This window comes from Paenibacillus sp. DCT19 (assembly GCF_003268635.1).
Classification (GTDB): Bacteria; Bacillota; Bacilli; order Paenibacillales; family Paenibacillaceae; genus Paenibacillus.
On record NZ_CP029639.1, the window covers coordinates 5,655,344 to 5,713,014 of the forward strand.

Below are 57,671 nucleotides of genomic sequence, written 5' to 3' on the forward strand. Positions count from 1 at the left end.
ACCGGATAGTACATTTTTTAACTTTATTTCATTGTACCTTGATTGGTTACATTTGAAAATAGGACTTCTCGTCTCAGCGGTGCTGCTTATACAGGTTAGCCGGATTCGACTCCTTAATTTGTTGGATCTCTGCCGTTGTGAGTGGTGCTGATGCTGAAGCAGCGATATTATGCAGCAATTGTTCTCTAGAACTTGCTCCGGGTACAACTGCAGCTACGGCTGGATGAGACAGGGCATAACGAATTGCCGTTTGGGTCAAGCTGCGTCCATCTGTCACGTAACGTCCCAGCGTTTCCCGAATGCTGTGAAGCTCAGCCGGCGTATAGTCCAGATAGCCTTTATCAACTTTAGCTGTGCCAGAATCAACAAGCACGCCACTTGCCACTGGTCCACGGGCGATTACACTGATCCCCTTATGCTCCAATAACGGCAATACCTCTTCTTCCGCTCGGCGATCCACTAGGCTGTATTGATTCATGACACTTACGATCTGAGCTCTTCTCACATATTCCCGTATGACATTAGGTCGAATTGACGAAATGCCATAATAGCGAATGAGCCCCTCCTGCTTAAGTTCTTCAAAAGCCTCAATCGTCTCTTCCATTGGATCTTCAATGGTACCGCCATGCAATTGATACAGATCAATGTAGTCGGTCTGGAGACGTTTCAGACTGTCATGTACCGCTTGTTTGATATATGCCTTGGATGGATCCCATGCCCAACCTTCTTGACCCGGAATTCTGCGATTTCCCACCTTGGTAGCTACAATCACCTGATCCCGGCGTCCCTTGATGGCTTGTCCTACGATCTCTTCATTGCGGCCTGCATCATACAGATCCGCTGTATCCAGCAAATTCACACCAAGATCCAGCGCTTCATGAATCAGGGCTACAGCAGGCTCCACATCAGTTCCAAGTGACATACATCCTAGACCAATCTCTCCCACCATCAGTTCGGATGAACCTAGACGATTTTTTTTCATATGTGCACCACCTCTCAACATTTCTGCAAGTATCCATTGTATCATTCTTCATTGCAAAAATCGCATCCTGCCCTTTGAAAAGTAACCATCTATATGTCGAGCTAAAGAATATTCACACTTGCCACTCCGATGACAGAATAACCTTTGATCCCTGTTATCGTGTAAATGTTTAGTTCAACATCTAGCTCAGCAACTAACGTCGAACAGAAAGTAAAGTGAACAGACAAAAACCCGGACTAAGAAGCTCCGGGCTTGACATTGCATGTTAATTTGCTGGATCTATTTAATATCGATACGTTGTGGTCTTTTGCCAGTAGACGAGCTTGAGCCTTTCATCATGCCTGAGACTGTCGAAAATAACTTATCCCTTGCCTGCTTGTTCCTCATCAGATACGTTACGCCTGCACCAATAGCTGTCATGATAATTCCTTTACGTTTAGACATGTGTTCTTCCTCCTTTTAGGATAAATGTACATCGTGTCTTGTTTGAAATTTACCCGTTGTGCCGAATTCGAAACGTCCAGAATAAGCCATTGATTAAATAAAAAAAATACGTTGAATCTCTCTCCTGTGTCACTTAAGACATAAATTATGCAAGTAGTTATATAGGCTAATCGAATGGGTATGATCCATAGCTTGTCCTGATCTAAAACCCAGCTAAAGTGTTATTTTATGAAATGAAGTTAATTCGATAAATGCACAAAAAAGACCCCCACATATGAATGCAGGGGTCGTTTTGGACGTCAATCTGATGGTGTAGCCACATGAGTCATTTCTTCATGCTTATACGTTGAACCATCGGCTGTCAGGTAAAAGTGTCCGATCGGATGAAGATCCTCATCCAATTCGTAGACAAGCGGAATACCCGTTGGAATATTAAGTGCCATGACATCCGCCTCAGACATCTGATCTAAGTGCATAACCAATGAACGGAGCGTATTGCCATGAGCCGAGATAAGCACTCGTTTACCAGCCGATACAACCGGTTTGATCTCGTTGTCCCAATAATCCAGAACCCGCTTCGAGGTATCCAGCAAATTCTCCGTGCGAGGAATCGTACAGCCCAATCGGGCATACTTGTCCTGATCTTGTACGTACCGTTCATCCGTCTCATCTAGAGCCGGGGGCGACACGCTAATGGAGCGTCTCCACTCCATCACTTGATCTTCCCCGTACTTGACTGCGGTCTGTTGTTTATTCAACCCTTGCAGAGCGCCATAGTGGCGTTCGTTCAGTTTCCATGTCTTCGTAATAGGAATCCACATGCGATCCATCTCATCTAATGCGATATCCAATGTTCGTATGGAACGTTTCAGTACAGAGGCATAAGCATAGTCAAAATCAAACCCCTGCTCCTTCAAGATCTTACCCGCCTTACGAGCTTCTCCGTACCCGTCTGTTGTCAGATCAACGTCCGTCCAGCCCGTAAAGCGATTCTCTACATTCCACATACTCTGTCCATGGCGAATCAATACAACTCTATACATGACCGTGAACCTCCTTCCATGGAACCTTTACCCGCAAGTGCTATAGGATATTCTTTATCCTTCAATGAACATTGTTTATGACATTAATAGTATGGTGCCATCATCAGGTAGACTACAACACCCGTAGAGCTGACATACAGCCAGATCGGCATGGTCCAACGAGCAATTTTACGGTGCTTCTTCAATTGATTCGTCCAGCCCCATACCAGGGTGAATAGAGCCAATGGCACGATCAACGCTGCCAGAATACTGTGCGTAATCAGGATGAAGAAATAAATGGAACGAATGATGCCTTCTCCGCCATATTTTGAAGTTTCCGGGGAAAGGTAGTGGAATGACAAATACGTTACAAGGAATAACATGGTCGTCGAAAATGCAGCAATAATAAACCGTTTGTGTAATTTCACATTTCGCTTGATAATGGCAATTAGTGCCGCTAACAAGAAGATGAAGGTGAAGCTGTTGAATACAGCATTAAAACGCGGCAGTATGGTAATATCAAAGTCGACACTTCCCTTATAGCCGATCGATGGCGCGAAGAACAACAATAAAATAATGACATTGGCGAGAATGGAAATGGTGATGATAATACCTGCAAAATTTTTATTACTGGTCGGGGTAATTTGGTTCGATTGATTGCTCGGGTCCCCTTTGGCCTGTTTGCCCAATGTAAAATCCTCCTCATATCCTAACTTCTATGTTCTATGTCATTATATCTCGGCATTTGTCGGCTGTTAAGTGACAACACTCTGAACAAAAATGTCCACCACATGATGTTATGGTGCCCCATGCCGTAGATTCTAATGAATGCAGGGTGCTGCTTGTTTACCGTAGACTGTAATCCTGTTATAATTAATGTTATTAATCACATACGCGTTTAACAAGGAGGAGCCTGTCACCAAGGCCCCTTCTTGTCTTCTAATGGCATGTCAGGGTGCGGTTATCACTGCCCTAACATGCCATTTTTTTGTTTATACGCTGGTATGAAGCCGCCTTGGTGAGGCAACCTATAAATGCTATTGTCGGAGAGGAGTACATGTATGGAATTTATTTTATCTCTTGCTTTGATTCTAATTTTCACCAAACTCGCGGGTCACATATCCGTAAGGCTAGGTCAACCATCGGTGCTCGGGAAATTAATCGTCGGTGTTATCCTTGGACCTGCTCTGCTGAACTGGGTACCCAAATCCGATTTCATCCACTATATGGCCGAGATCGGAGTACTATTATTGATGTTCATCGCAGGCTTGGAGACGGATCTAGATCAATTGAAGAAAAATTGGAAGTCGGCATTTGCAGTTGCTGTAGGTGGAGTAATCCTTCCTTTTATCGGTGGTTATGGAGCGGCTGTTGGTTTTGGCATGTCCCAGACCCATGCTCTGTTCTTCGGACTTCTGTTCTGTGCTACCTCGGTGAGTATTTCGGTGCAAACGTTGAAGGACATGAATCAGCTCAGTTCACGTGAAGGAACGACGATTCTGGGAGCAGCTGTTGTAGATGATGTACTGGTTGTTGTGTTATTGGCTGTCATGATGAGCTTGCTTGGAACAGGTGCGGGGGACATTTCAATTGGTCTACTTATTGGTAAGAAGTTATTGTTCTTCGTAATGATCATCGCTGCCGGATGGTTCCTGGTTCCACGAATTATGAAGTGGATGGAACCGCTCAAGGTAACCGAAACCGTCATTACAGCAGGGCTAATCATCTGTTTCGGATTCTCCTACTTTGCAGAATGGATGGGCGTTGCTGGTATCATCGGTGCATTCGCTGCTGGAATCGCTATTTCCCAAACAAGCTTCAAGCATGAAGTGGAGACCAAGCTAGAACCGATTGCTTACGGTATTTTTGTTCCTGTATTCTTCGTGAGTATTGGGCTGAATGTACAATTTGACGGAGTTGGCTCCCAAATTGGGTTTATTGTCGTAATCAGTTTGATCGCCATTGTAACGAAGCTGCTCGGCGGTGGAGCTGGTGCTCTGCTCACTGGGTTTGATCGCAAGTCGTCCCTAGCTATAGGTTCAGGTATGATATCTCGGGGAGAAGTTGCACTTATTATTGCTTCAACAGGGCTTGCTTCTGGGCTGCTGGATTCCAAGTATTTCACCAGTGTTGTAATTATGGTTATTATTACGACCTTGGTGACGCCACCACTGCTCAAAATCACGTTTAGTCGCAAAAAGGGCGAACGCCGGATTGAACAGGAGATTCAAGATCCCAATATTTCTGGATAAACGATTGAGTCTTGATCGGGGCACCACATACGCTGGGAACAGCAAGGTTGCTTAAGTTTACATTTTAATTAATTTAAGCTGTCATTTATTAATAACAATTAAAAAACACGCTCTCCTTAATTACAAGTTAAGGTTTGAGCGTGTTTTTTATTTTCAATTTTATAAAAAACTTTATCAAAGAAATACATCATTATTTAGAATAATTTATCAAGGTTTCGCCTATAACGTTTAACTGTTCTTTGAAATTTCTCTAGCGTCTGAAGAACTTCTTGTTCATGAGCAAACTTATGAATATATGACCAGTCAATGCTATCGTATAAAGCTCCCATCAACCTAAGTGCCCATTCTTTGGAACCCGTATCATTAGTAGAAACATGAGAATTGATTCGATCTAATATAAGATCTTCAACACCTAGAATATAGACAGGATAGTTTTCCCATACTTCATGAACTGTTATTTTTTCTGGACTACCAGCTAAATTTCCTGAAGGAAATTCTACGAGAACATCAAGATCATTATTGTAATAATCTTTACCAAATTTATTAAATTTCAATTCTAACATGTATGGTTGTACATCAACATACGACAACAAAATTAAATCAGTGTCATTTGTGGCATACAGCCCTTGAGAATAGATAGCTACAGCTGATCCACCTACTATTACGGGAACGGTACCATGCTCTTCTTCAATCATTTTTGTTAGAATAGCTACTATCTTTAATCTACGTTCAAACAGATCATGAGTTGCTTTTGTAGCCTCATACAGATATTCTAAATTTCTCAACTTGATCACCTACTCTTATGAGCTTGCCGTCTCTCATAAGCTTTGACTTTCCCAGTCTATTCGAGATTATTTTAATATCGGTCATTATAAGCATTTCACGTTGTTGTCTATCTCTTGGTTTGGTATCAGGTTGCTTCTCCATAAACGTACCGGACATAAAGAACCTAGAAGAACTTTCTGTACCCTTTAGTACATCCGATAATTTCCTCATATGAAGCCCCCTTAAATTCCCCACTTTTATATGGTAGTTTATACTGATAATCTTTTGCTTTTTTGAAAGTACCCAAAAGTCCTTCTACATATACTTATGTTTATATGTTTATTATAAACCAAATACATATTCATTATAATGGGTTTGCTTTAGTTTTCAGTTTATTGATCAATTGTATTTAAAAAAACAAAAAAAGACCCCTTCGCACACAAAAGGTCTTTAGCTTAGCTTGCCCATCGTGCCGACAGGCTGTCCGATTTTAAGTCAACACACCAACATAGAATCCAATCGATATGAACACGACGCACCACAGAAATGCACCGATGCCGGAGAAGAGGATATATCTCCCCATAGCCATACGACTGATTCCTGAGAAGCAGCACATCAGGTGACGAATCCCGGGAATGAAGTAGCCTAGAATGATCGACCAGTACCCATACTTCATAAACCAGGATTCTACCCTTCCCAGCCGTTTGGCGTTTACCCCCACCCATTTACCGTATTTCACGACTAGCGGCCTTCCGGCCTTCTTACCAATCATATAACTGAGTAGTCCACCGGTGAACGCACCACCAAAACTGACAACAATACTTACTGAATAATTCAAAACCGAGATCGAGGCAAGATAACCGACAAATGTCATCATCACCTCGTCCGGAATAGGCATACCGATTACACCCAGAGCCAGTAGTCCATAGATTGCGAAATAGCCGTACTGACCAATAAATTCTTTTGCAAATTCCATCACTGACTCGCTCCTTATTTCGGCTCCACGATATCCTTCTCTTGAGGGTCAACACCTGTTTGAGAGAAGGGAATCGAATTTGGCTAACCATTAGACCAGATAACACTACGATGACGAGATAGGCTACACCAAGAGTAAAATAAGGACTCCATAGAGCGAAAAAGGACATCAGACCGCCCGCAAATGTGATCGGCATACCGACAAAACCATGACTCGCTGTCTTCTGGCAGTTGTAGCGTGCCAGTCGGAGAGCACCACAGATCGGAAACAGAGCTGTAAGTGCCATCCCCAAAATACTTCCTCCGTTCATAACATTCAGATACAGAATCAATATTGGAGCTGTACCGAATGAGATCACATCAGCAAGGGAGTCCAGTGCTTTACCAAATTCCCCTTCACAGTGCAATTTACGAGCAGCATAACCATCAAACAAATCAAAGAACATCGCAACCCAAATCAGCGTTACAGCAAGTGCAAACTCCCCATGAATTGCCATAATGACTGCCAGCATACCCGAAGTTAAATTACCCAAGGTTAAAATAGATGGCAAAGATTTCATAAGACTTAACTCCCTTTCTAACTAAGCATTAGGAAAAATAATGTAAAAGCGGACTCCGTCTGGTGTGTTTTCAACACCATAACGACATCCATGTAGATCTAGAATCTGCTTCGCAATGGCCAGGCCCAGCCCGGTTCCCCCCATTTTGCGATTACGCGAACGTTCTACCCGGTAGAATCGTTCCCATATATTCTGACGTTCAGGTTCCGATATCCCTTCACCTTTGTTCTCAATGGAGATCCGAACCTGCCCTTCCAATCGGCTGATCTCAATCAAGATATCTGATTGCGGTACAGCATGGCGGATCGCGTTCATCAGCATATTGTAGATCACTTGCTCCAGCTTACTTCGATCTCCCTCAACCGTCTGCTCTGTTGTAGAGACCAACACGACATGTAATTCTTTTCCCTTCAATTGTGGACTTAGACGTCCAGCAATATCTTCTATCATATCTCCGAGAGCTACTGCATCGGTATTCAACTTAATAGCTTGCGATTCTAGCCGAACAAGATCCAACATCTCTTCAACCATCGTTTCCATTTTTACAGCTTCGTCTGCAATAATCTCGATGTATCGTTCACGTTTGTTCTCACTTACACCATCTCTCAGCCCTTCAGAATATCCTTTAATAATACTGATTGGCGTTTTGAGTTCATGGGAAGCATCTGCGAAAAATTCACGCTGTCGCTTCTCAATTCGCTGCTTCATCTCCATATCTGTGCGCATCTGACTGTTCGCCTGCCTTAGTTCCTCCAGCGTCTGTCCAAGTGTCGTTGATAGAGCATTCAGACTTTCAGACAAACTACCGATCTCATCATTACGCCGAATGGGTGATTTTACAGTGAAGTCTAACGTTGACATCTTCTTCGCAACATGATTCAGTGCCAATAAAGGCTTCGTAACAATACGCGACAGTAGCAGCGCCAGGAACAGGATGAGTACAAATGCAGCAATTCCGAAATACCCATAGAATAACCTTGTCGCTTCATTGGCTTCACGCATCTCCTGCAGAGATGTCAGCGAGAAAATGAGCTGCTGTTCCCCTGATTCAGCATTACGAACCGGAGCTATGGCGATTACATTTCGTACTCCACTCCAGCTATCCGTCCATTCCTGATTTAACATCTTCCCATTCTTCAGACTAAGCTGATTCTCTGATGATAGGGGGAAGAAACTATCCAATGCTTGCACAAGCAAACCTTGTCGCTGACTCCATGTCCCCAGGTTGGGAAGAACGACCTTCGTCAATATGCCAGACCACTCCTGCACAGGTTCATTCAATTCTTCGAAGCTCCCTGTACCCCATACCGAAGTGTTGTTGTCTTTGATCTTGAAAGGATAGATCATCGGTTCATGCAATCCATTAGCTGATCCCGTTACGGTTAATTGCTGTCCATACTTCAGGTGGGAAGCAATCCAGCCCGCATTTTCACTGTTGATAAAAAGGGACAGCGACACCTCGACCTCAGAACCATCCTCTTGCAGCAACGTAATGTGAAATGGGTCATTTACTAACTTGCCAGTGTTGGTCAGGATGACCAGATGAGACTGGTTCTGACGCATGAATTTGCCGGTTTCCTTCGCCAGTTGTATATCATTCCAATGCCCTGTGGAATACTGTTGTTCAAATCTCGACAATTTTTTCTTAATGCTGGTAATCTTCTGGTGTTGGTAGAAATCCGGGAACCATACGAGCTGAGCAATCACCGTGGTTCCGTACAGTAGGAGCAAGAACCCCGCCATCACCAGAAACAGCTTCATCGTTACACCCGTACGTCTCATGCCTCAGCCTCAAATCGATAGCCGGTACCAATTACCGTTCGGATACATTTGGCTTCTTCACCAAGCTTGCTACGAAGTTTCTTAATATGTGTATCAACCACCCGTGAATCCCCATCAAAATCATAGCCCCATACACGGTTTAGTATTGCATCACGGGATAACACAAGCCCCTGATTTCGAGTTAGGTAGAGTAATAGTTCATATTCTTTCGGTGCCAATTCAATCTCTACCCCGTTTCGCTCAAGCCTTCTCCCCCAAGGATCCAATGTTACGTGTCCAAAGCGAATGACGCTCTGATCTTTACTAACGGCACCTTCGACCCTTTTCATTAATGTCTCTGCACGAGCCACAAGTACACGAGGACTGAACGGTTTGGTTACATAATCATCCACGCCCAGCTGGAAACCGTGAATCTTGTCATCATCCTCCGATCGCGCAGTCAGCATGATAATAGGTACGGTCGATTGAGATCGAATATGACCACAAAGTGTCCATCCATCCATCTCCGGCATCAGCACATCTAGAATAACCAAATCCACTTCATGCTGTTCTAACTGTTCAAGTGCCTCGAATCCGTGCTCGGCTTCTAGGACATTCCATTGTTCTTTTATAAAATAATCGGCCACAATCTCACGAATGCGGCTTTCGTCTTCCACCAGAAGCACTGTTCTGACCATGGCCGACTCTCCTTTTTAATTTCTGATAATAACATAACGATTCGGTGTGTCGTTCATGTGTCCAACTTCCTCTTAAAGGCTGTTTGTGCCATGATATATACGCCTAACCCATACCAAATGTTACTATTTTTAAAAAATAACACAAAAAGGTGGCCATCAATGAGCCTTTCACCGCTCATTGACAACCACCATGAAATTTAAAGACTTATCGTCTCTGGCATGAATCGCACCTGTCGCGAATTAACGTTGATGCTCCAGGCGGTGTGCCGCATGCAGTGTCGGGCCAACAAAACGATTCAGTGGGAATCCACCCGCAATCGCTTTGGTAATAAAGGCTTTCCCTTCACGAACAGCCTCTTTCACGGTCAGACCGCGCGCCAAACCTGCGGTAATCGCTGCAGAGGTTGTGCATCCTGCCCCATGCGTGTAACCAGAGCCAACAACATCAGCTTCATACCATTCATAGTTTTTACCGTCATAGAGAAGATCCATCGCTTTACCCGGATTGATTACACCACGATCTTTGATCAGGACATGTTTCGCCCCTTGGTCATGAATAATGGATGCAGCAGCTTCCATCTGTTCCTTCGAACGAATTGGGCCACTTTTCGCGAGTTGTGAAGCTTCAAACAGATTCGGAGTAACGAGATCTGCGCCTGGCAGCAAAAACTCAATCATCGCTTCTGTATTTTCAGGCTGCAGCACTTCATCCGTTCCTTTGCAGACCATTACCGGGTCGATAACAATCTGTGGAAGCCCGCTACGACGAATATGTTTCGCCACAAGCTCAATAATGTCTACAGAACCCAGCATGCCCGTCTTCATGGCATCAAATCCGATACCGTCTAGAACCGTACGAAGTTGTGCTTCCACTACATTTAATTCAACAGGAAATACCTGGTGATCCCACGTTTCAGGCTCCATTGCCACTACAGTGGTCAATACGGTCATCCCGTACACACCTAGCTCCTGAAAAGTTTTCAAATCGGCTTGAATTCCTGCACCGCCGCTTGTGTCTGAACCAGCTATCGTCAAAGTTTTTGGAATCGTCATGGTAGTTGCATTCTCCTTCATGTCTCAGTTGACATTATCCTATCCCTTGTACGAGCGGATGTCAATGGCATCTGAAGCCATACCGGGTATGCTTTTGAGCAGGATTTCAGCTCACGTCTTTTGTCTCTAGACGAAGCAATGACAACGATGCAATCCATATACCAATTGCCCCAAGGTTATAGGGATAATAATAATGGAGTTCACTGTCATGGAAGGCCCACCACCTCCTGAACAGACAATAAACACTAGGATAATTGAAGCGACCAGCGTGGCTGTAACCGACTTCTTACGCATCCCGAAGTATAATGGAATAAGCGCCATAGCCGCTGCGGACAGCGAACTAATACTGTACTTCAATAACAATCTCCATGCTTCATTCACAGTTAATACATCTGCGATAAAAGGATAGTAGTGATTCACTGTCAGTAGGATTGCACCCATCAATAGATTGGTGAACATGATCATACAGAAGGTAAATCCGAATATGATAATCAATTTGGCAGCGATAATTTTATGGCGTTTGATCGGATAGGTGAACATCACATTCATTGTTTTATTTCGATACTCTTGGATAATGAACTTCGCTAACAGCGCCCCGGCAAATACGATAAAGGTCGCTCGCGCGCATACATCAATGAGCATAAAGGATACGGAATAATTCGAGTAAGCATAATCCTCCGCCCCCCGGTCGAGTACACCAATCATGACTAGGAATCCCAGAATAACAATGTTGGCAACGCCCGCTGCAATCAGATTTCTAGAAAAATGGTGTTTCCGCATCTCCAGTTCTATGAGCTTAAGCAACGTCCCCATCTCCCTTCACGAGATTCAGGAAGTGTTCTTCTAATGAATGTGATCGTTTGAAGATGGATTCAATCTGTACGCCATGCTCGATTAGCTGGCTGGTTAACTGCGAAGGAACAAGACCTGTATCATAGATCCGTACTGTCTGCTCATCTACCAGCTTGAAGTTTTGGAGCCCAAGCTGATGTTCAATGACATACGTTGCTTTGCGAATATCCACAGCCTGTAACTCCACATACTCGCTGTGTCGGCCTCGGATACTCTCCATCGATACTTCCTCCACTAGCCTTCCTCCGCGAATGACGCCTACCGTATCGGCAATCTGCTCAATCTCCCCAAGAATATGGCTTGAGATCAATAAGGTAATTCGATATTCCGTACTGAGACGTTTGAATAGATCTCGCATCTCCTTAATCCCTACAGGATCAAGCCCATTGATCGGTTCATCCAGAATGAGCAGTTCAGGGGTTGTAATGAGTGCCCTGGCAATACCGAGTCTTTGCTTCATCCCAAGTGAGAAGTCACGGACTGGTTTTTTTCCGGTATCCTTAAGTCCCACCTTTTCTATCATCTCGTTGATCACTTTCTTGTTGTGGAAGCCCATATATTCACAATGCAGCTCCAAGTTATCCCTAGCCGACAATTTATCGTAGAAAAAGGGGTATTCGATAATACTTCCCATCCGTTTCAACACTTCGTAGGAGGTGGGCGTTAACTTTTCTCCAAACAATTCGATCTCGCCAAAGGTTGGCTTCACCAGGTTCGTCAGCATTTTCATGATCGTCGTTTTGCCCGCACCGTTCGGCCCTAAGAAACCGTATATTTCCCCTTGCTTAATATTCATGTTAACGTCGGACACCACTTCTATTCCCTCATATGTCTTGGACACACCTATCGTACGTGCAATATAAGTCATATCTCTTGTTCTCCTTTACGATCCCTTTTGTGGTGTTCAAGAACTGAACAATCACTACCGGGTTCTGATATCTGTATTGTAAAGAGAAATGTCTTCTTTTCTATTAATCATTTCTTACAAAAACCTTAATCCTGGTTTATTTTAGAAATTTTTCTTCTAACAAGGATTTAAAGAGATTGAAAATACCGTTCGGTGGTTAGGAATACTCCGTAATTCAATGTTGCCTCCCATGCGTTCAACCAGCCTTTTGGTAATGGTGAGACCTAGACCGCTCCCCTGATACTGTCGATTGCGAGAGTCCTCCAGCGTATACATTCGCTCAAACACGCGGCTGTGCTCACTTTCGGGAATGCCTTTGCCTTGATCCCATACTTCCAGCAGTACACCATCTTTCTCATTATGCCGAAGGGAAAGTCCTAACATTTTGCCGTCTGCGCCGTACTTCATGGCATTGGTTATGAGATTGTTCAGCACACGGTCGAGTGCCTCCTCATTCGCTTGCACGAAGATATTCCCTTCAGGGATGTCCAGTTTTACTTCCAAACCAAGTCCAGTTAACATCTCATAAAAAGAAATCATCTTCAGTCGACATAGCTCACTTAGATTGACCCGCGTCATGGGCAGCTCCATATCACCAGACTCCAGCTTCGCCAGATCGAAGAAGGAGTGGATCAAACGCAGCACCTCTTGGGCTTTATCATGGATTTTGCCGATCATGGCCTCTCGCTCTTGCTGCGTCAATGTTGGGCTATGTAGTAGTGTCTCACTATATCCAAGTACAACGGTTAGCGGTGTTTTCAGATCATGTGAGATGTTGGACAGCATATTACGCATCTCTTTCTCCTGATTAGCATAACGCGCCCCAGTTAGGTGGGCGTAATCTAGAACTTGATTTATATCACGGAGAAGCTGCTGAATTGGAGCATCGTTGCTGAACACCAACAGGCGCTCGTATGTCCCCTGATCCAATATATGCTCCAGTTTAAGATGAATATAGTTCAATTGCTGACTACGCCCGGCCAATTTGATAGCTAAGATCGCGACAACAATTGCTAATCCTCCCGTAGAAATGCCCAAAAGGACGAGCATCATGTCTGATCCACCTCCAGCTTATATCCAATTCCCCACAACGTCTTAATGTATTGAGGCGCTGAAGGATCCAGTTCAATCTTCTCGCGTAGACGGCGCATATGTACGTTAATAATGTTCTCGTCCCCATAGTACTGATCATTCCATACCGCAGCATAGATCTGAGCCTTCGTGAACACTTTGCCAGGATGGGTCACTAACAATTTCAAAATACCAAATTCTTTAGAGGTCAATCGAATTGCAGCGCCCTCTCGTTCCACCTCATAGGTGTCCATGTTCATTACCAACCCTCCGAACTCCAGACGTTCATGCTGCACGGGTGCGTTGGTGGTTTCTGCAGGTTGTACTGTATAGTTGGCACGCCTGATTGCTGCTTTGATGCGAGCAGTCAGTTCAATTAGTGAGAAGGGTTTACTTAAATAATCATCTGCGCCAAATCCTAGCCCTAGCGCCTTGTCTACCTCTCCATCCTTGGCCGATAAAATGAGTACGGGCACCAAGCTGACCGAGCGGATCGTCTGTAACACTTCCATGCCATTTTTGCGAGGCAACATCAGGTCTAGAATAACGAGATCGTATGCTTGCGTAGCCTGTTTGAACTGCTCTTCAGCTTCATAACCATCATAGGCATATGAAACGTCATAGCCCTCCTTTTCCAAATATGGCCCTACCATCTCACTAATTGAGCGATCATCTTCAACAAGCAACAATCGGTGACTTGACACAGCATTCCCCTCCAACATGTTCATTTATCTTTATTACCTCACATTTTGTTTCAATTGGCAATGAAAGGATACCTAGGGCTGACACCTCCCCATCACTGCTCAAACATCAAAAAAACCGGCAGAATACCTCTTGATCCAGCATTACATCGCAACTACTGCTGTACCTCAAGGGCTTCCTACCGGTATATGGGATGAATTAATGATTATTTCTGACCTGATCTTAGGAATACATGTTATCTAGAATCTAATCTAAACGTGCTCGTTTCTGAACCAGCATAGACCAATCGTGCCCGCGCCTGCATGAATACCGACTACAGGGATAAAAGGCATAATCTCAGTCTTAAGCCGTGGTAACAATTCGGAAATCTGCTGTTTGATCGTCACCGCTTCATCTGGATTGTTGGCATGCATGATGCATACATGCTTCACTTTCTCCATATCCACCTTCAGCACATCCAGCATACGCTGCTTCGCACGTCTGAATGTACGAATCTTCTCGTTCACCACGACTTTGCCTTCCTCAAATCGCAGCAGCAGATGAATCTTCAACAGTTGACTCAACACAAGCTGCGTTCCGGATACTCGCCCACTACGATGAAGATTCTGAAGGCTGGCCGGAATGAGGTAAAAGGACATATTCTCAATCATTTGTTCAATGTTAGCTTTGATCTCAGCTGCACTAGCGCCTTGTTTCTGCCATTCCAGACCTTGCAGGATCATCTCCCGATGAGGATATGCACCTGCCATTGAATCAATTGCAGTCACCTTCACACCTGCTATTTCCGCGGCCTGCATCGATGTGTGTAATGTACCACTAAGCGCAGTGGAACAATGAATGGTTATGATCTCATCGTATTGATCCTTCAATGACTCATACAATTCAATGAACTCGCCGATTGGCGGCTGTGAGCTGCTCGCTTTGGATGCTGTCTCCAGCTTTTCATAGAATAGTTCCGGTGATATATCTTCTGATTCCCGATAACATTCCTCTCCAAATACAACACGCAGCGGTACAATATAAACATGATTTTGCTCAGCGAAAACAGGATCCAGTGTACTCGTACTATCGGTGACCCATGCAATTTTCTTCATGACATCCTTCTCTCTTGCCGGATTGGTCGTTCTGTATCTCCATTGGTCAGGCACATGCCCGGCTTAATATTTTAATTTTAAATAGTTTAAGTTGTAAACGTTTATGACATTACTTTCTTAATTATAAAGGAACAGACAGCCTGTTGTCTTGTGACGCACTCTTGAACAGGGGCATAAATGCCGAATTGTGGCAAAAAAATGTCTTCCCTGTGAAGGGATTAATTGGTATTTGAAAGGATGGAGTCTTTGGTGATCTACCCATTTTGCAATAGATAGCCAAGGAGGCTGTTCAAATGCCGTTACAGACAAGGAGGACATGACGTATGGTAGTAACGGAGGTGAGCCTCATGCTTGTCAATAAACATATTCTTGCTTCATCCAGCGTTCATGCTACCCCTATTATGTTGTGCGTGGAGTGAACCCTGGCCCGGTAATGCTGATTACCTCAGGAGTTCACGGCAATGAAACAGCCAGTATGGCTGCTGCACAGCAGTTCGTGGATGATTGTATTGCAGGTCGCCGCATCATTCAGCGCGGGCTTCTCATCATCATTCCACGGGTGCACCAACAGGCATATCGGAAGAAGATCCGAGGCAAACCAGATCTGAATCGCACCTTTCCACGCCGAATTTCAGGTAAAGCCAGGCACCCTCTAGCTTCAGCAGTCTTTCATCTCGCCCGTCAATATCAACCCGATTGGTGGTTAGATCTGCACGAAGCCAATGGGTTATCCCAGCTCAGTTCCCGTGTTCTTGGACAAACGCTGATCACTAATCCAGGCAGTCGTGCCGTTCCGGTATGCAAACGCATTATTAAACAAATGAATCGCTCTATCGCGATCCAGAACAGACACTTTAATCTGAAGCAGCATGAATTGCCAGGATCGGCACGCACAGCTGGTGCAAGGCTTCTGCAGGCGCGCACCGTCACTGTGGAGACATGTTGGAGCTTGAAACGCTCCGTGCGGATCAAGTATCAGCGCGAGATTGTACATCATTTTCTGCGGGAAGCGGGTCTGATGTGAATGAACTCTGCATCGTATTGTAATGCAAACCAATAGAACCTCTTCTCCAGAACGTTGGCAAAGGGGTTCTTTTCGATATTTCTATCTAAATGAAGTGGTATCCATGTCATTCTTCCGGCTTGGGAGAATCGTTCTCTTCCTCCGAGTTATTGCGGAAAGATTCTATATAAGTATGGATTTCGGATTCTGGCGTTAAAAGCAATGAAGCTAGAAGCGTCTGCATGTCCTTTAAGTTATTGATATGCTTTTGAATATCTGCAATTTGATCGCGAACCAGCACTCTCAGTGTCTCACTGTCCATATCCTCTTGGCTGAGTAAGTGTAACGTTTCTTTTATATCTTTCAAGGAGTAACCCAACGCTTGAGCATCCTTAATAAATTTAATTTTGACCACGTAATCCTCTGAATATTTACGGTATCCATTCGATGCACGGATCGGTGCAGGTAGCACCCCGCTATCTTCATAATACCGGAGAGTCGCCATACTGAGTCCAGTACGCTTGGCTAGCTCTCCTCTCGTCATCATGCTCATCTCAACTTCACCGTCCTTTTACACGAGTATACTCTTGCACTGATGCGGTCTCTTGCTTAGTTCTGATACTTTTGAGATGAACCTCTCCTCCATCATCCCTGGGATTACATATAAAATAAACCTTGAAGTATACTTCAAGGTCAAGGTTATTATTTCATTTTTCTTCAATATTAAACACGCAAATCCCACTTACGAAGCTCTGTCAGTGTGCAGATTCCAGAAGAGAATGCCTTAATGCCGGTTGAATTCGGATCAGGATAAATACGCCCCGTCATCACCTGCTCCCCCTGCTGAATGAATACTTCGACCGAGCTGGCATCTACAAAAATCTGAAGTTCCAGTTTCCCGTCACGCAGTTCAACCTCAACAGCCCGTTCACCTCCAGGACCTTTCCCCGCACGTTCTCGGTCAAAACAAAGTCGGCTCTGAGCCACATCATAAGAGATGATGGTTTCCTCATTCTCGCCAGCACGCAATTTCAACCCGAATTGCTGTGCCTGCTCTGCTTCAAATACAGCATGTAATTCATAACGATCCCCGCTAATTGCTAGATCATGCTCTCCATCAAACAAACGAATATCTTTGTACTCCATACCATCTAAACGATATTGTTTAAGCTCAGGCAGCGGTTGGAAGGTCAATCGGTCTCCCTTGCGGATGAGCTCACGTGGTAACGTCATCGCCCCAGCCCACTGATGTGCGTTCTGTGTTGGAATGTCCGTCTCCCATGTCTCCATCCAAGCGATCAATATTCGCCGTCCCTGCGCGTCAACCGTAGTCTGCGGAGCATAAAAATCAAATCCGCAATCAAGCGGATAATAATGTTCGTAGTCCAGTACACCCTGCTCCTCATTCAACGTTCCCATCATGTAAACTGTAGAGTGCAAATTACGATAATTGTCTCCTTGAGCCGGCATCCGTTGCGGGGACATGATTAATACATCTTTGTCTCCCATGGCAAACAGATCAGGACATTCCCAATTATCGCCAAGGGTTCCGTCACTTTGCGCCATCACGTTGACGAAGCTCCATTGCTGTAAGTCTGTTGAACGGTACAGTAGTATAAGTCCATTTCCTGCTGCATCATTTGATCCGAGTACACAGTAATACGTCCCGTTTCGTTCGAATACTTTGGGATCACGGAAATCCTTCTTACTCGTATGTGCCGGAATCAGATCCAGTGGAATGACGGGGTTATGTGTGCTTTTCACAAAATCAATGCCATTGTCAGATTCCGCGATATTTTGCGTTTGATAATAATCATGATCCTTGTTAGGTCCGGTAACTACATGACCGGTGTACATCAGCGCAAGCTTGCCGTCCTTAATGACCGCACTCCCCGAGAAACAGCCATCAATGTCATACGTCTGATCAGGTGCAAGTGCTACAGGTTGATGTTCCCATGTGACCAAGTCGGAGCTCACGGCATGTCCCCAGTGCATCGGTCCCCACACCGGCGCGTAAGGATAGAATTGATAGAACAAATGATACGCTCCATTGAAATAAATGAATCCGTTGGGATCATTCATCCAACCCACCTGAGGCATGAGATGATATGCCAGTCTGTAGGTTGGGTCAACCTCATGTTGATGCTGCTTGATGTAGGTATTCGCCCGTTCCCGTGTATATTTCACTTCTGTTGTTGAATGGTTAAGCTCCTGTATCGTTTCTCGTCCCTGCTCTTTATCCATCTTAAATGTCACTCCTGTCTCTATCTATATAAGTTGAACTAAAGAATATTTACACTTGCCACTCCAATGACAGAACAATCTTCCGATCGCTGTTATCCCCAGATTTTTTGATTCTTCTTTCCTAAAGGGAAATCCGGGGATAAAGGCGAACGCTCCGCTTCTTCAGATTATTTCTGTCCTCTCCGTTCTCGTGTAAATGTTAAGTTCAATTTATATATACGTTGATGTCTATTTATGCCTGTTCCGAAAGGGCAGTGCTGCAGTGGTTTTTATTTAATGGAGCCTTGCATTACACCTTGAATAATATACTTCTGTGCAAACAGATATACGACCAACACAGGCAATAATGTCAGTACAAGTCCAGCCATCAGCGGGCCGTAATCCACGGTGTAGGTACCGTAGAAATAGAACGTGGATAATGGCAATGTCCGCTGTTCGGAAGAAGTTAGCACCAAGGAAGGCAGCAGGAAGTCATTCCAGATCCACAGAACATTTAGCACCGCAATCGTAACACTTGTTGGCAGTAACACCGGTAACACGATGCGAAAGAAGGTCTGTACTCGTCCACACCCGTCCATGAGTGCCGCTTCTTCCAATTCCAGCGGAATGCTCTTGATAAACCCATGATAGATAAATACGGCAAGTGGGCTACCAAAACCGATATACATGTAAATAAGCGACCATTTGTTATCAAGCAAGCTCAAGGAACCATAGATTTTTACGAGCGGAATCATAATTGCCTGAAAAGGAATAATCATCGCTGCAACCATCAGGAAGAACAGGTATTGATTCAGCTTGCTATTGTGCCGTACAAAATAATGAGCCGTCATCGCTGCGAACAACGCAATCAGTACTACACCCAACACCGTAATCAGCAATGAATTGCCGAATGCAGATATATACCCCATTTTGTCGAAAGCGCTCACGTAATTATCCCATTGGAAGGATGCGGGTAGACCCAGCGGATCTGACGTAATGGCCTGATTAGCCTTAAATGAATTCGAGATCAGTAGTAGAAATGGGAAAATGAAGACTATCATCGCTACGATTAAGGAACATAATTTAGCCATGCCCAGCATACGAGATTGTCCAGCCATCATGCCTCCACCTCCAACTTCTTACTGAAATACACCTGGAGCAATGTAATGGTGGCAACAAGAATAAACAGTACAAACGCTTCTGCTTGACCCAATCCGTAATCCCGTGCCAGGAATGCTTGCTCGTACACATGCATGGATACCATTTCCGTGCTTTTGAATGGTCCACCGCTCGTTAACGAGACGTTGAGATCGTAGACCATAAAGCCACGCTGGAGCGATAGGAAAATACATACGATGAACGATGGTACCATGAGTGGCAATACGATACGTCCCAACATCCTGCGGTTACTTGCCCCGTCTATGCTGGCCGCCTCCATCACGTCTTTGGGTACATTCATCAAGCCTGCAATGTAGATGACCATCATATAACCTGCATATTGCCATACCGTCACGATCACTAGTGCCCAGAAAGCTTTGTCCGGGTCTGCCAACCAGGAGGCTTGGAACAGGGGAAGGTTCATCTTTTGTCCAGCAAATACGAATACCTGGTTGAAAATAAACTGCCAAATAAAGCCCAGTACAATTCCGCCGACCAGATTAGGTAGGAAGAAGCCCGCCCGGAATAAGCCCTGTGCCTTAATTCCACGAGTTACCGCATAAGCGAGCAGAAATGCAACAGCATTGGTCAGCACCACGGTAATAAATACGTATTCCAGCGTCATCACAAATGATTTCCAGAACACCGTGTCCTTGAACACGCCGATATAGTTATCCCAGCCCACGAGACTTTGCTCAACAGCAATCCCGTCCCAGTTCGTAAACGTCAGATATATCCCATACAAGAACGGAATAATCATGACTGTACCAAACGCAAACAGCGTCGGGCCGGTAAAAATGAGCCGGGTGCGCAAGCGAGCCCATAATCCTTTTTCGGTCAGCATCGTCATCCTCCACTCTATCCCAAGATGTTTACCGTTGGTTGGCCTAAGACGAATCCAAGTGAGCATAGATCACCCCTCACCTGAATCGTCCAAGGCATACCAACCACTCTCTATGTGTCAATCAGGTGCTCTGCGACAAAGAGGTAGAGAAATCACACCGTTCTCTGCTCTGCCCAAAAGCTCCTATTTATTTCACGTTAGTCCAGTAGCTCTGAATTTCTTTGGCAAGTGCATCACGATCAATCACGTCAGCCAAATATTTCTGCATGGAAGCACCCAGTTTCGACCAATGATCGGCTGGTAGTGTGCTCATGGATTCCTCAATGTTGCCAGCTTTGATGTAGTCACTGATAGACTTACCAAGCGGGTCAGCCGGTTCCAGTGTAATATTGCTGAATGCCGGAATGATGCTCGCTTGATTCACAAGGAAATCCTGTCCTTTCGACTCATACACGATCCAGTCCAGGAATTTCTTCGCTGCTTCCTGCTGTGCTGGTGTGTTCTTTTCCTTGTCGATCAAAATGCGTTTGGATACCGCTGCAGAGATTTGCTTATTGCCAAAATCGTCTGGATTGTTACTCACAGGCACTGGCAAGAAGCCATACTGTCCGTCTGCTGTGTCAAAGCTGTCGATCTGTGGCCATGCCCAGTTCCCTTGGAACCAGATACCGACCTCGCCTTTTCCTAACACTTCAGGTCCACGCTCATATGTACCGGAGAGTGGAGAAGCTTTGTCGATATTGTTGGCTTTCATAAGATCAAACGTATCCATCAGGCCGTTAAAGACCGCATTGGAAGCCAAGTCCACTGTACCCGCTTTCAAATCAAGAATGAATTGATCGACTTTGGCACGATCCGGCGACTGTCCACCATAAGCAAGTGCAAGGTAGTGCGCTCCAAGCGACCAATCCATTGGTGAAACAATGAGAGGTGATTTGCCGGTCGCTGCAATTTTCTGGAACAGCTCATTAAGCTGTGCAGTTGTTTGTACCGTTTGTGGGTCAAATGTGCCGCCTACAGCCTCATCCAACACTTTCTGGTTGTAGATGAAACCATATCCCTCAATGGAGAGTGGAAAGGCATAGTTTTTGCCATCAAATGTCGTTGCTGCTGTGCTGTTCTCAACGGCATCCTTCATCCATTTTTCAGAGGTAAGATCCAGAACACGGTCCTTAAATTTCTCTACATCCCCTGTATCCAGCATCATCATCGTTGTTGGATTGCCGGAAGCGTATAAAGCGGATGCTTTCTCGAATGGCGACTGTCCGTTACCTACAGGTACAATCTCCACCGTAATGTTAGGGTTATCTGTCTGAAAGTCTTTTGCCGCCTGCTCTAGCTGGCTATTTATCTCTGTCTTAGAATTCAAAAACGTAATCTTCACGTTGTCACCAGATCCACTGGATGCATCTGTTCCCGATCCTGATTGTGTACCGCCACATGCCGAAAGAATGACCACCATAACTAGTGATAATATGGATAACTTCGCCCATTTCCGCTCTCTTCTCATCTGTTATTCCCCCCGTTTATGAGTATGCATGAAAGAAACCGCTTACAGGACTGATTATAATGTCAAAGGTTTGACATGTCAATCGTTTGACATAAATAAAAAAACGACCCGATCAGGTCGTCTCTCTCTCCACCAGGGTCACTGGCAAAATGTTCTCGATCGTCATTTCTTCTTCTGCAATTTGACGACGAATCAGCTCCACCGCAAGTTCAGCCATGCGTTCCACAGGTTGCCTAATCGTCGTAATGCCTGGCAGCACATAACTCGCCGCACGAATGTCATCATATCCAATGATAGAAATATCCTCTGGAACTTTGCGCCCACGAGCAATAATTTGTTTTAGCGCATGAATTGCAATCAGGTCACTAGTCACAAACAAACCGTCTACTTCAGGATGCTCCACCAGTAATTGTTCAACCAATTCCGTATATTGCTCCTGACTGAACACGTTCAGATTCGTTTCATGTGTAGCGATTGGTTTGATGCCGTGTGCCTCCAGCTTGTCCACAAATCCTGCTGTTCTACGATTGGAGAGCATCTGCAATCCTAGATTACCGCAGATATGAGCCACCTTCCTTCTGCCTTTTGCAAGAAGTAATTCAGCAGCCATAACCCCTCCCTGATAATTATCGGAGGAAATAAACGGAATATCCGTACCAATCTGACGGTCAAAGGTAACAATAGGCGAATGCAGATTCATATACTCGTCTACTTCAAGTGTATGGCTACCCATAATAATGCCATCTACCCGGTTTCCTTTAAGCATTTCCACATACTCTCGCTCTTTGGAGGGCTCCATATGGGAGTTACATAGCATAATCTTGAACCCATGCTGATACGCATAATACTCAATATAATTGGCCATCTCACCAAAAAACGGATGGGATACATCAGGAATAATTAAACCGATGACATTGGACTGTTTACGCAAAAGAGAACGGGCAATCTCATTTGGGCGATAATTCAATTCACTCATCGTCTGATACACTTTATCCCGGGTTTTCTGACTGATATAACCCCGGTTATTTAATACACGCGAGACGGTAGTTACGGACACTCCTGCTCTGAGTGCAACATCATGAATTGTTGCCATAACAACCTCTTTTCCTACAACTTTATTAAGTTCATTAATATCATTAAATAGTATAAACACATTTCGCGCCCTGAACCAATGACTGCTACACCCGCATTATTTCACTTCAACATTCTTTCTCGGCATACTGTGCATGGACCCATGTGTTACATGAGCTTGAACTACATAGGAGCCGTGCTCTTCAAATGTATACTCTACCTCGTAGATGCCATCTTCCACTTCGCTAGCCGTCAAAGCCCCTTGTTCCTCCAGCTTCTCAACGGTCATATAACCTTCTTCAGGTGACACCTGAGCAGGCTCATTAAGTTTGTTCCAGATCTGGAACTGCACTTGATCCGCATCGCTAACTGGTGCATCGCCCTGTGTAAGCTTCAGCTGTAATGACACAGGCTCATTAGGTGATGCCTGTTCCGGAACCATAAGCTGTACTTTGATCATGACTGGCATCTCGCCCGATGCATTCTGCTCCTGATAAGAGCAACCCGCGGTCAGTATAATTAACATGATAAAAGACATACACCTCAGAAAACGTCCGCTCATTAACTATCTACCCTTTCTTAACAGAGGTTGTTCAAAAGGTTCCTTTTGAACACACACTTACAAAGAAGATTTGGATGCTTTGCCAATGCCCCATAGCGCTACAATAATGATAATAAAGGCGATCAGAGCGAGCAATGGAATCGTAATGAAGCCGAACCAATTCAGATAATCGGTGTAACAAGGAACCTTACCACAAGCCACGGCATTGCCCGTAGCCGAGAAGATACGCTGAATCGTAACGTGATATAACGATATTCCGCCACCAACAAAGCTAAGCGGCAGTACATATTTGGCAATGCCCACATCGTCCTTGAAGTAAGCAATGCCGAGCACAATCGTTAGCGGATACATGAAAATGCGCTGGAACCAACACAGATCGCAAGGAATGTACCCCTTAATTTCACTAAAATATAAACTGCCTCCTGTCGCAATGACAGAAACGGCCCAAGCAATAAATAACCGCGTGTCCACATTTCTCGCCGAACGCTCCGGTTTGGAAGATGTACTCATTCCACTGTCCCCTTTGAATTTGCTCATACTAAATAGATCATACATCATTGTAGGCTACATCGGCTATCCAAGCTGTTATGTAAGTCATTACTTGATGATTATACCAAATATTTGAATTTATTTGGATTTATTCGTGGTCACATTGAATATGTCCATCCTACTCCATAGTTTATCATCGAAACGAAATTGGTATATAACAAAGCTGCCCACTACATCCCAAAGCAGCATGTAGTGGGCAGCACAATAATATTAGATGATGATTACCAGCTAAGTTCTTGTATTCACTTTTCAGAATTACATGGATTTGGTCAGTGTAATGGAACCGTCTTTTTGTGCCCATTTCACATCCCAGTTCAGCAACTCAGCAATGAAGCGCAGTGGTACTTGCGTACGACCATCTTTGTTGACAAATACAGTGGACCCTACGTTTTTCTTCACACCATTAACTTCCATCACATTGTTGTTCACCCAGAATTCGAGCGTATCGTTGCCAGCCATGACCGTGACTTGCTGTGCTTTTTTATCCCATTTCACGGTTGCACCAATACCTTCACTCAGGAAACGCAGTGGAATGTAGGTTGTGTTTTTCCAAAGTACTGGAGTTGTATCCATATTGGTTGTTTTGTCGTTAATTTTCAGCATTTTGCTGTTCACTTGCATCCATACCGTTGTCATATCTGGAGCTGGTGCAGGCGTTGTTGGGGCTGCTGGCTCTTGGAACTTATCGTTGAATTGAGTCACAATCGCGTTACCCAACGCTTGACCTACACCGAACATCACTTTGAAGCCTTCACGATTCGTGGTGTAAGAAGCATCATAATTGCCTGCTGCATATTGGTCGAGGACTTTTTGCACTTGATCTTCATGAGTTGTTAGAGCCTGTTGTGCTGCTGCTTTTGGCAGATTACCGGCTGTTGCAGAATCCAGGAATGATGCGAACTCGGTTGTGAATCCATCAATACGTTTCTGTACGGCTGCACGAGCCGTCGCATCGTTGTTTTTAACGGCTTTTACATAATCACTCTGTGCATTAACATGGTTGGTTACCCAAATTTTCTCGAACGCGTTGGCACCATCGTTTCCGTAAATGGAAGCAATGGCTGCTTTGAAATCAGCGGTGTTTCCAGCTTCAGATGTAACCAGTGCGTTGGAAGCTGCTGTGCGTCCATCGTATTCTTCCTGCATTTGCAGAGCAGAGAGCGCAAAGTGTTCGGATGCCAAGTGGTTGAGTGCAGATCTCAGATCAGCTGCTTTTGTATCCGCTTTGGTGTTATTGAATTTCTCAGGCATTTGGGTCGTGATGGCAGTGGAAAGTGCTTTACTTACATCAAACATCTCCTTGAACCCTTCACGATATGCTTTATAGGCATCGCTATAATCTCCAGCTACGTATTCATCAAATACTTTTTGCACGAGATCTTCATGAACTTGCAAAGCCTGTTTGGCTGCTGCCTTTGGCAATTTACCTTCAGTCGCTGTACTGAGGAATGTAGAGAATTCATCCACAAAACCGTTGATGTTTGCTTGAGCTTGCTTGATGCCAGCTTGGTTACCCATTTTGGTTGCCTTCACCAGGTCATCGGTGTATTTGTTATGTGCACGGAAGATACGTTCGAATTCCTTCGCACCAGCATCACCATATAGGGAAGCGATCGCTGGCTGCATATCCAATGCATTCTGATCTAATGCTTTGTATGCTGCATCGGCATCCTTTGCTCCATCATAGGCTTTGGCCATCGCGGTTACGGCGAGTGCAAAGTGTTCAGACAATAGGTGATCCAGGTTCGCTCTAAGGTCAGCGGCAGGTGTATTCACCGATGCTTTCATCATTGTCATTGGTGTCTGTGGTGCGGGAGCGGCTCCTGCAATCCCTGGCATCAACAGTGTCAAACTAAGTACAGGTGCGATAAACTTCTTCATTTTCATCTTCATCATGTATTCACTCCTAGTGTCGTTTTGGGTATCATTTCTTTCCTTGTCGTCATGTTCATAGGGTGTAACGTATGCATTGCAGATTCGGATCACTCCAAATTCAAAAAAAAATCGCAACCCCCATGAAAGAGAGTCGCGAAAGCCCGTCAGGACAAGGATTATTCAACCTTTTAAATTTGAAATTTTCTTTCCTAAAATCAATGATTAATCCAGGATAAGGGCACTCCCCCTTCCTTTTTTTGTATGATACAATGATGTCATATGGTAAATCGCCAATTATTGTAATTCATTAAATTAACAGAAAGGCGCCTTCAAATGATTTTGACTATTGCCATTATCTTCAGTCTCGTTGGATTACTTATGTTAATTGCTCCATCTGTTCTGTGGGTTATCACGGAAAAGTGGAAAACTTCTGACGCTACGGAACCTTCTGCTCTTTATAGATTTTCCGTTCGAATCGGTGGGGCTGCCTGTTTAGTTATTGCGGCTTATGCAACATACGTATTATTTGTATAACGACATATGTACTGATTCATATCTATTATTTCAAAAGGGAGGTCGAGCATACGTTGTTGCCTTATATCTTAGTTATTGCGATCGCTTTATTTGGTGGAATTGCTACGCTGGTTATTGGTAATTCGAAAGCGAATCAAACTAGCAATCCGGATTATGACCGCAAAACCAAGCAAAATCTGAGCCGGCTTTCGTATGTATATGTTTTTGCAATCGTGTTTGGCGTAGGTGGATTAATCCTTTATTTAGTGAACTAAATCTTTCTCAGCCAGCAATTGATTCTCTCTACCACTCTGAATTCAACTCATTACCATCTGACATTTACCGAGAAACGCTAGATTCCGCTCGACATAGGGAATTGTTGGAGCAATGATTCCCTTCTCTCTTATAATGGCTAGCAATCCACGAATAACCCATAGATGGATCTGTTCGTATAGAATCACCCGATTAACGTCGCGCCCTTCAGAGCGATATCCACGTTCCAATTGAACCATTCGCTCCTCCAGCTCGCACACTGTGATTGAGGAAGAACAAGTAGAAGACAGTATAGCTGCTAGATCAAAATGATGGTTCCCACTCCGTACTTCTCCGACATCAATGATATACATATCACTCTCCGTGAATAGCACATTCCACAGTCCAAGGTCCCCATGTATTACAGCCGTATGCGTCGATTGATACACGCTGCACTCCTCCACATGATCTGCCAATCGCCGTATTATCTCTGATGATGAATCCAGCACTTCCCACTTACCGCTTCCCATAATAAAGCTAGAGCAAACCGATCCTCCTGACCAAGTCTCGTCATATCCAGATGCATAATACGTTGATGGAAACGTGCAATCACTTCACCTAACTCAACATAATTCAGGCTTAGCGAGTGCTGTGGCACTACTTTATCAATATAAGTCTGAACATTATAAATCATATGCCCAAGGGTAATATAAGATAGACCTTCCTTTGTACACTGGATGCTTGGTGATAGTTTTGCAGGTGCCAGTGCCTGGTACACTTCATATTCGGCCAAAGCCTGTCGTTCATCCCTAAGCTGGCGCAACACATAGCTACCTGACGTGGTCTGCAGCAACATGGCCGTTGAACTTGTTCCTTGCTGCATCGTTGTGCAATTCATAATCTCCCCCATCACATACTGTGACGCTATATACCTCAGATCCATGTTGATCATATTCCCCTCTTCCTTTCGTTCATCGTTTTGTTTGCTCTCTCTTTAAGATCATCATAACCTTTCCCTCATCGTTAACCATGACGCATATGTTTACAAGTTGGAGATAATTCAGAATTATTCTGGATATGTTCGAGGTTTAATATAAAGCCATAAGGGACAGCGAGCCCACAAGATACCAACCAATTTTAACTCTAAGGAGAGATAGATGATGAAAAAAAACATGAAGAAATCCGTAGCAACGATGATGGTACTGGGAATGACGTTAACTGGTGCAACGGGAGTATTTGCAGGTACACAATTGGAGAAAATCTCCGCCTATCTTAACCACGGAATCAGCTTCAACGTCGATGGTGCCGCTTACTCACCTACAGATGGCAATGGTAACAAACTAGCTCCAATCACATATAACAATTCCACGTATCTGCCTGTACGCGCACTGGCTGATGCACTGCATGTACCCGTATCATATGACAGCCAAAAAGGACAAGTGATTATCGGTCAAGCGACTAACAATCCAACAGCTCTCACCAATGTAACGTATACTTCAGCGCAAAAAGAAGCGATCCAAAAAGCCTTTGCCCAATTTGACGGTTTCGAGACTGCTTATGCACCACAACAAATGACTACAGGCGACACGTTCAAAAGCGTAGGTGCTGGTGGCGACGGTGTCAGCTTTGTATTCAATCATATGAAGGTTGATATCTCACCAAGAGATTATTCAGACGGCTATTCTAGCAAAAATGTGAAACTGTCCAACGGAGTTACTGCTAAATGGTACACTCCAGACAAAACCGGTATGCTGACTTTCCAACTGGATGATCGTTACGTTACCATTAGCTCCCCAGACCACAAGCTGACGCAAGCGCAGTTGCAACAAGTTGCGGTCTCTGTTCAGAAAACCAACAGCAACAATGATCAAGGCATCACGGCCTTCGCAGATGTGAATTACACCAAGCAACAACAAGATAACATCCGTAAGGCATTTGCGAAGTTCGACGGATTCAAAACCGCGTATGCGCCGCAGCATATGGTTGCCGGAGATGCATTCAAGAGTTTAGGCGCTGGTGGTGATGGTGTAAACTTTGTATTCAATCGCATGAACGTAACAGTATCACCCAAAGACTATTCATTCAGCTATGATGGCAAAACGGTTAAATTACCAAATGGCGTATCTGCCAAGTGGTATACTCCTGATCAAACCGATCTACTGACCTTCCAACTGGATGATTGTTATGTAACGGTAAGCTCGCCGAACAACCAATTAACTCACGCTCAACTGGAGCAAATGGCAGTCTCTGTGCAGAAGCTGAAATAAGCTTGGGTTGATATTCGATACAAGGCTATCCTTTTCGAAATAGAATCATAGAAAGCCATACCCGTAGGAACGGATGATGTCCTTCTCGGGTATGGCTTCTGTTTTAGATTTAGGTTTTAGGTACAGTTGGTGCTACGTATATTCTGCCTTGTTACACCATCTAGAGCCAGACTAGGACTCAGCAACCTCTGTTAAACGGATCATTCTCCTGTAGTGCATACAATCCATCAGATCCTCCCAGTCCAGATCACTCGCATTGGCATCACGATAAAATACGGTAGCGGCGGGAAGAAAGCCCACTAATGGCCCCATACCTCCACAGATCATGGAGCCACCGTCTCCACCTTTTGGCTGCATCTCTCCATCGTCATCCAGCGTAAGTTCGTACGTATATGGATCACCGACAAATTGCACGCCAAAAAAGTTGGGTAGCTCCAGATCATAAGGTCTGTCAGACTGATCTACTAAGGCAGTTAGAGGTTCAGTGGAATCATCCATGGGGTCGTCCGCTTCCTGTAAGTCACCAAAGTGTTTTAATTTTAAGGTGTAATCGAAGCTGTCGCCCCAAGGAAATAACGTACGGCATCCGCCTCCATACAAATACTCCCACTCATCCTCAGTTAGCACACCAAACCCCGCTTCCGCTTCTTCCTCCAGTAGATCCTCAAGAGCCAAATCCTCATTGAACCAAAAGATCCGGATATCTTCACCCTGGCGAACTAAGCGAAACTGTTGGTATTGTTCGTATTCGTTCAGCTTACCGTGCCTGAACCCCTCCAACGCTGCTGCAAAATCAGTATCATCCTGCTCTACTGCCTCTTCTTCTGTCACTTCGGTCCAGCCAAGGGAATGAGTGCGGCACTCTACCAGCATCGGGGCAATCTCTACCTCCCTTACAGGCGACATCTGATCGCTCAGAAACGAGTCTACATCCTCTACGCCATACTCACTCACCGTTTCAAGCATGTCGGCAGACGTTTCTTCGTTCATCCCCTCCTGCCAGCCATCCCAACCAAGCGTTACCCGATCTCCTGGCACAAATACAAACTGTTGCCCACCACAGACGAATACACCGGTCTCTGTTCGCTGACCGTAGCGTTCAAATGTCTGTAGACCTTCATATCTCATCTGCTCTGGTAGCTGACGAGCAATTGTGTGCATCCATTCCTCTTTCTCTAGAGCGGATAGACCTTCCCACACGCTTCGCTGTAACGATTCCATTCTCTCATCCTCCTTGGTTGGCAAGCTTAACCGTTTATTTCCCCGCAGCTTGCAACAGTTCAAGCAGTAACTCTTTGCGTCTTCCATCCGCCTTACGAGCCAGTGTGGCTAATTTCTCCACCTTGCCCCAGATTGGATACAGCACATGCTCAACCTCATAAGGCTTTAGACCGTTCATCTGCTGCACAAGCAGAGCCAGCTTGTCTTCACTTTCCAGATCAGGAAGAATCTTCAGCTTTAAGCTATCCGTAGCACGGCGCAGACAATCAACTAATATAGGTGCAGAGTGGGTAGTTACACCATATTTCTCGGCAAACGCAGTGATGAATTTATCCTGCACCAGCTGGTGCTCATCATCTACATGATTCATGTAGTACGCTACCAATGGAAAACACTGCTCATCCGTGAGTCCCAGTCCAAAAGTTGCGTAGCTGCCCGTCATACAGTTCTTTTCCCCTTCTGTATCTGCATAGAATTCGAATTGTTCGATGGCTACACGAGCATATTGTTCAAGAAGCGAATGCAGACCTGCATATTGCAGGGCATTAGCGAAGAAGCGATGTGTATCGGACTTGGCAAGTCCTTTGATCGGTAAATATTGCTTATCACTAGATTTCAATTTGATTTTATAATGTTTCGGGAATCCCCGTTTCAGTAAGTGAATAATAAATGTAAGAGCTTGTTCATAGGCAGATGCTTCTTCCTGGCGTATGTGGATGGTGATGAGCGAATATACATCGTTTGCTTTGCACTCAACCTGTTTATTTTTGACACAGATTTCTTCCTTATTAAAAGTTCCACTACCTTCATCCATCATACGTATTGCTCTTTTACTGCCCAATTGCACAGCAAGCTCCATGAAGGTAAGACCTCTAGGTTTACTGTAGCTCGGTTCGTACCGAAGAATCATAACCGCTCCATATAACAGCAGATCAATCGGTTGCGAGAGCTGTTCTAGGTTTTCATTTTCATCCAGTTGCCAGGTCTCCTGCTGCTCTAGAACTGCACCTGGCTTGAGCGTATACTCATTCGCACGGTAGGTAGAAGTTTGAATATCATAATATTTCGGCAAAAATTGATTCTCAGCCCAATCGGTTAGAGCATGGATCATGTTCATACGATGCTCCGCGAGTGCCTCCGGACGGCTCTTATTCAACTCCTGAATCCGATTATAGATCGCTATCGTTCGTGCTACATCTAATTCAGGAAACAAGTTCACGTCAAGAAGATGCCGTGTTAAGAAGAACGATTCCAGTGGCTTCGTGGGATATGTACCATTCTCCACCTTATTGACTACATAGGAATACACACGTTCAAGTAATTGCTGTCTCTTCTCTTCATGGAGGTAGTCCAGCAACGTTAAGTGCAGCTTGCCTTCGGTTGTTGGGAATTTCCCGCGAAAGGTAAAATGGTAATCAATCATCGGAGTATGTACCCATTGCTCCAACTTGCCTTTGACCACCTCCACAAGCTGCGGTTGAATCACCGAACGTACCTCTTCCGGGGTGAAGAAGCCTGCATTCTTCGATGTAAAGCTATCGTCCAAGTCCAGGTCTGCACTATCTATCGTTGTTCGCCCAGGTTTATAATCTAGCAAAATATCGTTGAAAATACCCACTTGCAACGTAGTTCGTTGCACAATGCTGTCCAGATCTGTGCGTTTCGCCTGTTCATCGAACCATTCATGTATCTCCGCAACCATCTCTTCAACAGCTTCACTAATTGTTGTAGTCACTTGTTCTCCTGCCTTTCGCTATCTGTTATGTACTCTTCTCTTGCAGTATCTACATTCTCTTATACAATCAGATTGGCCCTAGGCCATCCTTGATATCTGCGTGTTAACATACGTCTACCACCTATTATTCTACTAGTACAAGCCTGATCGAAACAATGAGACTTACGAACGGTTGTTTAGGCGAACGCTTCGCTTCTTCTGGTTATTTCTGTCCTTTCCATTATCGTGTAGATATAGTTCAACTTATATATTGAATCAACAATGATATCGCTTACATTTATTTTCATGAATAGGTATGCTTTCTCTTTCCACCGGCATGCTCCTCCTTATGGAACCGGGAAGGGATGACGTTTGATGCTTCTTTCCTATTCGAATTACAGCTTCAGGGTTTAAGCTTGTCCCACGGCAGCGTTCGAACCAGCCAGATTCAGATTAGACCTAAATGGGCGAACTGCACATCCTACTTGTCTGTTTGTTCTTACAACGTTTCTCATGATGAGGAAGCGTGCTCGATGTTTTTTTCATACGGGTCGCCTGGTTATATTCATTGATTAGTTCATCCAAGACCATAGACTGGCGAATCACCTCGGGATGCCATAGATCCGGGTATTGATTCGCAATCTGATAGAGTCGCTGTCTCGCCTTTTCAATACATTCCTGAATGGTTTCCGGATTCTGCACCATACTCCCGCCCCCTGTTGTCCTTCAGTATTGTTCATCCAAAAAAGACCATCTATTATAATATTCGGAATACTGATCGTTTTGGATTACCCCAAAATCGAATTTTTGTATTATTTTTCTTTTTAAGGGCGAAATACGCACTAAATATGTACATTGGCTGTAGAGTGTAAAATAAAAAAACAGATAGGCGCTTATGCCTATCTGTTCTTGCTTTATGCATCTGTTTATCTCAATCCAATATCCGCAAAACGATTACCAATCGTTTCGGGGAAGGCCTGTTTAATGGCATCAATTGCCTTTTGCTCTCTGACCCCTGCCCGCTGAATCTGCTCAATTACCTCTTGTACACTTTGCGGTTCTCTTGCATCCCAAGCGGCTGAGTCATCTATCACCTCAACGATGTTGGAGTAATGATCAGCCAGCAAGGCATACTCCCGAATGACCCGATCCATATGTACCGACAGATGCTCCAACGCTGCAACATATAACGCGATATCCTGTCTGGACTTGGCGTAATAGCGTAGGACAATTTCCGCCTCAACGGTGTCATACGTTCCTGACTGAAGCGCTGCAGCAATGGTCGTATAGGCTTCTGCTCCGCAGGCATAATCTTGGGGTGGCAGCATGTAATCATGGGTTTCCCATTTGTAGACAGCCTGGATTAACGATTCCTTGCAGACTTCCCATACATCGACCGATTGATGAGCTTCTAGTACTTGATAATACCAATATGGGGATTCATTTTGTCCAAAAGAATGATATGGCAAGGGAAGCATCTCCTGTCCCTCACGATTACAAATATAGATCACTTGCTCGGTATCATCATACCCAGCAGCAATGACAAATTGATTATGCCACACAATAGCTCCCACGCCGCGGTTAATACTTGCCTTGATATCATGCAACGCCTGCTTCTGATATAGCGGAAAGGTGGGTTCAAACGAAAAACCTGCCGCCTGGCTCGCCGTTACACCTATGAAGTCAGCAGCTACAAAATTCTCTGCCATCCAATTGTATGCCGAGATTGACTCTGCGGTTAGACGCCGATCAACCACCAATCGAAAACTACTTGCTGTCATTCCCGCAATCGTATCATGAGTGAAATCATTCCATCGTTGATGCTTCAAAATTCGATATAACACATCCGAATATGAGCTTTTGACCCGCGACCGTCTCTGATCATCTGATATGTGCCGTTGCTGTGAATGATCTATTAATCCGTTCAATAGGACCCTTGATTCCATCGCTACCACCTCCCTCCTATCTGGCTGAATGGGCTCCCCATCTGGGTACTGTAGAGCGTTTACGATCAGGGTATTGGGATGAGATCATTCGAAAATAATCGATGGCTTGCTCCTCCAGCCTCTTCGCCTTCAATAATAGCTGTGCCAGTTCATTAGTAGTGTCTTGGCGTAAGATCCATCTACCCTCTTGCTGAACGATGCACACTTTCATCTCGTGGATTAATACGCCAATCTGGTGATAACATGCGTGAGCCTGATCCAGTTCGTTCCATAATTCTCGTACATTCTGCAAATACATCTGAATCTCAGTGCGGGACTGACAATAGACGTCCAAAATATAAGCCGCTCCTGATGCATCATAATCTGTACGTTGCAGCGCCTGCACCCACACATCGTAAGCCAGCTTACCAGAAGTAATATTACGATCCGGCAGCAGACGATACGGAGTATCCCAATCCTCTATCGCTATCCGTAAGGATTCCAACACCATCTCCTGTTCTGCAATGTGGACTTGATCTCCGAATATCTGACAATACCAGAAGCCAGTGAAATTCAGCCCAAAATTGTCATACAATACAATTTGTGATTCCTCACTCCACCCATCCTGCACATAGAAGATTCGGTCATTGTCATCATAACCGTGAATGACACCGAATTCAGGAATCCAGTAGATCACACCTCTACCTTCATCCAGACTACGTTTCACCCAATTCACAGCATCCTGTTGGTAATAACTGAACGTAGAATGTCGTGTACGTCCACCATCCCAGATGGTGAAGGTACCCAAGTTATCAATGCCAGGACGATGCGCTTCTCCCCACTGTCCGTAGGCTGTTACCGACATAGGAAGTAACTTCTGATGCACCGCCAGTTTAAAAGCCATGCCAGTGTATCCAGCAAGCATATATTTTGAGCCTTGAAACTGACCCGTATGAGTCAATATGGCATGCAGGCTATCCACATACGATTTGGATTCCCGTTTCATCATGAGTTTATCTAATATGACTTCAGCCAAGACACGACCTCCTTTCTACGCTGTCTATTCCACGTTTGCTTCCCGCTGAACCGCTAATCTATCCAATAAGTGCTCTGCGCGTTGCTGAAGCTTTCTCCTGAGCCAACCTGGCGACAACAGCTCCTCCCACTCGCTACGGAACAAATGCTGGAGGAACGCGTCGGTATCATGAAATTCAATAAAATAAATCTGATCCTGTCGATCCCGAATCGCATATCCATGCCACAGTTCAAGTTGTTGTATTTCCTTCAAGCGAATCTTCGCTACGAACGGTTTGCGGACTGGCAATGGCTCTTCCCACCCACCAAGCAGAGCATCCGCCTTGTATTCGAACCTCTCCTCCGAGATTGACATATGAACGATGCCTTCCAACCGAATGCTCATTTGCTGCACAGGGTCTGCTTCATAAGCAATCACATAATCGGCATTAAACTGTGAGATCAATTTGAGAGGGCACAAAGAAAGCTGCCTTTCTCCGGCATGATCCCTATAATGAATGTGTACTCGGCATGAATCGGCTATGGCATGGGTTAACAATTCAACCCATTGCAGTTGTTTCGGTTGCGCTGCAAATACGGGAAGTTCCCTATTCCCATAGATTGTTCCTCCAACGTAAAACGCTCAAGCAGATGTGCGACACGTTTCACTGACTCTGCCTGCTCATAATCATAATGCCGATAACGATGTGCCAGATATTTTAACACTTGCTGCTCTTCCTCTGTCATATATAAATGGGGCAGACGATAAGTCTGATCCTCGTAACAATATCCACGGTACTTCGCCATATATAGCAAAGGAGCACGTAGGGAGATCGCCATATATTCAATATCCCGCTGCGCTTGTCGACGCGAAATTTCGAACTCTCTTGCGAGCCAGCCACTATTAGGAAAACGCCCACTCCGAATTTGCTCGTCAAACCAGTGAATACGATGCATATTGCTCATCTTCCCACCTCCTTTTCACTTAAGCTCACTGCTTCTATTATAAGAGCATTCCGCTGAATTCCAATCCTGTCTGGTACACCAACAGAGCCTGTTCAATCGAACAGGCTGCGCTGCGTTATACAGTCACCTGATCCACTCTGGACTGTACTGCTTTCGAACATTTCTTGCATACTTTCAACATCGTGCCATCTGTCTTGGTTTGGGAATACAACAATTTGATACGTGTACTGCTACATACCGGACATGTTCCGCGTCCTCTGGATGGAAGACTCCACAGCACGCGTCCTCTTTTGGTTTTTGCCAACGTTTGTGAACCTCTTTTCAATAAGTTTTGGTGTGTTCACCGTTATTATAGAGGTCATGGTACGACACAGAATGTCGCAGCAGTTTGTGAAAACGCGGTGCAGGATGCCCTTAAGCGAGATTGAAGACACGCCCTGATTAGATGCAATAAAAAATGCCCCCTCTTCAGCTTGAAGAAAGGACAAATTCTAGGCGTGGTCGCTATTCGTTTGAGCTGCTGCCTGTAATAAAGGCTCTAAGAGCCCTGGGAAACGTTGTTCCAGATCTTCCGATCTTAAGGTCAGGAAATGCTGCGTTCCCTGTACTCTAACTCGAATTACGCCCGCTTCTCTCAACGTTCGGATGTGGTGCGACATGGTCGATTTCACAACAGGTGCATGGAAATGACTACAAGGCTGTTCTCCACTTCTCGCTGCCTCTGCGACAATACCAAGCCGTGTTGGATCACTCAAGGCATACAACACGGAAGAAAGCTCGATATCCTTCACTTGAGGATGATGCAATATTTTCATACTGTAGTCTCCTTTTTTCAGACTATCCATTGTATTTTAGCACAGATTCATGATATATTTCTAAAGTTCGATACCAATCGAACTTTATTTATTCATTACGTTAATGTACCCATGCGGTTAGGCAGGGGTTAACATCATATCACATTTTGCAAATGTTACATGTAGTTTCTGAAATGTTGCGAAATACTAATTTATAGGAGGTTTTATATGAACAGCACGGTCACTGCATCATCCGGAGAACAAACCTCCGGACTACAAGAAAGGTTACTCGTCAGCTTGCTTGGCTTCACGGTTGTACTCGTCGTGATGAACACGATGATGTTCAATCTGGCATTGCCCAAGATCGCAGCCGAATTCACGCTCTCATCCGTTGCTTCTTCCTGGATTGTTACAGGTTACTCTATTGTCTTTGCCATCTCTTCCATTACATTCTCACGTCTATCGGATTTTGTGCCGATTCGCACCTTGTTTACAACTGGACTTACCTTGCTCGGCGCTGCGTCGGTTCTCGGTTTTTTCAGTAACCACTTTATCGTGCTACTCGTTGCGCGTTTGATTCAAGCGATGGGTGCGGCATCCATTCCGGGACTGGCTATCGTTCTTATTACTCGCTATATCCCAAGTGATCGCCGTGGTAAATCGATGGCTGTTATTATGTCTGCCAGCTCTCTTGGTCTTGGACTTGGGCCGGTCATCGGCGGAAGCATCACACAGTTTTTAGGTTGGCATGATCTGTTTATCGTTACTGGACTATCTCTATTCCTAATCCCTGTATTCTTCAGACTGCTCCCAAGTGAGATGCCGAAAAAAGGTTCGTTTGACTTACTCGGTGCGCTTCTACTTGCCATTGGGACAACAGGCATTCTGTTATTCCTCACCTCAAGAGAGTGGATAACCATTGTCGTTGGGGTTGTTGCATTATTGCTATTCTGGTTACGGATTCGCCGTGCAGTGGATCCATTCGTACAGCCTGCACTGTTCCGTGACAAAAAATATATGGTTCTCAGCTCACTAGGCATTGTATCGTACATTAATAACTTCTCGACCTTGTTCCTATTGCCGCAGATTCTGGCTCATTTATATGCACTGACTCCTGCTCAATCTGGATTAGTTATCTTCCCGGGTGCAGTTGTATCGATGCTGCTGTCCAATCGAATTGGCCGCATGATTGACCGACATGGAAATACACTCTTGCTGCGATTTGCACCGTGGTTGTTGTTGGCGGCCGCTGGCTTGTTCGCCCTATTTGCACATAGCAGCATTTACGCCATCATGGCGGTATACATTTTGCTTAGTGTGGGCTTCTCCGCTCTGACAACCAGCGTGTCCAATGAACTGTCAGGCAATCTAACGATGGATCAGGTTGGTGCAGGCATGGGGCTGTTCCAATTAAGCCAGTTCTTCAGCGGCGCCTTCAGCGTAGCTGTGACGGGTGTTGCCTTGACGGCTATGCAACAATGGACACTGTCCTCAGCATATAGCATTATTTTCTGGGGCATGACAGTTGTTGCACTTGCAGCGGTTATATTCTCTCAGTTGTACTTACGGATGCAATCGCGCAAGAAAACGACAGCTTGATTCTAGAACGTGTTCACAGGTGAGCAGGATTACAGCACAAGACATCCTAAGTCAGGGAATTCCACATGGGAATTCACCTGGCTTTTTGCAATGGTGCAGGTAATCGCACATTAACATACAAAACAAAACGCCATAAGTACATATCATGCACTCATGGCGTCTTTATTTTCCTAATTCAATTGAACAATCAAATGAAGGTTAGATATTGAACCTATTCAAACATATCCAGACGAAGGCGTTTCAGACTTGTGTGCTGAATGTACCATTCCCCGTCGATCTTCACAAATGTCTCATGGTAATGCCCGAACCCGTGAAAAGATGTATTTTCATTACCTTCAGGGAAAGTTACCCAATCCTCCATCGGAGAGATAACTTTGGCTTCGTTCTCGGATACAAATTCTACTTCGGCGCTATGTACGTGATGCACCGTTACCGCTACATCGACAAGATCACGGAATACTTGTACGATCGTGTCGCGGCCGTTCAATACAGGAATAGGGTTACCTTCTGTGCTAAAATCGGCTACAGCATCTGGAGCGAAAACCCCGCCCAGTGCGTCCCACTGTTTTGTATCAATAAAGCGGCAATAACGTGCTTTGGTGTTTCTAATGCTCTCCAGTGCAAGCAGTCGTTCCAGTCCAGTGATGGTTGATTGGCTCATGTGTTGTTCCTCCAGAGATGTAAGATATGTTCGTAAATACTTCGTGCTATGTATGCAATAAAACTCTAATTCATTGTACCATCCTGTTCTTACCAGGCACAACAACAGACCATACGTTTGAATATTACCCATCTGAGGTATGTATTGAAACACCTTATCTTCCCTACAAAAAAAGTCCAAGAGCAACAGCACACTTTATCTGTTTACGCTTAGACCTTGTTTGTTAGGACTTGTATTGGTTTGTAATCAACGACCCATCTTGTCCAGATTCTACTTCTCTGTGTGGGAAGAATGCCATGCCTTCATCTCAGCAGCCAACTCAGACATTTTGCGATTATTCAGATAGTCCTCCATCTGCTCCTCCGCATGCACCATCACCCTTTGGATCAAACAACTGCTGTTATGGTTCTGTGTACATTCAAACAAAGAAGCCTTTCCTTCAATTGCATGGATAATCTCAAGAAAAGAAGGGTCTGGATTTTTACGACTCAGACGGTAACCTCCATTCGCTCCCGAGGTCGATTCGATCATACCTGCTTTGACCAGTTTGGTGAGGATTTTGGATAGATAAGTAGGCGATACCTTCTGTAGCTCTGCGAGCTGATGTACGCTAACCAACTGCTCTGGCTCGGTAATTACAAGATGCAGCATCGTATGCAAGGCATAGTTCGTAGCTTTTGAATATTTCATGAGGGCACCTCATTATATACGGATTTAATTTATCCATAATAGACCTGATTAAACGTAGTGTCAAACTTCTCATCTTCTCCAGCTAGCACTCCCTAATTTCGGCTGAATTCTATATTCGACGCTGTGATGCTGCCAGACATCCTTCGTATTCAAAAACGGACTTTTTGAACAACCTCTTTCATTCTAACTATGGTACAAGCCTCGGTAATCTGTAGGTGTCATGCCTTCTCTTGCCATAAACTGACGGTTAAAATAACTGGCATTCGGATACCCCGCCTCTTCTGCAATCTGTCCAATATTAGCTGTTGGCCGCTCCAATAACCATTGCTTCGCCATCTGTAACCGGGAACGTGTAATAAACTCCATCGGTGTCATCTCTACAGCGCTCTTGAACAATTTGCAAAAGTAGTACGAGCTTACTCCCGCCAGATCAGCCCAATCCTGTAGCAAGAATGGCTGACAAGCTTCCTGCTGCATCTGTGGAAGTAAGGCTAGCACACGGCTTTCGGCGTTGCTTGTACGTGTGTTTTTCAGTGGAACCGCATGCTGAACGAACTCAGCCAATACTGCATAGGTGAGCGTGGACAACTGGGCTGGCCGCAGCATTCGATTCTGTTCCGCTTCCGTGAGCAGTGCCAGATGTGCTTCTTCCCACGGGGCCTGCTGACGCAGCGTCCATAACAGGTTACGGTGCAGACCTCGCTCAATCATATAATCATGCAACCGATCACCATAAAAATGAACCCAACGCACATCCCATGGATCGTCTTCGCTACTGAAGTATCGCTGCTGCTGCTGCGGAAAATACAGGACAGCCTGTCCAGCTCGAAGCTCATGCACGACACCGTCTGCTTCAACGTATCCTTTGCCTGCGGCAACGTAGTGAATGTTGAAGTTGTTGAGCGCACCTGCTTCACGCCAAACGTTATGTTGGATGTGTTCTGTATAGTGTCCAATCGACTCGGGATAACAAAAATAAGGAATATTTTGAAGGGTCAGCAGCGTTGTCTGTCTTAACATAAACCGTTTCTCCCTACTTAACAATTTTGTGTTAACTATAATCAATATATTATCATTTTAATTCATTCATGTATCTCATATAATCACAATATACATTCATATACAGGAGGAATACAACTATGAATTCAGATCGTAAATTGCGTTGGGGCATTCTTGGTAGCGCTAGCATTGCTGTACGCTCCGTTATTCCGGGTCTGCAACAATCCGAGCTTAACGTAGTCACTGCCATTGCCAGTCGGGATGAAGAAAAAGCGAAACAGACTGCCGACCAACTAGGTATAGATCAAGCATACGGCAGTTATGAAGCATTACTTGCTGATGACTCCATCGATGCTGTATACATCCCCCTTCCAAACCATCTGCACCGGGAATGGACAATTCGCGCCGCAGAAGCAGGCAAGCACATTCTGTGCGAGAAACCACTCGCGCTGACTGCGAAGGAAGCCGAGGAAATGGTTCAAGCATGTGCGGATGCTAAGGTAAAACTTGCGGAAGCACTCATGTATCGCCATCACCCTCGTTATGATCAGATTAAAGAGATTATCGCTAGCGGTGAAATTGGTACAGTTCGCGGAATTCACAGTACATTTTCATTCAACAATTCCGGTTCGGATGGTAACGTTCGATTCAAACGGGAATGGGGCGGCGGAGCTCTATATGATATCGGCTGTTATTCCATCAGTGCTGCACGTCTAATCTTAGGGCAAGAGCCTATTGCAGCAACGGTAATCGGCCTGTTCTCTCCTGAACATGACCATGTGGATATGATGGCTTCAGGATTGCTGGAGTTCGATGGCCAAGTTGGTGTTACGTTTGACAGCAGCATGTGGGCTGCATTCCGTAATACGCTGGAGGTTCTCGGATCAGATGGTCTAATTGAAGTACCTTCTGCTTATATAAGCAATCCAGATGCAGGATCTAACTTCTACGTTACTTCAGGTGGAGATCGTAGAGAGGTTGTTGTTCCGCAAGTGAATCACTATTCCCTTCAGGGAGATGATATGGCACGTGCTGTACTTCATGGTGAGGCACTGCGCTTCGCGCCTGCCGATGCCGTATCCAACATGAAGGTGCTCGAAGCTTGTCTGCGCTCAGCAGAAGAACGTACACGAATCACACTTTAAGAGGTTGTTCAAAAAGTTCGCTTTTGATTACGAAGCATGCCTAACGGCATCACAGTATAAATATGGGATTCAGCCAGAACACGAACTATATATAAGGACGGTGTGTAAATATGGAATATATTACGATTGATGGTGCAGGTAAACGCATCTCCCGGTTAATTAAAGGCACGGACTATTTTGTACATGACGCCTATGAAAAAGTTGCAGCGAATATGGATGCATTCCTGTCCATCGGTGGAAACACCGTGGATACGGCTCATATCTATTGCGGAGGACAGAGTGAAGAAGTGCTTGGACGTTACATGCAGGAGCGCGGCAATCGTGATGAGATTGTCATTCTGACCAAGGGTGCTCACCACAACCAGGACGGCCCACGGGTTAATCCTGATGCCATTCGCAGCGACCTACTGACGAGTCTGGAACGACTCCAGACCCCTCATGTCGAGTTATATGCCTTGCACCGCGATGACCCGAATGTTGCCGTTGGTGTGATTCTTGAAGCGCTGAACGAGCATATTGAAGCAGGCAAAATTGGTGCGATTGGTGCATCCAACTGGACTTGGCAACGCTTAGAAGAAGCCAATGCCTATGCCGCAGCCCATGGTCTGAAAGGATTTACATTCAGCAGCCCGAACCTCAGTCTTGCCAAAGCAAATGAACCGTTTTGGGCAGGCTGTGTATCCGCAGATGCAGAGACGCTGGCTTGGCACGAACGCACACAATTGCCTTTGCTGTCCTGGTCTTCCCAGGCTCGTGGTTTCTTCACAGGTCGCTTCACACCAGAAGTACGGGATAATGCAGATCTGGTGCGTGTGTTCTATAGCGATGGCAACTGGGAACGACTGCACAGAGCTGAACAGCTGGCTGCAGCCAAGAAAACAACACCAATTCAGATTGCCCTTGCGTATGTCTTGAATCAATCCTTCCCAACGTGTGCGCTGATCGGCGCTCAAAACCAGGCAGAACTGCTGTCCTGCGACGAAGGATCACGCATCTCCCTATCCACTCAAGAAGTGAATTGGTTAGATCTTGGCAGTGATGAGAAGCCTTCATCTCTGTAGTTGTGTCATTGTAAAGATTATCTATTGAAACGAAAAGGCTCACTCCCAGATCTACTGGAAGTGAGCCTTTTCGATATATTTCAGGACATAAATGATATAGGGGATAAACGATCATGAATGCCTTTTTCTTTTTTCAGCTATTATAACGTATTTACAGTATTACAGTTTTACGATCTGACCTGTTTTCTCCGATTCGAAGGCAGCCAGAATGACTTGTAGGGAACGCAGGCCCTCTTCACCAGAGATGCTTGGAGGTGTGTTCGTAACAATAGATTCTACGAATGCATCGATGACACCACTTGGTACTTGCTTCTCATTCGTAGCCATAGCGCCTACTTTGTAAGTTTCAACTGTACCATTCGTCAGTTCAACGATAACCTCGTCACCATCGACTGTACCAATCTTCATCACACCATTCTCGCACCATAGAACAGTACTGTTGTCCCCTGCGCGATATTGCGTCCAGCTAGCTACCAAAGTACCGATTGCACCGCTCTTCATGCGCAGCAGGCATGTTGCGTTATCGTCTACTTTCGTACCTTCTTTGTGCAATGTGCTGATGAATCCAGCCACTTCGGATACTTCATCACTCAGCAAGTAACGGATAAAGTCGGATTTGTGTACGCCCAGGTCGCCCATCGCACCCATGATCGCTTCTTCTTTACGGAAGAACCAGCTTTCAGCGCCATCCACACTCCAAGCCTCTGGTCCAGGGTGACCAAAGGAAGTACGGAAATTCAATACTTTACCCAGTCTACCGGAATCCAGAATTTCCTTCGCTTTCACGTGAGGAGGCATCAGACGTTGATTGTGTCCAACCATAAGGAATACGTTATTTTTCTTAGCAGCTTCAATCATCTGCTCGCCTTCTTCAGTAGATACAGCCATCGGTTTTTCTACCAATACATGCTTACCAGCGTTCGCCGCAGCAATAGCCATCGGAGCATGCAGGTAGTTCGGTGTACATACACTTACCGCGTCAACCGTTTCGTTAGCAAGCAATTCTTCATAGCTGGAGTATGCCTTACCACCGTAAGTTTCAGCCATTTTCTCTGCACGCTCCACAATCGGATCGGCAAAAGCGACAAGCTCAACATGTTCATTATCAGCGTATTCTGGAATATGTCTGCGCTCGGCAATGGCTCCACAGCCGAATACAGCAACTTTAATTTTACTCATGTACAAATGTCTCCTTTGACAAGTAGATTAGCTTTGCATCTTCTGTTATGAATGCTTAATGCTCTGATTAAAATTGGTTCAAGTAGTTCTGTTTCAGCCAGTTGTAGCTGTTGGCTACGCTTTCAAGAGGTGGATTCTGACATACATCCTGTTCTACAATCAGCCACTCTACGCCTGCATTGGTAGCTGCCTCAATCACGGCTGGCAGATCAACTGAACCTTGTCCCAGTTCCAGTGTTTTCATCTGACCCTGTTCGTCTTTGCTGAAATCCTTCAAGTGAAGCAGCGGCAAACGTCCCGCATATTTATTAATATACTCGATTGGATTTTGTCCCGCAAACTGAACCCAGCATACGTCCATCTCAACCTGTACGGACTCTGGTGTCGTTTGAGTAAACATCGCGTCAAAGGCATTCTCATCGCCAACTTGGCCGTGGAATTCAAAATCATGGTTGTGGTAACCAAAGATCAAGCCTTGTTTTGTAACCTCTTCCCCATATCCTTGAAGCTCAGCAAACAGTTTCTTCCAGCCTTCTGCGTCCTCTGGACGATCTTCTGGCATCAAGTAAGGGCAGATCATATATTGAGCCCCAATCGTTTTGAGGTAATCGATTTGTTGTTGTAGGTTCTCACGCATTGCATGCAGTGAAACGTGGCTGCTGAATCCTTTCAAACCTAGTTCGTCTAGTAGCGCTTTCATTTCTTCGGCAGGAATATCTCCATATCCAGCAAACTCCACGCCTTCATAACCAAGCTCAGCTACTTTGCGCAAAGTTCCACGGAAATCTGCTGCAGTCTCATCGCGGAGTGTGAACAATTGCAATCCAATATTACGTTTTCCCATGATATCTACACCTCTGCTCTAGAATTTGCTTTCATTGCTCTATCTGGTTTCATCCTACCGCAAAACAGGCTAGAATGAACATATACAATATCGTCAAACCATGAACTATTTGATCAAATTTTTCTGACGTGGGTTAACATGAATTTCCATGTTAAATTCCAATCACGAAATATACGGTATGACCGTGAATGAATCGTATTGTTGAGCATCATGCTACACCTACATACAGGAGGATTACATCCAATGGAAACTACAGTACTGATCTGCGACTACTCCTACCATTACAAAGCATTTAATCATAATATGAGGGGCAACCTACAGAGCTTTTTGTTCCGCCTCCAGACCGAAGGTACATGCAAGATCTATATCCAAGATGAGGAATTTACCATGACCAGTGGGGATCTCCTCTTACTTAAGCCTGGGGATGATTATCGTCTTGTCGTAGAAGAGCCACATAAAGAGGGACGTTTGTCGAGTGGGGATTATTATTTATTTTGCGAGGGAAGCTGGATTGAACAATGGTGGGGGCAAACAGCACGACCTACCCTCAGCCGCATCGGCTTAGATGACAAATTGGTTAGTCTATGGCGAAACATGCTACTGGAGAAGCGGCGCGGCCCCCTAGAAGAAAATGCCGAGCTAAACGATGCACTCCTTCGTGGCTTGTGCTTATACATTGACCGAGCGATCAAAGAAAACATTCAGACCGACCGTGCCGTCTCCTCGGCCTTGAAGCTGAAACGTTTCATCGAGGAGCATGCCACCGTAACGTTCAAACTGGAAGAGGCAGCACGATACGCAGGACTAAGCCTGTCACGTGCAGTACGTTTGTTCAAGGAGCACTATGGTCAGACTATGATTCAATATGCCATCGAAATTCGTCTGAATGCTGCGCTGGAGCGTATGAAATACAGTGAAATGACATTGGAACATATTGCTGAATCCTGTGGATTTGCAAGCTATTCCTATTTTCATCGGGTCTTCCGTACACACTTCGGGATGTCACCTGCGGAATATCGGGAATCGCAGTCCCATCCACCAATGGATCTAGAGCACGTTTGAATGAAGTGGTTAAGAAACATATTTTCGGACACACCAAGGAGCCTTACTCCTCTAGACCTGGCTTAATCACATAAGCTAAAGTTTAGAAGGGCAGGGCTAGGTGTCGTCTTCTCCTATTGTTATAGCGCTCACTCTAACGATAGAATTAGATATTTTTCCAGTTGAATTCTTTCTCAAACTAGATATTTACACACTCTCCACTTGTTGAACATGTGTAGGATATCTGAAGCAGATCGCACCGAACTCATCATTCCCAATATGGTAGTCCGGATCTTCTTCAAAACCAAATCGTCGATACAACGCTACGGCATTAAGCATACTAGGACTTGTATACAGATAAACATAATCACGATTGAACTCTTTGGAAGATTCGACGCAACGATCAAGCAATGCCCGCGCAACACCATGCCCCCGCCAGTCTGGATGAACAGCAAGTAAGCGAATAAACGGGTAATCAATTGGCGACTCGAAGCCGGCATACGCTTTTTGAGCCGTCTCAAACAATTGGACTGTGCCCACAATGCTTTCTTCTATTCGAGCTACCCATAATTGTGCAATAGACGGGTTATGAAGTGATTCTCTAATTTCCCCAATATACTTATCCCAGCGCTCCTTATCGTTAAACGCACTTTCATATTCGGTGTAACTCGTCACAAGCACATCTACAATCTCCGCATAATCTTTCTCATGCGCCAGCTCCACAGTTATGTTGGTTGTCAATGTTAACCCCCCTCTATAATTACACAGGATCAATAAGTCGTTCATCGTTCATTCGTGATTAAGTTCCAGATTAAAAAAAGAGTACTCTCATAAAAACTTTAAAAATCCTAGTTATCAACTACGGATTATATGTTTTCGTCATTGTAGCATGCATCTTTCACAGTTGATGATTAATTGTTTCTATTCTTAGATTGATATTTTCTATAGAGGTAGAATATATCATCTTTATTTTCGCCAAAAGTATGCGGTTCTACAATTGTCCAAGAAATAGAACGCGCTAATTCGACACATAATTCCAAAATGTTCCTTATGTGATATAGTATAAAATACCTATATTAGAGGAGTTGTTGCATGTTGAAATGGACGTTTATTAAATCGTTGCTTATTGCCAGTCTGATTAGCCCACTATTGGTACTAGGCAATTCCGCTGAGGCGAAAGACCTTCCGGAGCCCGAATGGGTGTACAACATTGACAAGGGGGAATGGAGTCTTCCTTGGAATATAATCCCTGGGGTCGTTGTGGATTCCCGAGGTAATCAGAGCCTACTTGGTTATAAAATGGTTGGAGGGAAACGTTATTTAGAAAATATAGATCCCTTATCGGGAACTCTCCGATGGTCTATCCTTGAAAATTTTGATTTTGTCCCTTCAGAAGACGGGTACATTTTCATGTTCGACAAGAACAACAAAGTCAGTGCCATGAACTTAGCAAGCGGTAAGAAAACATGGACGGGTACTCTACCCTTCAACAAAGATGTTGCATATCATTCCTATGAGAGTGACATGTATCCGGGTAAGGACGGAAGTCTGTATGTCGCTTCGCATTCAAAAGATTATAAAGCCACCTTATATCACTATGATTCTAATGGCCGGAGAACCAAAAAATATACATTGCCGTATTCCATCGTTGGCATAGAAGGTGATTATGTATTTGCCAAAACCTATAGTGATGACCCTAATACATATATTTTAAATCTTGCTACAGGAAAAAAAATCGTAACGGTGAAGAACGGAATATCATACATTCCCGTCAATGTACTAGGGGATGGTACTTTCGTTACTCAAAACGTTGTCAAAAATGCGGTAACACTCAAAGCCTACAATCCTAAAGGGCAGTTAAAATGGACAAAAAAACTTCCATATGTAAGCGAACGGACGGAGACCTACACACTCCAGGATCGTCTGCTCTTTATGGATGGTAAAAACAATTCATTAAAGCTGTATGCTTCAGATGGTAAACTGCTGGCAAGCAAATCATACAAACCCATCGCTACAGGTTATAACCGTTTCATGCGACTGATCGAGGTTTCAAAGGATCAGCAAAGTATCATGTTCACCGTTAAAAAAGGAAAGGATTACGAAATCAACATATTGGATTCAACCAATCTGAATGTAATTAAAGCCTTCACTGAAACAGAACGAGATTTCTATAGTAATGCAAACTACGAGCTCCTCAATAACAGAACCCATTTTATTGTAGTGGACTATACGGGAAAATCGATCGTGAATTATGACCTGACACGAATAGATTACTAACAAGTTATGAATTAGCAATATCGTTAGAGAAGCCGCCATCTCCTCGGAAAATGTATCTACGATACACACTCCGACAGGTGGTGGTTTTTCCTTTGCGCGAACGTTGAAGTCTTCAAACTCCCCCATGACGCTTCTTCAACAAACCTGTATAGTTAACCATAGTACGCTAACACCAACCTTTGATTAATTCTTATTTATACATAGCAGAGCCATTCATATTTTTTCGAACTGGAGCGATAGCCATGGAATCTAAACGCAAAGTTCTCATTATTGAAGATGAACAGGATATTTCACGCATTCTGCGAGACTATTTGATCAAGAACAACTACGAAGCTGCGATTGCGAGTAACGGTCAAGATGGATTGCACATCATGGATATGCTGCAGCCAGACTACATCATTCTGGACATTATGCTCCCAGATCTGGACGGCATCGAGGTCTGCCGTGAGATTCGGCGCCGTAACAATATTCCGATATTAATATTAAGCGCGAGGGGCAGCGATACGGATAAAGTGCTGGGGTTAGGCTTTGGCGCTGATGATTATATGACCAAACCCTTCTCGCTCAGTGAGTTACTCGCTCGGATCAACGCACACTTCCGCAGATATGATCGTCTGACAACGGAACGTGTCTCTACCGATCTGTTGAGGCTGTCTAACCTCGTCATTGATAAGAAGGGATACAAAGTAACGTTAGATGATCAAGAGATCTCACTCTCTGCCAAAGAATTTGAGTTACTTCACTATCTGGCAAGCAACAAAAATCAGGTTTTCTCGAAGTCACAGCTTCTAGATGCGATCTGGGGTTACACCGCTTATGGAGATGAGAATACCGTTACCGTGTATATACGCAGATTGAGAGAGAAAATTGAAGCAAACCCTTCCGAGCCGCTTCTACTGAAAACCGTTTGGGGTGTCGGCTACAAGTTCAACCATGAGTAAGCCAAAGGGAGGCACCGAAATGTCACTACATATGTGGTCCAAACGTTGGCTACGCACATCCTTCATTCTGCTAATGATTTTGATCACATGCAGTCTGATGCTTTTCGTGAATCTGCTTATGGACAGGCAAAACAACACCTCCAATCTATCCATTAGTCAGGTGCGGCTTACGGTTAACCCCCTTCTTCTTGAACTTGGACAAAAACAGCAGCAGTTAACGGATCCGGCAACGCAGGATCATTTACGATCTATCGCGCAAGAGAATGGGATTGAGCTGACCTATCTTGGATTAGATGGTGTTGTGGTCGTATCTTCTAGCCCTTCCTTGGAGGGCACGCGGCTGAATCTGCAATCTGTACTGCATTATGATCTGAATCAAGCGGCACAGGTTAGGGATGAAAACAAATCACTCCACATCGCCTTTCCAGTCATCGATGAACGACAAGGAAGCCAGATCGGCAATGCCATCTTTACAGTTCCCCTATCTATGGTTGTTGTTGAGCAGCCGCTCACTTTCGCCTTTTGGGTCATGCTTGCATTAGCTGGTGTCTCCCTCGTGTTAGGCGCTTGTCTGATCGCTATGAAACGAAAGGTTAAGAAGAACCTGCTCTCTCCGATCAATCAATTGAAAGAACACGCAGCGTCTATTCTCAAAGGGAAGTACGATCAGCCCATTCAATACACCAGAGTAGATGAAATGGGTGAATTATACGCCATACTTGATCTGATGCGCGCGGAGATCATGCATCTGAGTGCAGAGCGTATCCGGCAGGAACAAGCACAGAAAGAACTGATCACTAATATATCGCACGATCTCAAAACACCCATTACAACAGTTAAGGCATACATAGAGGCAATTCTCGAAGGTTTATGTTCTGATGAACAAACGTTGATGGAGTATATGGAGATCATGCGAACACATACGGATAAAACGGCTAGATTGGTTGAAGATCTGCTCGTTCACGCTTTGCAGGAGCTAGGTCAGATCTCGGTCGAGCCTCGCGAAGTGTATAGCCTTGCCACCTTTCAACATATGTTACAGCCCATTGCACACATGGTGGAGATGCGAGGTCTGAATTATGAAGAACCGGCATTGATCCCTAATGTGCTTATGCGGATTGACTCAACGAGAATGGAGCAGGTTCTATCCAATATCGTATTCAATGCCCTTAAACATACCTTTCCTGGAGATACGATTCGGATTATGACCGAGCTGAATGCTGAACAATTTATACTGACTATTGCCGATACGGGGCAAGGTATTCAGCCTCAGGATATGCCTTTTATATTTGAACGATATTTTAAGGGCGCATCTTCACCTTCTAATTCGTATGTGCAGGAGGGAACGGGTCTAGGTCTATCCATCTGCAAAAGCATTGTTGAAGCACATGGAGGTCAGATCACCTTTTCGAGTAAAGAAGGACAAGGTACGATTTTTCAGATTCATCTGCCCATCTGTTAACCTGCTGACCATGTAATACTTTATTCATAATTAGATAAGGTTTCCTCAAGGTGTCTCCCTTAGAATTGACACTAATATGAATCATAGGGAGTGATCTTCTTGGTCAAGTCAGCCATTATACGCGCTCAAAACTTATGTAAAACCTACAATACGGGTAGCGAGCAGTATCATGCGATACGTAATGTTGATCTGGATATATACGAAGGTGATTTTACCGTAATCATGGGCAACTCGGGTTCAGGCAAATCTACCCTATTGTACCTGTTAAGCGGCTTAGATCAGGTAACCGCAGGCGAAGTTTATTTCCGGGATCAACGCATTGACGCTTATACGGAACGGGAAATGTCTGAATTCCGCACCCGCCGAATCGGTTACATCTATCAAAGTATCAACCTTGTCCCAGACCTCTCCATTCAACAAAATATTGCATTACCTGGCTATATCGCCGGTTCCAAGAGGAGTGAGGTCGCCGCCAGAGCTAGTCAATTGATGACAGCCATGGATATCAATGAACAGCATCATCGCCTTCCCTCTGAAACTTCCGGTGGACAGCAACAACGAGCAGCCATTGCACGCGCACTAATTAACTCACCAGATATGTTATTTGCTGATGAACCTACAGGTAGTTTGAGCTATGAGCACGGCCAGGCTGTCCTTGATATCTTGACCGATATCAACCGCAAGGGACAATCGGTCGTTATGGTCACTCATGATATCAAGGCTGCATGTCGTGCAGACCGCCTTATTTTTATCCGAGATGGTAAGGTAGCAGGTATTCTTGAATTCAGCAAATATGACGAAGAGCAGATCCACGATCGTGAATCGATGATCTTCAATTTTGTGTCGAGGAAGGAATAAGACTATGGCGATCATGTGGCGATTGAGCCTTTCTTACCTCAGACAAAACAAAACGCAAAATGGATTTAGCACGCTTCTCATTCTCTTATCCACACTACTTGTAGCAACAGCCGTCATTATTCTGGCGAATACCGGCAATTTATTCAAAGAAATGCATGATCGTACCCATGGCTCCCACCAGATTCTTAGCTTTGAGAAAAACCTGAATGACCCTGAGGCTGTGTATCGTTGGTGGCAAGCACAAGAACACGTTGATGTCTCCCCTTTACTAAAATACAGGACACTGTCAGGGATTACGTTTGACGGACTGGATATTCCAAATCTCTATCTTTACATGATAGATACGCCTGCTCCCCCATGGGATGTGGATCAACTCGTTTTTGCCAGCGGATTGCAACCAACTTTGCCTGAACAAGGTTCGGTCTGGATCCCTACCTCCATGGCGAACTCATACCATATCGCCATTGGCGATACGATAAGCTTCAGAGCAGGCTCCACTAACCTCAATCTGACGGTTTCCGATATTGTCGTAGATGTTCCTTACGGTGCCCCATTTACCAATACTGCACGGGTCTGGATGAATCCAACGGATTATCAACATGATGTTCAGACACTCGCAGGAAATGACAATTATATGTTCGGCATTCATTTTGACTATTACAGTACGAATTCACAGTATTGGGAGAAGTATAATCTTGAACATGATGTCCCTTTTCTGGAGAACAAGATGGAATTTGAGAGCATATCCTCCTTCTATCTAATTATTAATCAGATTATCGGGTTCATTATGATCTTCCTCGGCGTAGTGATGCTAGTCATCGCTCTCGTTACGATTGGGTTCACCATTTCCGATGCAATCTTGGCTAACTATAGAACGATAGGGATCCTCAAATCACTAGGCTTGACTTCCCATAAGATGATTGGCACATATGTTATACAGTACGCTATGTTATCGCTAGTCGCCATTCTTCCTGGGCTTATGTTAAGTATATGGATATCCAAACCGTTAATCAGCATCTCTGTATCCTCGCTCAGAGCTGATAGTGGTGATATTCCAATGCAGGGAATTGGCGCAGCACTGCTTGTAGGAGCCTTGCTCTTCGCTATGGTCATCTTGTTCGTTATCCTGTACGCCAACAAAGCACGTCATATCGAACCTGTGCAGGCCATTCGTTATGGAATGTCTGAAGCCGATCATATCCGTACTGCTCATCGAATGAATACACCGTTCTTTAATTCGATTGGGTTCTCACGATACCCTGTATCGGTCGTTATTGCCTTTCGCAACCTGATGAAGAATATCCGTAGCTCTGCTCTTATCCTGCTGCTCACGATGATGGCATCAGCTGTACTCGTTCTTGGTTATGTCGTTGTGACGAGTGTCAGCGGAATATATCAGACAGCCGCTAAATGGGGTTATGATAATGCCAACATCGCAGCCGTCGTGGTCAATAAGGGTAGCTTTTCCAGAGAACAACTAGAACAAGTCTTAGAACAAGATCCCCGCATTCAGAATGTGGGCTGGCAAGGCAATACCTCCGGCGTCATCCATCCTGACACTTTAGTCGATACGCAAAGTCAATCCACGAGTCTGTTTCTAAGTGTCTTGGACGGGAGCTATGATGAGCTTGGGTTTGAAAATCTAAGAGGAGCTAATCCACGGCTGGAGAATGAAATTTCGATTGGGATAAACATAGCCAGAACGTATCATAAGGATCTCGGTGATCTCATTGAACTCAACATTGAAGGACAGAAGCGCACTTTTGTGATCACAGGTATCTATCAAGCCATTGCCAACATGTCCGTCTCCGGACGAATTACTATGGATGCGATGCATAGCGTGAACTCCAACTACAATGATGTGGATGTTGCTTTTATTAATGTGAATGATTCGGTTCAGGTAGAACCTGTTGTGCATGAGTTGAACGAGCAATTCAAGGATTCTACTTCTGTTGTGACCCAGAAAACGCTGCTTGATTCAGTATATGCTGAAGCCGCTGGCATTCTGGTCTATCCGATGGCTCTGATCGGACTGCTGTTTATTCTGGTTACGTTTATCATTATCTTTAGTACCTGCCGGATCAGCATTCGCAAGGAAAGCAGAACGTATGGTATTTACAAATCCATTGGCTTGACGTCAAACCAAATCCGCTGGTCGATTGCGATGGGCATTGTGGTGTTGTCGTTCATTGGTGCTTTATTAGGCATTGTCATAGGCATATATGTGCTACCAGTCCTTCTGGAGCTTGTCCTTTCTGGATACGGAATCGTAGAGCTTCCCCTTATTCTGAACTGGGCTGGAATCCTATTATTCGCCTGCCTGACCGCACTTGCTGCAGCATATGGTTCTTGGGTATCTTCCCGAGTTATCCGTCATTCCTCTCCGCGCAATCTGGTTATCGAATAAGAAGAGAAGAGATAAAAGAACGGAACAAAAACAGAAGAAGCCCTCTCGTCTCCTTAAAAGGAACGAAAGGGCTTCTTCGTATGATCTACTCTGTTGAAGAACCAGGACTCGTAATATTGATCTTCACCTTATACGTAATCGGCACGGTACTGAAGATTTCATCCCAGTCATCCTTGACCTTCTTCCACACTTTCGGATATTTGATCCGTAAACTATCCCGGAAATCGGCAACATCTACTTTGTAGGTATGTTGAAGTTTGTGGAGCACCTGACCAATTTGTTGTTCCGCCATATCCGTGAAATTTTGTTCTAACTCTCTAAGGTAGGCTCCCTTCTCTTCTTCTTCAGGTGCACGCCAATCCTCCATCAGCCAACCTTCGGATTCTGCCTTTACGTCAAATGAAATTTCGTTACCAACTACTTTAGGTGTGATTTTGGTTTTTTTCTTCTTGATTTCATATAACACAGTGAAACCTTGTTTGTTGTATGTCTTGACCACACCACCGCGTTCTTTGGCCATGAGCCACGATAATCCCTCCAGATCTGTTTGGTTCAGCTCACCAATGAACTTCGTTGTATCTCCCTTAAAAATGCTAGCTCCAGAGAATTTGTCCTCGCCTTTAAAACTAAGTACATTCTGTAACAGAAAGCTAGAACCCGATTGCATCTGAGCATCTAACTTGGTTAACGGAACAGGCTCCATAATTTTATTGGACAAGTACGAGTTATTACTGATGCCCGTGAGGTAAAAAGCTGGAATTCGTGTGGGATCATCTGACGTAAGCACATCAACAGCACGTCGATGGCTAATTAATACCAGGCAATTAGGGCGAATATCATTATCCCGCAGTACAAAATCAAGCAGTTGGTCCAGGCCATACTTTTTGGCAATGTCCTTCGATATGACAATGACCTTCAGATGATGTCCGATGAGCGGACGATCTCGCCGTAATGCAAACTGACGAAAGATCTGCAACATCGAATCCCCTGTTAGCTGTTCATTGGAATACGAAGTTTTACCCGCAGCGGGAGAGCCCGATTGTCCACTTTTTTGACCACTCGCATACCCGGGGGCGATCTGAACCGTTGCAGTGACAACTTTCTCCTTAGCATAATCGCCCCCTTGAGCTGCGACGTTCTTTTCAAACTCTGTCTCTTGGGCGACATCAATGCCTAGACCCACATATAGACTTAGCTCCTCAATTTCTCTACTGCTCCAACAACCAGATACCAATAACAGAATGCATAAGCTAGTTATTGTACGTACAAACATACGGAATCGAATCATGCATGTTTGCCTCCTTTTTTGCGAATCAGACTTAATACCAGCAGCACCAGAGGTAAGATAGCAAACAAGAATACAGATGCATTGCCCAGCATATCCCCTAATGCAAAGGTCTGATCCACATTTTTGGGCATCAATGCTGTGATATAGATAAATGGAAGCAGTGCATACATAATAACTGGCATCTTCTTCGCACGAAATAAATCACGTATCCCCACCGAAGCGCAGTAATGAGTAATAACTGTTGTCGAGAAAATTTGCATAATCCAGATCACGAGCAATAAGGATTCGAAACGCTCAAAAATTAGACCTTGGATCTCGAAGCTTCTCACCAAATCCAGTGTTGGCCATGTTCTCGTCTTAATACCATCCAGAGACAGACTACCCACAACCATAACAACGGTGATTAAGTAAACAATGGTAGAAGTCATCAATCCCCAGGTCATTGCCTTATTGCTTTTTTTCGGATTATGCATATATGCCGTTATGACCAGCATCACCTCGTAGCCGGTATACGATAGCAAAGAAGGCTTCAACCCTTTAAGCACTGGCATAATCCCATCTCCGAGTACAGGGCGTAGATTGCCAATCTCGAACAACTGATTACTAAGCAGAATTTCCATCACAAAAATAATCAGCGTAATTGGCAATATAATCTCAAACACACGCACAATAACGGCAAGTCCACCAGTAATCAGATAGATGCCTACCCACATAAAAACCATTACGATCGCCCAAGTCGGCGTACGCTCAAGCAGATACATTCCCGTTACATCCGCCATAACTCTAATTTCGAATGCAGCGATAACCGTGAAATACACAATCATGGCACAGCCCAATATGTAAGCAATCCAGCTCCCCGTGATCTCGCGGGTGAACTGGAAAACGGTTTTCCCTGGAAAGCGACGACACAAAGTGACCAGAATAATGCCAATGCCTGTAACGATCAGCCCAGCCAAAATAATGGAAATCCAGACATCTGGTGTTCCGACCGCTTTACTGGTTGTTCGAGGTAACGTTAAGATCCCGGCACCCAGCATGTAATTGACAATAATTACAACGGCCTGTGTCGTCGTAATTTTGCCTAGAGGGCTTTCTCCATTCAATGCAATTCACCTCCAGCCCTTTTGTAAATGAACCTATTTTTTACGATCCTCGTCTATAGGATTAGTCATAATCGGACGTTTTCTCATCATATTTAACGGAGCACGGATGAAGAAATCCTTCCATTCACCCAGGTGATACGGGACGGCTGGCGCAACATAAGGTACCCCGAAACTTGAGAGTCGTGACAGATGTGTACACACAAGCAAAAAGAACATAACCACCCCGAATAATCCGAGTACCGCTGCACTAAACATCGCCACAAACCTTAGAATACGTAGTGTTAACCCTGCACTATACACAGGAATCGTAAAGGACGATATCGCCGTAACCGCTACAACAATGACGAGGAACTGACTGATAATTCCGGCCTGTACTGCAGCTTGACCAATAATTAGACCTCCTACGATTCCCATCGCAGGTCCAATTGGCTTAGGTAAACGAATTCCTGCTTCCCTCAGAATCTCAATGGAGAGCTCCATAATCAATACTTCAATTAGAGAAGGAAATGGTACCCCTGTCCGTGTCTCAATTATCGTCAATACCAGTTTGGTTGGAATAAGCCCCGGATGGAATGAAATAAAAGAGATATAGAGAGCAGGAGCGAGCAAAGCAAGCATTGCAGACATAAAACGCAGCATTCTTAGAAAAGTGCCCGGAATCCACCGTTCGTAATAATCCTCAGGCGATTGTAGCAGCATGCTAAAGGTCACAGGCACAACCAATACAAAAGGTGTCCCATCCAGCAAAATAGCTACCCGACCCTCAAGCAAAGCGCCCATGACCCGGTCAGGTCTTTCTGTATTCAGAATCTGTTGAAACGGACTAAGGGTACTATCTTCAATCAGTTGCTCCACATAACCCGATTCGAGCATATCATCCATATCCATCTCTTGAATTCGCTTCTGCACTTCAGCTACAAGCTTAGGGTCAGCAATATCCTGAATATAGGCAATCGCCAAATCTTTTTTGACACGTGAGCCAACTTCGAATTTTTCAATAAATAAACTCTGATTACTACCATGGCGACGCAAAATACCTGTATTATCACTTAACTCCTCTGTGAAACCGATCCGGGGGCCACGAAGTAGCCCTTCGGATAAAGGTTCATCGACACCACGCGTTTTTCCCTTCGCTGTGCCAATTAACATGGCCCCAGGTAACCCATCCACCAATAATGCATTCTTGCCTAACAGCACAGCAATGGACAGCTCCTGAAGAGATTGTGTCTCCTGCACCTGACTTACAGGAAGCAGTTGTTCCTTCAAATACGACGTCAGGAAGTCAGCGTTATTATCTTGCACGAACTCCCCCTGAGTCTGCTCAGGCACACCTTCGAACATCAATGATTTAATAAGGTACTCATCCATTAAATTCATATCTGTGAGTCCTTCGGTAAACATGACCGCAGCCCGTGTATTCGTACCTCTAATCGTGAACTCGCGAAGATGCACATCTGCATTTTTACCAAAGGTTTCTTTAATACTAATCAGATCCGTATCATAGTTACCGGTTATTT

The 57,671-nt window shown here is 44.7% G+C and carries 57 protein-coding genes and 1 pseudogene (1 of these 58 cut by a window edge); 14 read left to right on the forward strand and 44 right to left on the reverse strand.

Annotated features, from left to right (window positions below; genetic code table 11):
* Window positions 1–73 precede the first annotated feature (73 nt).
* From DMB88_RS25760 to DMB88_RS25770, 4 genes are all read right to left on the reverse strand, one after another.
* The gene (locus DMB88_RS25760) at window positions 74–982 is read right to left on the reverse strand and encodes an aldo/keto reductase (RefSeq protein ID WP_128103604.1); all 909 of its coding nucleotides are present in this window, start codon (window positions 980–982) and stop codon (window positions 74–76) included.
* A 279-nt stretch (window positions 983–1,261) separates the two neighbouring features.
* Window positions 1,262–1,426 carry a hypothetical protein gene (locus DMB88_RS30375; RefSeq protein WP_164848570.1) on the reverse strand — a complete coding sequence of 55 codons (165 nt, stop codon included), beginning with the start codon at window positions 1,424–1,426 and terminating at the stop codon, window positions 1,262–1,264.
* Window positions 1,427–1,725: 299 nt separating this feature from the next.
* On the reverse strand, window positions 1,726–2,469 hold the full coding sequence (gpmA, locus tag DMB88_RS25765) for a 2,3-diphosphoglycerate-dependent phosphoglycerate mutase (RefSeq protein WP_128103605.1): 744 nt from the start codon (window positions 2,467–2,469) through the stop codon (window positions 1,726–1,728).
* Window positions 2,470–2,552: 83 nt separating this feature from the next.
* Window positions 2,553–3,137, reverse strand: coding sequence for a DUF420 domain-containing protein (locus DMB88_RS25770; protein WP_128103606.1), 585 nt, complete (start codon window positions 3,135–3,137; stop codon window positions 2,553–2,555).
* A gap of 372 nt (window positions 3,138–3,509) precedes the next feature.
* On the opposite strand from DMB88_RS25770, the gene DMB88_RS25775 reads away from it, so the two are divergent.
* Window positions 3,510–4,700 carry a cation:proton antiporter gene (locus tag DMB88_RS25775; protein ID WP_128103607.1) on the forward strand — a complete coding sequence of 397 codons (1,191 nt, stop codon included), beginning with the start codon at window positions 3,510–3,512 and terminating at the stop codon, window positions 4,698–4,700.
* 194 nt (window positions 4,701–4,894) lie between these two features.
* On the opposite strand, the gene DMB88_RS25780 is transcribed toward DMB88_RS25775, so the two are convergent.
* From DMB88_RS25780 to DMB88_RS25830, 11 genes and pseudogenes are all read right to left on the reverse strand, one after another.
* Window positions 4,895–5,485: a DUF6036 family nucleotidyltransferase gene (locus DMB88_RS25780; RefSeq protein ID WP_128103608.1), complete on the reverse strand. Its 591-nt coding sequence runs from the start codon at window positions 5,483–5,485 to the stop codon at window positions 4,895–4,897.
* A gap of 470 nt (window positions 5,486–5,955) precedes the next feature.
* Entirely contained in the window at window positions 5,956–6,441 is a 486-nt protein-coding gene (locus DMB88_RS25785; RefSeq protein WP_128103609.1) for a DedA family protein, read from the reverse strand.
* A 79-nt stretch (window positions 6,442–6,520) separates the two neighbouring features.
* Window positions 6,521–7,000: pseudogene (gene pssA / locus DMB88_RS31565) on the reverse strand (CDP-diacylglycerol--serine O-phosphatidyltransferase); the annotation flags it as partial.
* A 21-nt stretch (window positions 7,001–7,021) separates the two neighbouring features.
* Window positions 7,022–8,782 carry a sensor histidine kinase gene (locus DMB88_RS25795; protein WP_128103611.1) on the reverse strand — a complete coding sequence of 587 codons (1,761 nt, stop codon included), beginning with the start codon at window positions 8,780–8,782 and terminating at the stop codon, window positions 7,022–7,024.
* Window positions 8,779–9,459: a response regulator transcription factor gene (locus tag DMB88_RS25800; RefSeq protein ID WP_128103612.1), complete on the reverse strand. Its 681-nt coding sequence runs from the start codon at window positions 9,457–9,459 to the stop codon at window positions 8,779–8,781. The genes DMB88_RS25795 and DMB88_RS25800 overlap by 4 nt, the downstream gene beginning before the upstream one ends.
* Window positions 9,460–9,699: 240 nt before the next feature.
* On the reverse strand, window positions 9,700–10,512 hold the full coding sequence (thiD, locus tag DMB88_RS25805; RefSeq protein ID WP_128103613.1) for a bifunctional hydroxymethylpyrimidine kinase/phosphomethylpyrimidine kinase: 813 nt from the start codon (window positions 10,510–10,512) through the stop codon (window positions 9,700–9,702).
* 126 nt (window positions 10,513–10,638) lie between these two features.
* Window positions 10,639–11,316, reverse strand: a complete 678-nt coding sequence (locus DMB88_RS25810; protein WP_164848790.1) for an ABC transporter permease — start codon at window positions 11,314–11,316, stop codon at window positions 10,639–10,641.
* On the reverse strand, window positions 11,309–12,232 hold the full coding sequence (locus tag DMB88_RS25815) for an ABC transporter ATP-binding protein (RefSeq protein ID WP_128103615.1): 924 nt from the start codon (window positions 12,230–12,232) through the stop codon (window positions 11,309–11,311). Before DMB88_RS25815 ends, DMB88_RS25810 begins: the two co-directional genes overlap by 8 nt.
* A 156-nt stretch (window positions 12,233–12,388) precedes the next feature.
* Window positions 12,389–13,324: a sensor histidine kinase gene (locus tag DMB88_RS25820; protein ID WP_128103616.1), complete on the reverse strand. Its 936-nt coding sequence runs from the start codon at window positions 13,322–13,324 to the stop codon at window positions 12,389–12,391.
* Window positions 13,321–14,046 (reverse strand): response regulator transcription factor, encoded by a 726-nt coding sequence (locus tag DMB88_RS25825; RefSeq protein ID WP_302476278.1) that lies wholly within the window; start codon window positions 14,044–14,046, stop codon window positions 13,321–13,323. The genes DMB88_RS25820 and DMB88_RS25825 overlap by 4 nt, the downstream gene beginning before the upstream one ends.
* A gap of 249 nt (window positions 14,047–14,295) precedes the next feature.
* Window positions 14,296–15,138 carry a DegV family protein gene (locus DMB88_RS25830; protein ID WP_128103618.1) on the reverse strand — a complete coding sequence of 281 codons (843 nt, stop codon included), beginning with the start codon at window positions 15,136–15,138 and terminating at the stop codon, window positions 14,296–14,298.
* 415 nt (window positions 15,139–15,553) lie between these two features.
* Here DMB88_RS25830 and DMB88_RS25835 point away from each other — a divergent pair, with 415 nt between their 5' ends.
* Window positions 15,554–16,162: a succinylglutamate desuccinylase/aspartoacylase domain-containing protein gene (locus tag DMB88_RS25835; RefSeq protein ID WP_254438349.1), complete on the forward strand. Its 609-nt coding sequence runs from the start codon at window positions 15,554–15,556 to the stop codon at window positions 16,160–16,162.
* 106 nt (window positions 16,163–16,268) lie between these two features.
* Here DMB88_RS25835 and DMB88_RS25840 read toward each other — a convergent pair whose 3' ends face one another.
* The 9 genes from DMB88_RS25840 to DMB88_RS25880 all read right to left on the reverse strand — a co-directional run bounded on the left by DMB88_RS25840 (window position 16,269) and on the right by DMB88_RS25880 (window position 25,954).
* Window positions 16,269–16,694, reverse strand: a complete 426-nt coding sequence (locus DMB88_RS25840) for a MerR family transcriptional regulator (protein WP_128103619.1) — start codon at window positions 16,692–16,694, stop codon at window positions 16,269–16,271.
* Window positions 16,695–16,864: 170 nt separating this feature from the next.
* Window positions 16,865–18,385, reverse strand: a complete 1,521-nt coding sequence (locus DMB88_RS25845; protein WP_128103620.1) for a glycoside hydrolase family 32 protein — start codon at window positions 18,383–18,385, stop codon at window positions 16,865–16,867.
* A 269-nt stretch (window positions 18,386–18,654) separates the two neighbouring features.
* Entirely contained in the window at window positions 18,655–19,485 is an 831-nt protein-coding gene (locus tag DMB88_RS25850; protein ID WP_217363760.1) for a carbohydrate ABC transporter permease, read from the reverse strand.
* A complete protein-coding gene (locus tag DMB88_RS25855; RefSeq protein ID WP_128103621.1) occupies window positions 19,482–20,366 on the reverse strand; it encodes a carbohydrate ABC transporter permease in 885 nt (294 codons plus the stop codon). The genes DMB88_RS25850 and DMB88_RS25855 overlap by 4 nt, the downstream gene beginning before the upstream one ends.
* A gap of 187 nt (window positions 20,367–20,553) precedes the next feature.
* Window positions 20,554–21,876, reverse strand: coding sequence for an ABC transporter substrate-binding protein (locus tag DMB88_RS25860; RefSeq protein ID WP_128103622.1), 1,323 nt, complete (start codon window positions 21,874–21,876; stop codon window positions 20,554–20,556).
* A gap of 112 nt (window positions 21,877–21,988) precedes the next feature.
* Complete coding sequence (locus tag DMB88_RS25865) at window positions 21,989–22,969, reverse strand: LacI family DNA-binding transcriptional regulator (RefSeq protein WP_128103623.1); 981 nt, start codon at window positions 22,967–22,969, stop codon at window positions 21,989–21,991.
* 96 nt (window positions 22,970–23,065) lie between these two features.
* Complete coding sequence (locus tag DMB88_RS25870) at window positions 23,066–23,473, reverse strand: FixH family protein (RefSeq protein ID WP_164848791.1); 408 nt, start codon at window positions 23,471–23,473, stop codon at window positions 23,066–23,068.
* A 93-nt stretch (window positions 23,474–23,566) separates the two neighbouring features.
* Window positions 23,567–24,019: a disulfide oxidoreductase gene (locus DMB88_RS25875; protein ID WP_056693144.1), complete on the reverse strand. Its 453-nt coding sequence runs from the start codon at window positions 24,017–24,019 to the stop codon at window positions 23,567–23,569.
* A 294-nt stretch (window positions 24,020–24,313) separates the two neighbouring features.
* Entirely contained in the window at window positions 24,314–25,954 is a 1,641-nt protein-coding gene (locus DMB88_RS25880) for a copper amine oxidase N-terminal domain-containing protein (protein WP_368028224.1), read from the reverse strand.
* Between the two features lie 312 nt (window positions 25,955–26,266).
* On the opposite strand from DMB88_RS25880, the gene DMB88_RS25885 reads away from it, so the two are divergent.
* Both DMB88_RS25885 and DMB88_RS25890 read left to right on the forward strand, forming a co-directional pair.
* Window positions 26,267–26,467, forward strand: coding sequence for a DUF6199 family natural product biosynthesis protein (locus DMB88_RS25885; RefSeq protein WP_164848792.1), 201 nt, complete (start codon window positions 26,267–26,269; stop codon window positions 26,465–26,467).
* Between the two features lie 53 nt (window positions 26,468–26,520).
* Window positions 26,521–26,721 (forward strand): hypothetical protein, encoded by a 201-nt coding sequence (locus tag DMB88_RS25890; protein WP_128103625.1) that lies wholly within the window; start codon window positions 26,521–26,523, stop codon window positions 26,719–26,721.
* Between the two features lie 42 nt (window positions 26,722–26,763).
* Here DMB88_RS25890 and DMB88_RS25895 read toward each other — a convergent pair whose 3' ends face one another.
* The gene (locus tag DMB88_RS25895; RefSeq protein ID WP_254438350.1) at window positions 26,764–27,147 is read right to left on the reverse strand and encodes a phosphotransferase; all 384 of its coding nucleotides are present in this window, start codon (window positions 27,145–27,147) and stop codon (window positions 26,764–26,766) included.
* A gap of 35 nt (window positions 27,148–27,182) precedes the next feature.
* Window positions 27,183–27,650, reverse strand: a complete 468-nt coding sequence (locus DMB88_RS25900; protein ID WP_128103627.1) for a phosphotransferase — start codon at window positions 27,648–27,650, stop codon at window positions 27,183–27,185.
* Between the two features lie 205 nt (window positions 27,651–27,855).
* Between DMB88_RS25900 and DMB88_RS25905 the strand changes: the two genes are divergently transcribed.
* On the forward strand, window positions 27,856–28,965 hold the full coding sequence (locus DMB88_RS25905; RefSeq protein ID WP_254438351.1) for a stalk domain-containing protein: 1,110 nt from the start codon (window positions 27,856–27,858) through the stop codon (window positions 28,963–28,965).
* A 171-nt stretch (window positions 28,966–29,136) separates the two neighbouring features.
* Here the strand turns inward: DMB88_RS25905 and DMB88_RS25910 are convergent, their stop codons facing one another.
* From DMB88_RS25910 to DMB88_RS25945, 9 genes are all read right to left on the reverse strand, one after another.
* Window positions 29,137–30,186 (reverse strand): hypothetical protein, encoded by a 1,050-nt coding sequence (locus DMB88_RS25910; RefSeq protein ID WP_128103628.1) that lies wholly within the window; start codon window positions 30,184–30,186, stop codon window positions 29,137–29,139.
* A 34-nt stretch (window positions 30,187–30,220) separates the two neighbouring features.
* Window positions 30,221–31,921 (reverse strand): DUF6138 family protein, encoded by a 1,701-nt coding sequence (locus tag DMB88_RS25915; protein WP_368028225.1) that lies wholly within the window; start codon window positions 31,919–31,921, stop codon window positions 30,221–30,223.
* A 438-nt stretch (window positions 31,922–32,359) separates the two neighbouring features.
* A complete protein-coding gene (locus DMB88_RS32220; protein WP_128103629.1) occupies window positions 32,360–32,605 on the reverse strand; it encodes an aspartyl-phosphate phosphatase Spo0E family protein in 246 nt (81 codons plus the stop codon).
* A gap of 221 nt (window positions 32,606–32,826) precedes the next feature.
* Window positions 32,827–33,846 carry a hypothetical protein gene (locus DMB88_RS25925; RefSeq protein WP_128103630.1) on the reverse strand — a complete coding sequence of 340 codons (1,020 nt, stop codon included), beginning with the start codon at window positions 33,844–33,846 and terminating at the stop codon, window positions 32,827–32,829.
* Window positions 33,847–33,862: 16 nt separating this feature from the next.
* A complete protein-coding gene (locus tag DMB88_RS25930) occupies window positions 33,863–34,861 on the reverse strand; it encodes a C39 family peptidase (RefSeq protein WP_254438352.1) in 999 nt (332 codons plus the stop codon).
* Between the two features lie 24 nt (window positions 34,862–34,885).
* A complete protein-coding gene (locus DMB88_RS31575; RefSeq protein WP_254438353.1) occupies window positions 34,886–35,398 on the reverse strand; it encodes a WYL domain-containing protein in 513 nt (170 codons plus the stop codon).
* Window positions 35,392–35,805, reverse strand: a complete 414-nt coding sequence (locus DMB88_RS31580; protein ID WP_254438354.1) for a hypothetical protein — start codon at window positions 35,803–35,805, stop codon at window positions 35,392–35,394. Before DMB88_RS31580 ends, DMB88_RS31575 begins: the two co-directional genes overlap by 7 nt.
* A 115-nt stretch (window positions 35,806–35,920) precedes the next feature.
* Complete coding sequence (locus DMB88_RS25940; protein WP_128103631.1) at window positions 35,921–36,109, reverse strand: hypothetical protein; 189 nt, start codon at window positions 36,107–36,109, stop codon at window positions 35,921–35,923.
* Between the two features lie 187 nt (window positions 36,110–36,296).
* Window positions 36,297–36,620, reverse strand: a complete 324-nt coding sequence (locus DMB88_RS25945; RefSeq protein ID WP_128103632.1) for an ArsR/SmtB family transcription factor — start codon at window positions 36,618–36,620, stop codon at window positions 36,297–36,299.
* Window positions 36,621–36,827: 207 nt separating this feature from the next.
* On the opposite strand from DMB88_RS25945, the gene DMB88_RS25950 reads away from it, so the two are divergent.
* Window positions 36,828–38,198 (forward strand): MFS transporter, encoded by a 1,371-nt coding sequence (locus DMB88_RS25950; RefSeq protein WP_128103633.1) that lies wholly within the window; start codon window positions 36,828–36,830, stop codon window positions 38,196–38,198.
* Between the two features lie 211 nt (window positions 38,199–38,409).
* Here DMB88_RS25950 and DMB88_RS25955 read toward each other — a convergent pair whose 3' ends face one another.
* The 3 genes from DMB88_RS25955 to DMB88_RS25965 form a co-directional block, all read right to left on the reverse strand.
* Window positions 38,410–38,859, reverse strand: a complete 450-nt coding sequence (locus DMB88_RS25955) for a nuclear transport factor 2 family protein (RefSeq protein WP_128103634.1) — start codon at window positions 38,857–38,859, stop codon at window positions 38,410–38,412.
* Window positions 38,860–39,129: 270 nt separating this feature from the next.
* On the reverse strand, window positions 39,130–39,549 hold the full coding sequence (locus tag DMB88_RS25960) for an Rrf2 family transcriptional regulator (RefSeq protein WP_128103635.1): 420 nt from the start codon (window positions 39,547–39,549) through the stop codon (window positions 39,130–39,132).
* A gap of 183 nt (window positions 39,550–39,732) precedes the next feature.
* A complete protein-coding gene (locus DMB88_RS25965) occupies window positions 39,733–40,569 on the reverse strand; it encodes an AraC family transcriptional regulator (RefSeq protein WP_128103636.1) in 837 nt (278 codons plus the stop codon).
* A gap of 119 nt (window positions 40,570–40,688) precedes the next feature.
* On the opposite strand from DMB88_RS25965, the gene DMB88_RS25970 reads away from it, so the two are divergent.
* Together DMB88_RS25970 and DMB88_RS25975 are read left to right on the forward strand one after the other, a co-directional pair.
* A complete protein-coding gene (locus DMB88_RS25970; RefSeq protein ID WP_128103637.1) occupies window positions 40,689–41,693 on the forward strand; it encodes a Gfo/Idh/MocA family protein in 1,005 nt (334 codons plus the stop codon).
* Between the two features lie 110 nt (window positions 41,694–41,803).
* Complete coding sequence (locus tag DMB88_RS25975) at window positions 41,804–42,754, forward strand: aldo/keto reductase (protein WP_128103638.1); 951 nt, start codon at window positions 41,804–41,806, stop codon at window positions 42,752–42,754.
* Between the two features lie 159 nt (window positions 42,755–42,913).
* Here DMB88_RS25975 and DMB88_RS25980 read toward each other — a convergent pair whose 3' ends face one another.
* Window positions 42,914–43,933, reverse strand: a complete 1,020-nt coding sequence (locus DMB88_RS25980; protein WP_128103639.1) for a Gfo/Idh/MocA family protein — start codon at window positions 43,931–43,933, stop codon at window positions 42,914–42,916.
* 67 nt (window positions 43,934–44,000) lie between these two features.
* Window positions 44,001–44,777 (reverse strand): sugar phosphate isomerase/epimerase family protein, encoded by a 777-nt coding sequence (locus tag DMB88_RS25985; RefSeq protein WP_128103640.1) that lies wholly within the window; start codon window positions 44,775–44,777, stop codon window positions 44,001–44,003.
* Between the two features lie 243 nt (window positions 44,778–45,020).
* Between DMB88_RS25985 and DMB88_RS25990 the strand changes: the two genes are divergently transcribed.
* Entirely contained in the window at window positions 45,021–45,839 is an 819-nt protein-coding gene (locus DMB88_RS25990) for a helix-turn-helix transcriptional regulator (RefSeq protein ID WP_128103641.1), read from the forward strand.
* Window positions 45,840–46,025: 186 nt separating this feature from the next.
* On the opposite strand, the gene DMB88_RS25995 is transcribed toward DMB88_RS25990, so the two are convergent.
* Window positions 46,026–46,559, reverse strand: a complete 534-nt coding sequence (locus DMB88_RS25995) for a GNAT family N-acetyltransferase (RefSeq protein ID WP_128103642.1) — start codon at window positions 46,557–46,559, stop codon at window positions 46,026–46,028.
* A gap of 351 nt (window positions 46,560–46,910) precedes the next feature.
* Between DMB88_RS25995 and DMB88_RS26000 the strand changes: the two genes are divergently transcribed.
* From DMB88_RS26000 to DMB88_RS26020, 5 genes are all read left to right on the forward strand, one after another.
* Entirely contained in the window at window positions 46,911–48,095 is a 1,185-nt protein-coding gene (locus tag DMB88_RS26000; RefSeq protein ID WP_128103643.1) for a PQQ-binding-like beta-propeller repeat protein, read from the forward strand.
* 242 nt (window positions 48,096–48,337) lie between these two features.
* Complete coding sequence (locus tag DMB88_RS26005) at window positions 48,338–49,036, forward strand: response regulator transcription factor (RefSeq protein WP_128103644.1); 699 nt, start codon at window positions 48,338–48,340, stop codon at window positions 49,034–49,036.
* A gap of 19 nt (window positions 49,037–49,055) precedes the next feature.
* Window positions 49,056–50,498: a HAMP domain-containing sensor histidine kinase gene (locus DMB88_RS26010; protein WP_128103645.1), complete on the forward strand. Its 1,443-nt coding sequence runs from the start codon at window positions 49,056–49,058 to the stop codon at window positions 50,496–50,498.
* 99 nt (window positions 50,499–50,597) lie between these two features.
* Window positions 50,598–51,356 carry an ABC transporter ATP-binding protein gene (locus DMB88_RS26015; RefSeq protein ID WP_174715317.1) on the forward strand — a complete coding sequence of 253 codons (759 nt, stop codon included), beginning with the start codon at window positions 50,598–50,600 and terminating at the stop codon, window positions 51,354–51,356.
* Between the two features lie 4 nt (window positions 51,357–51,360).
* Window positions 51,361–53,763 carry an ABC transporter permease gene (locus DMB88_RS26020; protein WP_128103646.1) on the forward strand — a complete coding sequence of 801 codons (2,403 nt, stop codon included), beginning with the start codon at window positions 51,361–51,363 and terminating at the stop codon, window positions 53,761–53,763.
* An 85-nt stretch (window positions 53,764–53,848) separates the two neighbouring features.
* Here DMB88_RS26020 and DMB88_RS26025 read toward each other — a convergent pair whose 3' ends face one another.
* The 3 genes in view from DMB88_RS26025 to DMB88_RS26035 are tightly spaced (at most 33 nt apart) and all read right to left on the reverse strand, a layout consistent with a single transcriptional unit that may run on beyond the window.
* Window positions 53,849–55,051, reverse strand: coding sequence for a Ger(x)C family spore germination protein (locus DMB88_RS26025; RefSeq protein ID WP_128103647.1), 1,203 nt, complete (start codon window positions 55,049–55,051; stop codon window positions 53,849–53,851).
* Complete coding sequence (locus DMB88_RS26030) at window positions 55,048–56,154, reverse strand: GerAB/ArcD/ProY family transporter (protein ID WP_285859221.1); 1,107 nt, start codon at window positions 56,152–56,154, stop codon at window positions 55,048–55,050. The genes DMB88_RS26025 and DMB88_RS26030 overlap by 4 nt, the downstream gene beginning before the upstream one ends.
* A gap of 33 nt (window positions 56,155–56,187) precedes the next feature.
* A protein-coding gene (locus tag DMB88_RS26035) for a spore germination protein (RefSeq protein WP_128104621.1) crosses the window boundary here: on the reverse strand, window positions 56,188–57,671 show its 3' portion. The gene runs 229 nt beyond the window's last position; only the last 1,484 of its 1,713 coding nucleotides appear in the window; the start codon falls outside the window, past its right edge; its stop codon occupies window positions 56,188–56,190.

Excerpts from the sequence above, each read along its gene's own strand:
- DMB88_RS25760 (WP_128103604.1), bottom strand. The coding sequence starts at position 982 with ATGAAAAAAAATCGTCTAGGTTCATCCGAACTGATGGTGGGAGAGATT.
- DMB88_RS30375 (WP_164848570.1), bottom strand. The coding sequence starts at position 1,426 with ATGTCTAAACGTAAAGGAATTATCATGACAGCTATTGGTGCAGGCGTA.
- gpmA (WP_128103605.1), bottom strand. The coding sequence starts at position 2,469 with ATGTATAGAGTTGTATTGATTCGCCATGGACAGAGTATGTGGAATGTA.
- DMB88_RS25775 (WP_128103607.1), top strand. The coding sequence starts at position 3,510 with ATGGAATTTATTTTATCTCTTGCTTTGATTCTAATTTTCACCAAACTC.
- DMB88_RS25785 (WP_128103609.1), bottom strand. The coding sequence starts at position 6,441 with ATGGAATTTGCAAAAGAATTTATTGGTCAGTACGGCTATTTCGCAATC.
- DMB88_RS25795 (WP_128103611.1), bottom strand. The coding sequence starts at position 8,782 with ATGAGACGTACGGGTGTAACGATGAAGCTGTTTCTGGTGATGGCGGGG.
- DMB88_RS25800 (WP_128103612.1), bottom strand. The coding sequence starts at position 9,459 with ATGGTCAGAACAGTGCTTCTGGTGGAAGACGAAAGCCGCATTCGTGAG.
- thiD (WP_128103613.1), bottom strand. The coding sequence starts at position 10,512 with ATGACGATTCCAAAAACTTTGACGATAGCTGGTTCAGACACAAGCGGC.
- DMB88_RS25815 (WP_128103615.1), bottom strand. The coding sequence starts at position 12,232 with ATGACTTATATTGCACGTACGATAGGTGTGTCCAAGACATATGAGGGA.
- DMB88_RS25820 (WP_128103616.1), bottom strand. The coding sequence starts at position 13,324 with ATGATGCTCGTCCTTTTGGGCATTTCTACGGGAGGATTAGCAATTGTT.
- DMB88_RS25830 (WP_128103618.1), bottom strand. The coding sequence starts at position 15,138 with ATGAAGAAAATTGCATGGGTCACCGATAGTACGAGTACACTGGATCCT.
- DMB88_RS25840 (WP_128103619.1), bottom strand. The coding sequence starts at position 16,694 with ATGAGCATGATGACGAGAGGAGAGCTAGCCAAGCGTACTGGACTCAGT.
- DMB88_RS25845 (WP_128103620.1), bottom strand. The coding sequence starts at position 18,385 with ATGGATAAAGAGCAGGGACGAGAAACGATACAGGAGCTTAACCATTCA.
- DMB88_RS25850 (WP_217363760.1), bottom strand. The coding sequence starts at position 19,485 with ATGATGGCTGGACAATCTCGTATGCTGGGCATGGCTAAATTATGTTCC.
- DMB88_RS25855 (WP_128103621.1), bottom strand. The coding sequence starts at position 20,366 with ATGCTGACCGAAAAAGGATTATGGGCTCGCTTGCGCACCCGGCTCATT.
- DMB88_RS25860 (WP_128103622.1), bottom strand. The coding sequence starts at position 21,876 with ATGAGAAGAGAGCGGAAATGGGCGAAGTTATCCATATTATCACTAGTT.
- DMB88_RS25865 (WP_128103623.1), bottom strand. The coding sequence starts at position 22,969 with ATGGCAACAATTCATGATGTTGCACTCAGAGCAGGAGTGTCCGTAACT.
- DMB88_RS25870 (WP_164848791.1), bottom strand. The coding sequence starts at position 23,473 with ATGTTAATTATACTGACCGCGGGTTGCTCTTATCAGGAGCAGAATGCA.
- DMB88_RS25875 (WP_056693144.1), bottom strand. The coding sequence starts at position 24,019 with ATGAGTACATCTTCCAAACCGGAGCGTTCGGCGAGAAATGTGGACACG.
- DMB88_RS25880 (WP_368028224.1), bottom strand. The coding sequence starts at position 25,954 with ATGATGAAGATGAAAATGAAGAAGTTTATCGCACCTGTACTTAGTTTG.
- DMB88_RS25885 (WP_164848792.1), top strand. The coding sequence starts at position 26,267 with ATGATTTTGACTATTGCCATTATCTTCAGTCTCGTTGGATTACTTATG.
- DMB88_RS25900 (WP_128103627.1), bottom strand. The coding sequence starts at position 27,650 with ATGATCAACATGGATCTGAGGTATATAGCGTCACAGTATGTGATGGGG.
- DMB88_RS25905 (WP_254438351.1), top strand. The coding sequence starts at position 27,856 with ATGATGAAAAAAAACATGAAGAAATCCGTAGCAACGATGATGGTACTG.
- DMB88_RS25910 (WP_128103628.1), bottom strand. The coding sequence starts at position 30,186 with ATGGAATCGTTACAGCGAAGCGTGTGGGAAGGTCTATCCGCTCTAGAG.
- DMB88_RS32220 (WP_128103629.1), bottom strand. The coding sequence starts at position 32,605 with ATGGTGCAGAATCCGGAAACCATTCAGGAATGTATTGAAAAGGCGAGA.
- DMB88_RS25925 (WP_128103630.1), bottom strand. The coding sequence starts at position 33,846 with ATGGAATCAAGGGTCCTATTGAACGGATTAATAGATCATTCACAGCAA.
- DMB88_RS31580 (WP_254438354.1), bottom strand. The coding sequence starts at position 35,805 with ATGAGCAATATGCATCGTATTCACTGGTTTGACGAGCAAATTCGGAGT.
- DMB88_RS25945 (WP_128103632.1), bottom strand. The coding sequence starts at position 36,620 with ATGAAAATATTGCATCATCCTCAAGTGAAGGATATCGAGCTTTCTTCC.
- DMB88_RS25950 (WP_128103633.1), top strand. The coding sequence starts at position 36,828 with ATGAACAGCACGGTCACTGCATCATCCGGAGAACAAACCTCCGGACTA.
- DMB88_RS25955 (WP_128103634.1), bottom strand. The coding sequence starts at position 38,859 with ATGAGCCAATCAACCATCACTGGACTGGAACGACTGCTTGCACTGGAG.
- DMB88_RS25960 (WP_128103635.1), bottom strand. The coding sequence starts at position 39,549 with ATGAAATATTCAAAAGCTACGAACTATGCCTTGCATACGATGCTGCAT.
- DMB88_RS25965 (WP_128103636.1), bottom strand. The coding sequence starts at position 40,569 with ATGTTAAGACAGACAACGCTGCTGACCCTTCAAAATATTCCTTATTTT.
- DMB88_RS25970 (WP_128103637.1), top strand. The coding sequence starts at position 40,689 with ATGAATTCAGATCGTAAATTGCGTTGGGGCATTCTTGGTAGCGCTAGC.
- DMB88_RS25975 (WP_128103638.1), top strand. The coding sequence starts at position 41,804 with ATGGAATATATTACGATTGATGGTGCAGGTAAACGCATCTCCCGGTTA.
- DMB88_RS25980 (WP_128103639.1), bottom strand. The coding sequence starts at position 43,933 with ATGAGTAAAATTAAAGTTGCTGTATTCGGCTGTGGAGCCATTGCCGAG.
- DMB88_RS25985 (WP_128103640.1), bottom strand. The coding sequence starts at position 44,777 with ATGGGAAAACGTAATATTGGATTGCAATTGTTCACACTCCGCGATGAG.
- DMB88_RS25990 (WP_128103641.1), top strand. The coding sequence starts at position 45,021 with ATGGAAACTACAGTACTGATCTGCGACTACTCCTACCATTACAAAGCA.
- DMB88_RS26000 (WP_128103643.1), top strand. The coding sequence starts at position 46,911 with ATGTTGAAATGGACGTTTATTAAATCGTTGCTTATTGCCAGTCTGATT.
- DMB88_RS26005 (WP_128103644.1), top strand. The coding sequence starts at position 48,338 with ATGGAATCTAAACGCAAAGTTCTCATTATTGAAGATGAACAGGATATT.
- DMB88_RS26010 (WP_128103645.1), top strand. The coding sequence starts at position 49,056 with ATGTCACTACATATGTGGTCCAAACGTTGGCTACGCACATCCTTCATT.
- DMB88_RS26020 (WP_128103646.1), top strand. The coding sequence starts at position 51,361 with ATGGCGATCATGTGGCGATTGAGCCTTTCTTACCTCAGACAAAACAAA.
- DMB88_RS26025 (WP_128103647.1), bottom strand. The coding sequence starts at position 55,051 with ATGATTCGATTCCGTATGTTTGTACGTACAATAACTAGCTTATGCATT.